We start from the raw sequence: 57,671 nt of genomic DNA, 5'->3' as shown, positions 1-57,671 counted from the left end.
AACTGGGATCTTGCAGAGGACTATTTGGACCTTGCAGAAGAACTTGCGGAGCAAAATGATAATAGAAGTGGCCTGATCGCTATAAATATATCCAGGGCGCTTTTTGAAAAGGAGTATCTAAACAACACCGAACAGGCATTGCGTGTTTTGGATATGACCGAGAAATTAATTGATCAGGATACGGATTACAGATTAAGGGACAGGGTTCTTAAAACAAAAGCCGATATTTACCTGGAACAGCAAAACTGGGTGGAAAGTGAGCGCCTTCTTAACCGTATACTGGAGTCCTCTGCGTCAAACAGCAATACGGCAAACTATCTTCAGACCCTGGTAAATCTGGCCCAGATACGGGCTGAAACGGGACGTTTAAGTGAGGCTGCGGAGAATATAAACGAATTCAGGACATACGATACATCCGTACTGCCTTTCAGAGTATTGGTGTATGCCAACACCGTCTCATCACATATCCAGTCACTTCGCGGGGATGTGCGACAGGCCGGTACGGAATTCGCAGACCTCATAGAGGTAGTATTTGAACGTGCGAGAAACAGTTCGGACGTCGAATCCGGCTACTGGAACCTGGAAAAAGAGTACACCTACCTCTTCGAGACCTATGCCGATTTTCTGATAAGCCAAAACAGGATTGACGAGGTAATCAATCTGCTCGACCGCGTCAGAACCATTAATGATGCATCTCTAACCGACAGTCCGCTTGTGCAGGCCAGCCGCCTGAATGATGAGCAGCTTCTTGAAGAGAAAAATCTTCGGGATGAGATGGATCGGCTCAGACGCCAGCTTGTGTCGACTTCGGGCCAGGAGAGGCTTCAGATAAAAAGTGATCTGGAACAGCTCTCCGCACAGCGAAGGGCATTGCTGCGGCAATATTCAGGAACACCCGATTATGAGGAGGTTAAGCTATGGTCCCTCAAAAGAAACCTCCGTCCCCAACAGGTAATGGTCCATATCACCGAAATCAATTCGCACTATTACACCGCGTTTATCGACCGCGATAAAACAGAAATCAGAAAGCTGGAAGTGACAGAGGCGACGCGGAATCTTTTTGAGAGTGCTCTTGAATCAATTTTCACGGGTGAGACTGACCTGATGAAATTTTATGAAATTGGCCGTTTTCTTGGCTTGAATTCACTCTATGAGGATTATAGCTCGTTTATCATTGTACCAGACGGTTACCTGTATCAGCTGCCCCTCGCCGTAATGCCCGTTCGTTTGCCCGATACCCCTTTTAGCTACGGTTCCACGGAATACCTGATCGAAAGGGCGGATTTCTACATGCTGAACAGTTTGAAAGATTTGACCAAAAAAGAAGAAAACATTTCGTACGATTACGATTTTGCAGGATTCGGTGTAGCCGATTTTAAAAACGAAGAAACCGGAAGGAGTCTGGTGTCTCTGCCGCGGGCGCCCGAAGAAGTACGGAGCGTGGCCGATGGACTTCAGCGTTTTGATAAAAGCCGTTCATTTACCAATCAGGAAGCCACAAGTGCTGATTTCAGGGAGATTGCGGGCAAAACCCGCGTACTGCATATGGCAACGCACAGTGAAGTATCAGATAGCGATCCGCTCTTTTCAACACTGCATTTCTACGCAGACGGTGATACGCAAGATGGAGAAACAGTGAAGGGACAGCTGTTTGCGTATGAACTGTTCGACCTGAATCTCCGGAATGAACTTGTGATGCTGAATTCATGCGAATCGGGAGGCGACCGTTATCTGCAGGGAACGGGTATTATGGGAATCAATCGTGCCCTGCGCTATGCGGGCGTCAGAAGCCTGGTACTGAACGCGTGGTCTGTCAATGACCACTATGCGGCGGAATTTGCAAATCTCTTTTACGAATATTTGAATGAAGGCCTCTCCAAATCAGAGTCCCTGCAGAAAGCCAAAATGGATTTCATTAAAACAAAAAACGCTAATCCGCACTTTTGGGGTCCCTACATTCTGAACGGGGATAACCGGCCGTTACTTGCGCGAGAGGCTGAAACAACGTCGAACACACTTCTTGCGGTACTGTTCCTACTGTCCATATCGGTTGTGATTGGGCGAAAGCGTGAATGGGTTTAACCGGCACCTCTTTTTTATGAATTGCTGAAGCCTGTTGCGATCGCACGCCCAATGATTTACGGGTTCGGTTGATTTACGAATAGCTTTGGCAAAGCTCTCAGCGTATCCTTCATCTGAAGCAGTGTACGCACAGATTCGCCGGGTGTGGTGGAATCAGGGTATCAGTGGGCATAAAAAAACCCCGGTGTTTTAAGAAGCCGGGGTAAGTGGAAATTTGTAAACGGATACTGCAGGGAAGAAAATTAATCGGATAGTGCTCTCAGATAACTTTCTGCAATTCTGCTGTAGGCTCCGTTAAGTTCGTAGGCATTTTCGAGTGCGTATTTGGCTTCAGTTATCATATTCAGCTGAAAATACGTGTTACCGAGATACCAATAATTTCTCTCTTTCATCTGCATGTCGGGCGTGTCAATCACCGATGCATTTTCAAACCACGCCAAAGCCTGGTCATACTGACCGATATTGTACAGGATGGATCCTGCGGTAATCATCAGTTCATGCTGAACAGCGGGGTCGCTTGTGGACTCCAGTTCGCTGTTAATTATGCTGATGGCTGCATCGGTATCCCCTGAGTTTGCAGCGGAAATAACAGACATCAATATATCGGAAAGATTGTTTTCGGTTACCGTGCCATCTGCCGAGCGGTAGTAGTCGAGCTCAATAGTGGCCAGGGGTTCCACACTAGCCGGCGTGCCCTGATCATACAGTGTGTAAAGAACCAATACGGCTGACATGATCAGTACAGCTGCTGTCAGATATACCTGCTTCATACCGGTGAGGGTAAAGAGGGTAGCAGGGGAGTTTTTCTTATCGGCAAGTCCCTTAAGGCTGGCTGCCGTTTTCAGATAATCCATATAGTACTCATCCTGGATGAGTTCAACCCAGAGTTCATCGATCTGATCAGGAGTTAGATTTCCCTCCAGATACTCATCGATCTTATTTTCCAGATCTTTTTTTGTTATGCTCTCAATCATAATTCAGACCCTTAATAGTGTTTTGATTGCTTAATCGTAAGTTGTCGTAGTAATCCGTCAGAAACCATTATATATGAAGGCTTCAGACTCTTATTATTGTGATGATCTATTTTGTCGAAGGCTTTTTCTTTTTTCGTTATATAAAAGACCTTCGGGGTCTCCCGTTGTTACAAAGTAAATAGTTAAAAAAATCTAATGTTTATCTCTCTGGATGCAAATACCGGGATTTTCTATCCCTTTGTTTTCTCTCTAATTGTTGTCATAATAAAAGAAATTATTTTATGAACATGAAATACCTTAATCGTCTGGCAGGCTTCATATCCGTTGTGCTGCTATGGTGCAGCTGCAGTGAGGGCCAGGACAGGCCAGACGCACTCCCTGATCTTCAAACGATGGCGGGTCAGATGGTAATGGTTGGGTTCAACGGTTTTGAGATATCGGACACCTCTCACGTTACCCGCGACATTACACAGTATCACGCGGGTGGTGTTATTCTTTTCGACTACCACGTGCCGGGGTCGTCGCCCAACCGCAATATTGACTCTCCTCCGCAGCTTCGTAAACTGATCGCTGATCTTCAGGGACTTTCAGAAATTCCCCTCTTTATTGCAGTAGACCAGGAGGGGGGGAGAGTGGCCAGGCTGAAACCTGCACGGGGTTTTCCGGAACACAGGTCAGCTGAATACCTGGGCGGACTGAATAATCCGGATTCAACAAGACACTATGCTTCAGATATGGCGGGAACTCTTTCTGACCTGGGATTCAACGTGAATTTTGCGCCCGTAGTTGATATCAACCTGAATCCGGAGAATCCTGTAATAGGAAAAATTGGCCGGAGTTTTTCAGACAGTCCCGAGGTGGTGGTTCAACAGGCATCCATCTTTCTGGAAGAGTTTAACAGTGAAGGCGTGCTCGGTGTGCTGAAACATTTTCCCGGACACGGCAGCGCCTGGAACGACTCTCACCTGGGTATGGCGGATGTGACGGATACCTGGAGAGAATCAGAGCTGGAGCCCTACGCCGGGTTAACCGATTCGAATCTTGACTTTGCCGTGATGACAGCCCACGTGTTTAACAGCCGGCTCGATCCGGACTGGCCGGCAACACTCTCTGAAGAGATCCAGACGGGCATACTCAGGGAGCGGTTCGGTTATGACGGAGTACTCTTTTCGGACGATATGCAGATGGAGGCCATCCGGTCATTTTATGGACTTCGTGAATCCATCGCACGGGCAGTACAGGCCGGCGTGGATGTTGTGGTGTTTGCAAATAATTCGGTTTATGACCCCGATGTTGTTCCAAAAGTGATTGATATTATCGTTTCCCTGGTAGAAGAGGGAACTCTCACGGAAGAGAGAATTGCTGAATCCTACAACAGGATCATGAACCAAAAGCGGGAACTGGGCCTTATTGAATAAGTAATGTGCCTTGCTGTTACAACGAATTGACAATGGGCAAACAAACGTATTTTTAATTCAGTGGATTTGAAAGTTTGTTAAGTAGCCCGAAGGAGAGGCTTCTGTACTCCTGAACCGCCTCTTCATTGAGGGAATAAAGGGACTTCAAGCCCGATTTCCTGCGCTGAACCAATCCCGAGTCAACCAGCTTTTTTAGATGCTGTGATACGGTAGGCTGCGCCAGCGGCAGCATTCCGGTTAGTTCTCCGCAGGTTGCCACACCCAATTCAGCCAGTTTTTCCAGCACGGTGAGTCTTGCAGGATGCGACAGTGCATCAGCATAGCGTGCATACGCAAGAGAAACAGGTTCAAATTGCTCTGATGAGGAGATCATATATTGTATATTTACGATATACAATATATCGAAATATGATCTTCCCTGAAAATTGCTTTTTTTACCCGGTCAATGTATATCTTGGTTTAACGTCGGTTTCCCGAGTGAATCCCTATGGGGCGGGATAAGGAAATGAACCGAAAAAGGCCCCTTTCCCCTCGGGAAACTCACGTTGGTTTAGGCAAAATCTTTGGTCATAATGAACAGAAACAAACGATACTCATACTCCGATTTTATCAGCATATTTGACAAGGCACGGGATCGGGTTCGGGCATTTGATGATATTCCGGACGACCTGTTCACGCTAAAACCGGACAGGAAAAGCTGGAGTGCGGCAGAAATTTGCAGCCATATTGCAAAGTTCAACCGTATCTATATCGGAAGCATACAGAAAGCTGCCAGTTTAGAGCCCGTTTACGCGGAGAACCCGGAGAAAACTTTCCGCCCGGGATTCTTTTACGGCCTCTACGCATCTGCACTGGAGCCGCCATACAGCTTAAAACTTAAGACACTGCAGCCGTTCTATCCTGCAAAAGTGGAGCTTGAAAAGGAATCTGTTATTGAGCTGCTGCTTGACTCGGAACGGAAGGTGTCGGAACTGGTTCAGCAATTCAGCGAAAAGAAACTGGATTTGAGCCGGTCGATGCACAAAAATCCAATCATAAAATTCCTGCCCATGTCAGTGACTGACTTTTTGGTGCTCATAGACGCCCATCAGCGACGACATATCTGGCAGCTGGAGCAAACGCTTCTGCGTCTCTCAGGAAATACATACGAGCCTGCAGGGTAAGAGCTACTCCTTCACGGTAACGTATTCAAGGATCTCGGCTACCTGTGCGGGAGTCTTTGCAACAGCCAGAGCTGCAGAGTCAACCTCCTTTAGGGCGTGTGTGTGCTCTTCAGGGTGCATTACAATCAGTTTTTTACCCAATGCGGCCGCATAACCGGCATCAAATGCAGCATTCCACTGCCTGTACTTCTCACCAAATTTAACCACCACAATATCCGATTTCTCAATCAGGGTACGGGTGCGTATCGCGTTGATGGACGCTCCCTTGTGATCTTTCCAGAATGAACTCTCCTCGCTGCCAAGTATATCGGTTCCTGCATTGTCGGAAGCTGCGTGGTCGGTAACGGGTGCAGTGAATTCGACCGGCAGATTCTTCCCGCCGGCCTCCGTTATTATGTCGTTTCGCCAGTTCGAATGAATTTCTCCGGATAAATAAACGGTCCAGGTCATGTCGCTGTAGTTATGTTTGCATTCATTTAGATAAACAATAGAATTCCCCGGGGCATTTCATAACGACTTATTCCCCCCGGTAGGGTACACCTTCGCGTATCCAGGCCGGAGCGGGGTCACCTTTCAGGTAGTGGTCCATATACTCTTTCATCTTGATTGCATAATCCAGCCGGTTGGCCATCTTGCGCAGGTGATGAGGCTCATCATGATACTGCAGAAAAACGGACTCTTTGCCCAGTCTTCGCAGGGCCAGGTAGAGCTCAATGGACTGATACCACGGCACCGCTTCATCCGCATCTCCATGCTGTATCATGATCGGTGTGTTAATTCGATCGGCAAAGAAAACCGGTGAATTTTCAATATATGGACTCAGGTTCTCCCACATGCTCACGCCCAGGCGGCTTTGTGTCTGCTCATACTGAAACTGCCGGGCCAGTCCGCTTCCCCACCGGATGCCGCTGTAGGCGCTGGTCATATTACCGACCGGCGCCCCGGCTACGGCTGCCGCAAAGATGTCCGTTTGTGTAATCACCTGCGCGGTTAGGTAACCGCTCCAGGAGTGTCCATGCAAACCAATGGCGTCCGGGTCGGCTACACCCATTTCTACAAGTTTGTGCACACCCGGAACCAGGTTTTTGGTAGCCGAATATCCCGGAATGGGAACATCAAACCAGATATCAGGCAGAAATACCGCATATCCGTCACTGGTATATTGCGCAAAATTGGGGCGGTGATTGGTTACGGGCTTGTTGAACTCATACAACCTCTGGGAAAACCGCTCGTAATAGTAGATAAATACAGGATATCTTTTGCCCTCTTCGTAGTACCCCGGATAAATCAGCACACCCTGAACCGGCCTGCCATCCATGTTGAGCCACTCCACAAGTTCAGCCCTGCCCCACGCAAAACGTTCGGTCAGATCACTGTGCAGATCGGTTACCTGCCGGGGATTCCTGAACATCAGGTTGCCGCTAACCCAAAGATTGGGATACTCCGTATAGCTCTCCTGTGTAAAAAGAATCGCATTGCTGCCGGATGCTTTTTCAATGATGCGGTACCGTTTTTGATTCTCCAGTAGAGCCGATACCCCTTCATTTCCGACACGCGCTTCATAAAATCCATAGTGTTTGTCCCGGTCGTGATACATCGTCAGCAGAAGACGTTCATTGCGGCTGAAGGTCTCTTTTTCAGGATCCGTATCATAAATTCTGAATATCATCTGCCGATCTCTTCCGGTGCCCGCTGTTACGATATCGGCTTCTCCCGTTTCGGTGTCAAACTGCCAGATATCGTATTTGTCGTAAATCAATACGGACCGGTCATTGTCTGTCCATCCCGCAATTCCATAGGATCCTGAAGGCCGCGGCCGGTCATTGTCCTCGTCTGCAAAGGGAGTGGGAATAGATGCGGTCAGGTTTTTCTGAATTCCATTCTGGTTGTTTTGCAGATACCAGTCGGTTCCGTCAAACCATGCCGTGAAATGTCCGCCATCAGAAAGCTGGGCTCTGAATCTGTGTTTCTTCAGCAGGGGTTCATGAACCCCGCTCTGGATATCAATAAGATAGACATCGCGGTATGCGGCATCCCACGTGCGCAGTTTTTGATAGGGAAGGTCTGAATACCCCATTGTTTTGCCGTTGTGATGTACAACCTGCACGTCAGGGACCGTCTGGGTTGCAAGCTGCACGATTTCATCCCTGTCGATATGATAAACGGCTGTATAGAGATGATTTTTTCGCTGATTCCATGTCTGCTTTTCATGAGTCTTTATCTGTGGATCGTCCCAGTGCCATACGTCTCCTTCTATTTCACGTAAAATACGCTCAACGCTATAGAGATTATCAATAGTTAGAGAGTCTTCGGGTGTATCCGTTTCGTCAATCTGAACCATCACCGCATCCTGAACGCCAAAAAAGAGGCGGTTTCCATCATGAGTCCAGGTAAGCCTGTTGGGTTCGCGCAGCCGGTATCCGGCCGCAATGTCATCGGGTTCAACTAACAGGGTGAGGTCTCCGGTTGAGGCATCGACCATATATATTTCTGCATCGCCCGGCGTAAAGTTACGGGAGGTGTCCATGTGCGCGGAGGTGTAGGCGAACCTCATAAGGTCGTGATCCCAGGTCAGGTTGGAATAGAGCATATTATCGCCGCCGGCAAGCCTTAATTCATCTTCATCCGGTCCGGAAAGGCCAATAACACGAAGACTGTTTATAGTACCGCTTGTGTCCACGGTTGAATACGCAAACAGGGAAGAGGAGCTGTCGGCCGCCGACTCATGAACAAACGGGATCATTCGGCTGGTGCCGCTGGAAAGATGGTGAAGCGTAACCGGATACCCAAGCCGGCTGTTTTTTTTCGCAGCGTCATCAAGATCATCCGGCCTGTAATGACGGATGAGGGTCCACTCGCCATTTTCTGTGAAGGAGAATGACCGCACATCGGCAAACTGTATTGTATCACCCGTCGCCGTACTCAAGAGCACCAGCGAGGGATGCGTGTCATCACTCTGTGTATCAGGAAGGGGCACGGCGGGGGGCTGAATCAGAGCCCCGGCCCAGCTGCCGTCATGAGTAAGCTGCGGCCGTTCACCCCTGTCAATTGTATGCGTGCGGCTGTCGTCCACATACCGAATTCGTACCTCACCATCACCAATTTCAGGCCAGACACCGTATGCTACCCAGCGCCCGTCCGCTGATATGACGGGCGTCTTGATATCTTCAAATTTCATCACGTCTTCGAAGGTGAACTGGTCCTGTGAAATGGCTTGGCCGGGGATAAATAACAGAGCCAAAACAAGGCAGAATGCCGTTTTTTTGATGGAAAGCATAGGTATAGCGGTTCGTTTTGTTGAAAAATGGATCACATCCATGTAATGTAGCAATCCGATATGAAAATAGGGCAAAGGAAAATCGTGCGCAGGGAAAGGCGTCAGCGGTTTACTACCATCAGCTCACCCCACTGAGTGGTGTAGCGGCCGCTCAGGTGCTGTTGCTTCATTTTCCACTCAGGGTCCATGCCTGAAGATGCACTTACAACCGTCTTCTTTCCAAATCTCGAATTGATTCGATCCATACTCTCCATCAGGCTGTGGTCTTTTCCGGAATATCGGTCATCGCTGAACAGGTCTGCCTGAATCTCGGTTTGCGGAATGAGCCCGGTGAGCATGGCGGAGGCCTTTTTGTAGACCATGCCGTTTTTGAACAGATAGCCGGTGATGCGTCCGGCGGCAGCCGTAAGAACAGGGGTTGAGGCAGTGGGATTTTTTAGTGTTTGGGTACGGCTGAATTTGTATGGCCGGTTGGGATCCCTGTATTTATCGGTTGAGATCGTGACCGTAAGCGAACCGGCCACGCAGCCCTGGCTTCTGAGCTTTTCTGCTGCCCGTGCAGTAAATGTGGATACCGCCTCCATTAGTTGTTCGGAATCGGAAACGGGCTTGCCGAACGACCGTGAACTCATGATTCCCTTTTTGGCGTCGAGGCTCTCTTCAATCTCCAGGCAGGGCGTACCTCTCAACTCTATCACGGTGCGAAGCCCTGTTACTTTCATATTGGAACGAATCCATTTGTCGGGCATGGTGCAGAGCTGTGCAGCAGTTTTCACGCCGTGACGATTCAGATGATGGGACAACTTTTTTCCAATTCCCCAAATGCCGGATACGGGGCACTGTTTAAGCGTATCCCGGATTATGCGCGGCTGCATCATAGAGCATACACCACCATAGGAGGGATCTTTCTTGGCTCGTTCGTTGGCCAGTTTGGCGAGTGTTTTGGTGGGCGCAATACCAACGGATACCGGAATGCCCGTATGCCTGCAAACACGATTACGGATGGTTCGACCCAATGACGCAAGGTCGGTTTCGGTGGGTGCGCATAGTCGTGCAAAGGCTTCATCGATGCTGTAAAGCTCCAGGTCGGCGGTAACAGACTCAATGGTATCAAATACCCGGCGGCTCATATCCCCATAGAGCGCATAGTTCGATGAGCGCACAGCTACGCGATGTTTGTTGAGTAATCTCCTCACCTTGAATTCCGGAGTCCCCATGGCAATATCCAACTCCTTGGCTTCTGAGGATCGCGCGATCACACAGCCGTCATTGTTGGAGAGTATTACAATGGGTCGATTGCGAAGCGAAGGATCGAAAACGCGCTCACACGAAGCATAAAAGTTATTGCAATCGATGAGGGCAAATGCTGAAAACATGGCTGACGTCAATGCGATTTCTTATTGATTTCATCAAACCTGGTGAATGACGTGGGTAATGCGCCCCCATACCGGTGTATCGAACGGATCACGAAACGACACTTCATGAATTATGCCTGCACCGTCTTCAAGAAGCCACGTACCGTTTTTACTGTGAAGCCTGCAGATTTTGTGCTCACCGTGAAGCTCAGCGATAACCAGGCTGTTCGGGCGCGGTGCAAGCGACCGGTCCACCACCACGATGTCTCCGCTGTAGAGTCCCAGTTCCGGATGTCCCTCCTCACCGATCCGCGCAAAATAGGTGGAAGCCGGGTGCCGGACCACATATTCCTGAAGGTTCAGCGGGCTCTCTATGTGATCGGTGGCGGGCGAGGGGAAACCTGTTTCTATCGGCCTGTTCGGCCCGGCAGCTTTTTCGTTGTCTGTATAGGGTATTGCAGTTTGCATAATGAATTTCTTGAAATGTTTCCGGAACAGAATATGTAAAATATATGTGTGCAAGACAAGAAGGTTGTTCAGGAATTTGAAATGGAGTTGTCAGTAGTTGGCTTTTGCGGTTTGATTTAAGATTTTCAGTTCCGGTTATCACGCCGCTGTCACAAAATCTTTTAAGCATGTCGATCGTACTTGTTGCCCGCAACAGAAACATGGAACCGTTCAGGGAGGAAATCCTGAAGCAGGATGCGAATGCAGAGGTCGAAATCTGGCCCGCCGTATCGCAGCCTCAAAGGGTTCAGTTTGCGGTTGCATGGAATCACCCGGAGGGAGTTCTGGATCAGTTTCCCAACCTGAAGGCGGTCTCCTCACTGGGAGCGGGTGTCGATCACATCCTCTCCGATGCGACTCTTCCGGAGTCAGTTCGTATAACAAGGATCGTGGCCCCGTCGCTGTCTGATCAGATGAGCGACTACATTCTGACTTCCGTTCTCAATCTGATGCGCCACTCAGAGTATTATTTCAGAATGCATCGGAATTCGGAATGGTCGCCGCAGCGCTCGCTCTCAAAAACGGAGATCACGATCGGTATAATGGGTCTGGGTAAATTGGGTGTTCACGCCGCCAGCCGTTTGAGGGATAACGGGTTTCGGGTTACAGGCTGGGCGAGAAGCCCAAAAGAACTGGACGGTGTCCGCACATACACCCAAAATCAGCTGGAAGATTTCCTGAATCAAACAAATATTCTGGTCTGCCTGCTGCCCCTTACTCCCGAAACGAACGGTATTCTCAATCTCGAGCTGTTCAAAAAATTGAAGAAACCGTCATTCTTGATCAATGTGGCCAGGGGACAGCACCTGATAGAGGAAGATCTGATTTATGCCCTCGACACGGGGCAGATATCGCACGCCGTTTTGGATGTATTTGAGAAAGAACCCTTGCCGGAAAATCATCCGTTCTGGAACCGGAAAACCATTACAATCACACCGCACGTTGCATCTGTTACCGACCCCGCAGAGGCTGCGGCCGTAATCGCTGAAAATTACAAACGCCTTTTGTCCGGCATGGACCTGCTGTATGAGACAGACCGGGCATCGGGGTATTGAGCTGTAGTTATGATCATTTCTATCAGACATGCCGGCTTTGCGCTTCTGTTGCTATCAGCAACAATGATAATTTCCGGCTGCCTGGGACCCGTGAAGGATCTCTACCCCGATGATGAGTCAATGCGTCCGGTCACCGTCTATATTGTAAGCCATGGCTGGCACGCGGGTATTGTAACGGAGAGCAGCAATATTGAGTCTTTCATTCCGGAACACACGGAGATGCCCGGTGCGAAATACCTGATGTTTGAATGGGGCGACGGACGCTATTTTCCGCATGAAGATCCCGGATTCTGGCTGCTGGTCCGCGCCGCGCTCTGGCCGACAAAAAGCGTGATTCAGGTTGTTGGGATGGACGTTCCGCCGGTGAGATATTTCAGCAGAAGCAGGGTTGTGAAAATACAGGTAACCGAAGAGGGGATGGACAAACTGGGGAAATTTATTCAACAAAGGTTCCGGCGGAATGCGGATGGTGAAGTGATTATGGCAGCTGACGGACTCTATCGCAACAGCACCTTTTTTGAAGCCACGGGCCGTTACCACCTGCCAAAGACGTCGAATACGTGGACCGCCCGCGCACTCCGCCAGACGGGCTACCCGATTACGCCTTTCTATGCCTTTACATCGGGCAATGTTATTAAGCAGGCATCGAAAGACGGGGAAGTTATAAGGAAATGACCAACCGCTCAACTGCTCAACATGGCAATGATCAATGTTCAATGTTTAGACGTATCACGTTTATTGCCTGATTGAGCGGTGTATTCCAAGTCAAGAAGGCTGCTTACGCATACGTTTTCCTTAGTATCACACATTCACTCAATCTTTTTTATTGGATTTTGTAAGGAGTTTGATTTTTTCGGTTCATACTGTAAAAGGGAGGAGGATACAGCCATAGTGAAACAAATAAAGTATGATCTTGAGAACCGATTGGTCGATTTTGGGGTACTGATTATTCATCTTTCCAGTGGGATGAATAGCAAATCTTACGGGGGAATGCATTTGGCCGGACAGCTGATACGCTCGGGCACTTCACCAGGATTGCATTATGGTGAGGCTCAAAGTGCAGAATCACGGCGTGATTTTATTCACAAAATGAAGCTTGTTCTTAAAGAGCTGAATGAGTCCAGAGCAAACCTGAAGATGATACACAAAGCCAAATTGCACAAATCACCCACTCAAGTTCAATCTGCAATAGAAGAGTGTATTGAGTTGATCAAAATATTTCAGGCTAGTATACAGACTGCCAGAAAATGCAATTGATCGTGGTTCTTGGTTGGCAGAAACGTAATACGTTTAATCACTGAAAGTAGCTATGATCAATCCCAAAATATAGAATAGACTTGATCATTGCACGGTTGTTCGGTTGAATATTGAGCGGTTTTTCAGCCCAGCGAAACATCCAGCACCATCATGACGCAGAAGCCAATGATTGTTCCGAGTGTGGCAATGTCCGTATTTCCTTCGCGCTGGGATGTGGGAATGAGCTCTTCCACAACCACGAAAATCATTGCGCCGGCTGCAAAGCCAAGCGCGTATGGCAGTATAGGCTGAATGGCAATCACGGCCATGGCTCCCAATGCGGCCGAGGGTGCGGTAACCATACCGGAAAGCTGGCCATAGTTGAAGCTTCGCGCAGCTGATACGCCCTCACCCCGAAGCGGCATGGAAACGGCCATTCCCTCCGGCAAATCCTGCATCGCAATTCCCAGTGCAAGTACAATGGCGGCGGCTACGGTTGCGGTGCCGGTGGGATCAATACCGGATGCTGCAGCACCGAAAAGAACCCCAATCGCCAGTCCTTCCGGGATATTGTGAAGCGTAATGGCCATCACCAGAAGCGTAGCCCGTCGCCATTTGGTCTTAATTCCTTCAGCCATATCTTGGGGTAAACCCAGATGCAGATGCGGCAGATATGCATCCCCAAGCCGTATCACAAGTGCACCGAGCAGAAATCCGGATGTGGCCGGTACCCACTCAAAACTGTAACCCAGCGACTCCGCCATAGCCATTGAGGGCTCAATGAGCGACCAGATAGAGGCCGCAATCATCACTCCCGCAGCAAATCCAAGTGAAGTGTCAAGAAATTTTCTGCTTACCTCCCGTCGGATAAATACGACGGAAGCACCGATGGATGTTGTTAACCAGCAAAAACTGCCGCCTATAAAAGCCTGCCAGACAGGGTGCAGCCCCAGAAACCATTGCGAAATCGACAATTCTTCCATAAAAATGATCTGTTAGTTCGTTTTTGTAAACTTACAATTTTTAGCCATGACTAAAAAAATTAACATGAACATTTTTCACTGTAATTTTTGCGTGAATCATGGCACACCCGGGATGCCTTACTTAAGAAAATATTGTATCTTTTTGACACGGTTTCAATACGTGAAAAAAGTACAGTTTGCGTGAACCGTTCTATCCCTATTTGTGTTGTTGCACCGAATGATTTTCTACCATTAAATTTCTTTTTATATGCATATTCAGTTTGGAAAAGAGTCCTTTTCATCGCGTCATATTGGTCCGGGCGAAGATCAGATAAATGACATGCTCGAAACCGTTGGGGCATCATCCCTGGATCATCTTATACAGGAGACCATCCCCTCAAAGATCAGGCTGGACAAACCCCTCGACCTGCCCGAAGCACTTAGCGAACAGGATTATCTTGAAAATATCCGCAGTATTGCCACCAAGAATAAAATATTCCGCTCCTTTATAGGAATGGGCTACTACGATACCGTTACTCCAAACGTGATTCTGCGGAATGTACTGGAAAATCCGGGTTGGTACACGGCCTACACGCCCTACCAGGCGGAGATCGCGCAGGGACGGCTGGAGGCACTGATTAACTTCCAGACAATGGTGACAGACCTCACCGGCATGGAGCTGGCCAATGCCTCTCTTCTCGATGAGGGAACAGCTGCCGCCGAAGCGGTATCAATGCTTCACAGTCAGCGAAAAGGAAAGAAAAGAAAAACAGCTAACACATTTTTTATATCTGAAGGCTGCCATCCGCAGACGATTGCCGTTCTGAAAAGCCGTATGGAGCCGATCGGAATTGACCTTATGGTGGGTAATCCCGAGCAGCTGGATGTTACCCATCCGGAACTTTTCGGTCTGTTGCTGCAGTATCCCGATACTCATGGAAATGTTCGCGATCTCACCTCTCTAATATCAGCAGCACACGAGAACAGTGTCTACGTGGCCGTCGCGGCCGACCTGATGTCGCTCACGCTGCTTACGCCTCCCGGAGAAATGGGGGCAGACGTAGTGGTTGGTTCCACGCAGCGGTTCGGAGTCCCAATGGGCTACGGAGGTCCGCATGCCGCCTATTTTGCCACACGCGAAGATTTCAAACGTCAAATTCCGGGACGCATCATCGGTGTAAGCCAGGATGCAGAGGGGAACGCAGCCAACCGAATGGCCCTTCAAACCCGCGAGCAGCATATTCGCCGTGAAAAAGCAACCTCCAACATCTGTACCGCACAGGTACTGCTGGCTGTGATCTCCGGTTTTTACGGTGTCTATCACGGTCCGCAGGGCCTGAAGAGGATTGCGTCCAAAATTCACGGTCTTACAAAACTGGCCGCCTCAGGGCTCAGAGAGCTGGGCTACACAATTGAGACGGAAACCTTTTTTGATACAATCACCGTAGGCGGATTGGATGTTGGCACCATTGAAAAAATTCGTTCGGAAGCCTTCAGGCGCCATATCAATTTCCGCTATTCCGAATCCGAAGGCCGCGTGGGCATTTCTTTCGACGAAACCAAGCACCTGAGCGACCTGGACGACGTACTCCATGTATTCGCTGAAGCGGCAGGAAAAGGCAGCTCTTTCGATGTAAATAAGGCTTCCGAAGCGGTGACGGTCAGCTACCCAGAGGAACTGACGCGCACCACGCCGTTTATGGATCATCCGGTATTCAACCAGTATCACTCCGAGCATGAGATGCTTCGATACCTCAAGCAGCTGGAAAATCGCGATCTGGATCTTACACACTCCATGATCTCGCTGGGGTCGTGCACCATGAAGCTGAACGCCACGGCGGAGATGATTCCGCTCACCTGGCCCGAATTCGGAAAAATCCATCCGTTTGTTCCGGAGGATCAGGCTGCCGGTTATCACAAGCTTTTTGATGAACTGGAGAGGTGGCTATCAGAAATCACCGGGTTTAGGGCCGTTTCACTGCAGCCCAATTCCGGCGCGCAGGGCGAGTATACGGGCCTGATGACCATCCGCGCCTACCACCATGCCAAAGGCGAAACGAACCGGAATGTGACCATCGTTCCGTCATCGGCGCATGGAACCAACCCTGCCAGCGCCGTGATGGCCGGCATGCAGGTGGTTGTTACCAAATGCGACGAGAACGGCAACATCGACCTGGACGACCTGCGGGAGAAAGTGGAGAAGCACAGCGAAAATCTCTCTTCGCTCATGGTCACCTATCCGTCAACTCATGGTGTGTTTGAAGAGGACATCCGTGAAATCTGCGAGCTGATACACGAGCATGGCGGACTGGTCTATATGGACGGCGCCAATATGAATGCCCAGGTTGGCCTTACCTCTCCGGCACAGATCGGGGCGGACGTGTGCCACCTGAATCTGCACAAGACGTTTTGTATTCCGCACGGCGGCGGCGGACCCGGAATGGGCCCGATCGGCGTAGTGGAGAAGCTGGTTCCGTTTCTGCCGGGTCACCCGGTGGTGAAAACCGGCGGCGATCAGGGTATTGCTCCCGTTGCGGCCGCACCCTGGGGCAGTGCCAGCATTCTCACCATCTCGCACGCCTACATCCGCATGATGGGTGCTGAGGGACTGAAGGAAGCGACGGAAGTGGCCATCCTGAACTCCAACTACCTGAAAGACCGGCTGAAGGATCATTTCCCGATTCTTTATACAGGCCGCGGCGGACGCACCGCCCACGAGTTTATCATTGATATACGCGGCTTCAAGCAGAGCGCGGGCATTGACGCCCCCGATGTGGCCAAGAGATTGATGGATTACGGCTTTCACGCCCCGACAATGTCATTCCCCGTTCCCGGTACGCTGATGATCGAGCCGACCGAGAGCGAATCGAAAGAGGAGCTGGACCGGTTTTGCGATGCAATGATTGGCATCCGCAACGAGATCCGCGCGATTGAAGAGGGACGGGCCGATGCAGAGAGCAACGTGCTGAAGCACGCCCCGCACACCATGCGCGTGGTGATGAGCGATGAGTGGAACCGCCCATACTCACGAGAAGAGGCAGCCTTCCCGCTGGCGCACCTGCGTTTCAACAAGTTCTGGCCTGCCGTGAGCCGCGTCGACGATGCCTACGGCGACCGTAACCTGGTTTGCACCTGCATGCCGCTCGAGGCATATGCAGACGGTCAGGAGCCTGCGACCGTAGAATAGAGATTAATAAATACTGAAAAGTGGAAGGATTCCCCATCCGCCGGCTGGCGGAAGGGGCCGGGGATTGGTTTAAGAAGCTTTGAAAGCGCCCGTTAATTACTCCTTAAACGTAGCAATCTGAAGAATGGGATTGTTGTTTTCCGAAACAGACCGGGCCAGCCTTACCAGGTTCTGCGTATTCGGCTGGGCATACTTCTCCGGCTCGTTTTCGTACAGGTCGTTCAACTGCCGGATCAAATCGCCGGCCTCTATGATGGAATAAAGGGCGGTATCATAGCTTGCATAGATGTTTGGCACAAAGCCAAAATCCATGTCGTTTACAAATTTCATGGGCCCCACTTTTGATTCTTTCTTGTTTTTGTCATAAATGACATTGTACTGTGTGCGGCCAACCCCGATTCTGAAAAATATGTAAGCATCCGTTTCATTAAAAAATGTCATGTTGCTTACATAGTCATTGGCCCAAAGTTCATTTTCTGTGAATTCAAAAGCCGAATGTTCAGAATTATCGTAAATGGATCTTCTTGCAAATACTTCATCCGTAACCGAATAATCATCATAATCCAGGGCATATTTTGGAGAAGCTCCACTAGATGTAATCGTATAAACTGTATCTACAAGGTGGGGAAAAAATAATGTTTCACCATTGTATGTTGGAAATTTGTTCGGAACCAGGTAGCCCAGCTCTTGCCGTCCTTCAGGAATAGGTAAGAAACTGTCGACAATCTCTCCTTTATTGTTAAATACGATTAAGTTTTTCCCGCTATGGGTATTGTCAAGTATGTCGTTAAGAGAGTTGGCTGCATAGCCGATGTATAGTTCTGAATCTTCGTCATAAGTAAAACGGTAAATAAAAAATCGAAAAGGGACCTCTCGCTGGTACTCACCATCCATTTTATAAACTACGATCTTAAATGCACCGAGAGCGTGAATTTCATTATTACCGGTAAAAACGATGTCCTCAATTTGTTCAAGTTCACCGGGTCCTCTGCCGACGGGTATGGCAACTTCATTCACGTATTCACCTTCGGCTGTGTGTATCCAAATACTGTTTTTCGCCTGATCGAGAAATGCCATGTAATCATCTTGTATAACGATCTTGCGTATTCTCCCAATTACATCACTATCAGGTGTTTTCAAAGTGACGTAATCAATACTATCAAAGAAATCTGACATCATAATTTCTTCTGATTTACTTACGTCAATGCTTATCTGCTCAAGATCATTGTGATCTTGAATTTCACGCTCATTGCTATTGCAAGAGGTGAGAAAAAGTGCGATAAGTGGAATTAGGTATCTCATATTTGGAAATTTAAACCCTCATTTTATTCATGAGGGTTTTAAAGATTTAGTTAGATATTACCCTTCACCAGGATCTGAAGAACTGCATGTACCCTGGCATGAAACACAGCAGTTACCTTCGCCCACTTTACATATCCAGATTGGTTCACCTGTTTCCCAACAATAGGTAGTTGTCATATAGTATTCATCATCATCTGATCTTGCTTCGGCGTCATTCAATGAAATCTTAATTGATTGACTATCTATTTGATCTGTATTATTTAAATCAAACTGAAAGGTGATAGCTAATAAGAAACATGCCATTAGGGCAGTAAAGATTCTAAGATATGATTTATTGCTGTAATTCATGTCGATTCTCCATTTAATTGATGTTTATCCTGTTACCCACAGGTTCTTTTTCGTTTTTATATCTATTCTCTTGCTATATGCATACAATACTTAAGATCTTATATCACAGATAATATTTAATATATGACTAAGATTTTTTCTGAATGTTGAAAAAAAAAATCAATAGCAAATCTTATGTTTATTAATCTGCATGGACGACGCCTACGGCGACCGCAACCTGGTGTGCACCTGTTTGCCGTTGGAGGCCTACGCCGACGGCCAGGAGCCGGCTACGGTAGAATAGAGGTGAGTTAATAACTCAATCAGGGAAAATCCAGGTAACGGCGACACTCCCCTCCTTTTCAAGGAGGGGTTAGGGGTGGTTTAAGAAGCTTTGATGAAGCCTCTGTATTTGATTTGTATATTGGGTACTTCAAAAAAACAGAGGTCATTTCAATTGCGAACGTTGTCTGACTATCCGCAACTAATCGATTTCTCTTGAGAAAGGAAGCCCATCCCGGTTCCACCGTGCAAAAGCAGGCGGGCCAAAAACCCTGTGCAGTTCCACATCACTTTCAATACCATTATAGCCGCTGATGACCCCTCGATCCGGATTCATTTCGCCCGAATAAACTCTTTTGGTGATAATAATTTGCGGCAATCCTCTTCTTCCTGGGAATTCAGAGAATGTATATTTAATCATTCCCGTATTGTACCAGTTTCTGCCAACGATCATCTCATCGAATATACTGATATTCCGCAAATGATCAATTCCGGTTTCCGGGCTCCAGTCAACCGCAATCCCTATGGATGTAAAGCCGATTCCAAGTTCCCGGGACCTGTCTTGAATTTTTGTTTTGATGTCATTGATCAATTCTGAAAGCTCAGCGTCCTCACAAGCGGGGCACGTTGAGCGCGAGGATGCAAATATAAATACCAGCTCTTCTTTATGGGTTAAGTAGTAGTCTGACTCGTCAGTTTCGACAGGTGAAGTGCCTTCAACGGATGTTTCAGCGCTATTTGAACCGTCTAATTCAGGTTCAGAATCGTTGCATGCAAAACCAGCGATCATGATCCAAATCAATCCAATAATGTGGGTAATTCTAAGGTTCGTTTCTTTCATATACCGATATCTGTGGGTAAGGGCGGTTGGTTTTCGAGATGGTATAATTCCGGGGCAGGTCCTCAATAATTGGATGCTCAGAGTTGACGACTTGCCCAATTCCTGTAGCAGCTTCAATTTTCATGGTTAATAATTGACCATGTATCGTCTCGCCATCTTTTTTCTCCATTCTGTTCATTTGCAGCAGGAAAAAATCGGAATCTTCGAATGAGATGAATTGAGAATAAATATCTGTGATACCGTCAGGCCTGATACTCTTGGTAACCCCGGGCCTTCCGTTCTCACTCATAAACTCGGTTGCCTCAACCGGTGCAAAGTCCTCTAATTTTGATGTCCAAAGCCGTTCTCCTTCTGAATTGTACCCGTACACATAGGGTAAATAGGGATTCATAACGGCCACGGTTCCCGTTGAGTTGTTGCAAGCGACCCTGTTGTTTGACAACATCATCTGAGTCATAAAACTCTCGGAAGGATAGGCATCATGAAAAGATTTGATGTGCTGACCGTCCTGTACATCATAAACATGAATCGTGTTTTTGTTCACATAGTGAAATCCGGAAACAAAAAGACGATCGCCGAGCAGGCAGAGGAAATGAGGCGTAAAATCGATGTCGATCAAACGGTTTTCAAACTGATCTCCATCTTTCCACTCAAATAATTCGATCTTTTGAATCCGGTCAGCCGCGGCAACGATTCGGCCGTTGGTTTCTAAAGCTGCAATCTCAAACAACTCACCCGGTCCACGCCCACTTCGTGCCAGGGGGAAAAGGTGTCCGCCTGTCTTCAAGTCGTAAACACGAATCATATTTTGCTGATCATCTGCAATAATCAGCAGATCATCTCCCACCACTCCGGCCCCTGTCAACGATCCCAGAATCTCTTCCATCTGACCTTCATTCTTCCCGATTCTTACCAATAATTCATTTTCGGAGTAGAGAGGGGTATCAAATATTTCTGACGTGTTAATGACGGAGCCGATAACTGAATCAGGTAAAAAAGCATGTTCAGTGGGATGAACGATTGGGTTAGAGGAGTTCTGAACTGCATTCTCTTCACGCTCACTACAACCCAGAAAAAGAAAAAACACTAAGCAGAAAGCAATACTCTTTTTCATTTTTACTGAGCCATTGTTATTAAGACAGCAGATAGGTCTGAACTTGTATAAACTGATAAATAGAATAAAAAAAAACATTAAATATTAGCAACTTATGGAATATTTTTTAGCTGGGCACTGGGAAGCCATGGTTGAACTGTTTATTTGAAAGGTTCCGGGCCCTTTTCTCCCTTAGAGAACATTAATGGTTTAGGCGGAAAGCGGTCTATATATTGTTTCCTGAATAAAACATTTGCTCATGGAAAAGAAAAAAGTAGTCATCGTAGAAGACGACCGGTTGCTGGCCATTGTACTCAGAAAAATGGCCAAATCAATGAATTTTGAAGTGGTTAGCGTTGCCCATGGCGGCGAAGACGCCATCCGGATGGTGGAAAAGCACCGGCCCGACCTGATCATGATGGACATCATGCTTGCCGACAGCGTAACCGGCGTGGAGGCCATGCAGAAAATCAGGCAGCACTCCGATGTGCCGGTTATCTACATCTCCGCACAAACGGACGCGGACACCAGGCGAACGGCGATGGAAGTGACGAACTCATTCTATCTGATGAAGCCGGTCAATATCCACGAACTGAAATCCGCGCTCGTCAACGTTCAGTTTGCTGCCGCCTGATCGCTGCCGATCAATGAATGCGGCCACCCCGGCAGTTTGACGGTAAATTCCGGTGCCGGGATATCCTGCAAATCACCGTATGACATTCCATGCCCTTTCAGCTCTTTCAGCAGAAATCGCCCTTCGGCAGCTTCCAGATCGGTAACCGAAAACGATTTGCCCTGGTCGCCGGATGCCACATGTACGGTAACCGTACAAAGATTCCTGAAACACTGGATCCAGCTTTGGCTGATGGTGGCGTCCTGAATGCGTTTTCTCTTGATATAGGCGGTATTTTTGGCGAGCTGCCGGCTGCGAATCACCAGCACGTCCTCACTTAAGGCAGCGGCGGCATCCCTGTAGCGCAGCCATCCCCAGTAAACCGATAGCGCTGGGATAATCCAAACCCAGTTATTGAGGCTTAACAACCAATAGAGTGCTGCAGTGATGGCCGTAATCACAACCGAAGCACGGATCATGTATCTCCGCGCCGCCCTGGCCGGCGGACGCACGCCTTCATGCAGCTTCTGGTAGTCGGGCAGGATGTCGTTCAGAAACAGAAGCAGCTCATCCCGTTTCATTAACGGAAAAAGTACAATGGATCCGGTTCCCTTGTCATCCCCGTATCCGGCGCTTTCGATGTGTACGGAAGCGTATCCGAGCGGCTGACGGATAATTCCTTCTGAGATATGAACAGCCTGAATCCGGTTATAGGGAATGGTGAGGCGCTTTTTTTCGAAGATGCCGCGTGAGATCACCATTTCATCCGGTTTCACCTCCAGTTTGAAGTCACCATAGCTGAGAAGCGTAGAGATGAAGGAGAGCAGCCAGGCTGCAGCCGCAAAAATCACAACCATGACGATGATGGTGAAAAGGTCATTCTGGGCGGGCAGCAGGCCGATGATGATATCGTACATTTCGGACTCATCGAGCAGCGGTTCTGCCTGTGAAAATACCGTGGCCAGAATGGAGAAGGCTATACCAAAACTGCCTGAGGTTGAGGCCGCGATCAGCAGCTCCTTGCCCGGAAGTGTGAATATCTTTTGAGGTTTGTCGATTGTCTCTGAAATTTCTTCGGACTCTCCCGCATCGCTTGAATCCGTTTCACCGCGAAGCAGCCGGTTAATCTCTTTGGCGCGCTGAAGGCTAACGGCTTCGATCGATGCTTCCCTGGAGCTGGAGCCGGCCGTCTGTATATCCACTTTCACAAGGCCGAATAGCCGCTGGACCAATCCCGCTGTGATATCGATCACCTGGATACGGTCTTTGGTGAGATAAAGATTTTTCCGGACAAAAAGCCCGCGGCGAATATGCAGCTCTCCGTTTTCAATTTTGTACTCAAATCGCCACCAGCTGCCGAAACCGAGCAGCAGCAGAACGATAAAACCTCCCGAAATCCACCAGAGAAAATCCAGGTTTTCGTTGCTCACACCCAGAAACAGAAAGATGAGAATGGTGACAAAGTTCTCGCGGATCAGGGCAAAGGCGCCACTGATGGCCGATGCAGGGTGCTGTCGCTGAAATTCAGACATCATCTTCGGCCAGCCTTGCATAGGTTGAAATTTTATGACGAACCCGGTCGGCAATCACTTCATCCAATGCGGGAATTTCGTGCGTGGTGGCGGCCGTGGAGATAGTTACGGAGGCCAGATTATACCATCGAAGCAGAGGACCCTGCCGGGTATCTACGTGCTGCACGCGGCTGAGCGGAATCAGTGTCCGCCGATGGATAATGACGCCTCGTTTCAGGTCTATCTCATTCTCATCTATGGCATAGCGCCACTTCTTCCATGAGAGATAAGGGATAAGCGCTATGGACAGAATATAGTAGGTCAGCAGTAGGACGATAACCGACAGTAAAATCCAGAAATGGAAGCGCTGGTACCCGAATATGGCGGCATAGACGGCCGGAATGGCAAAAAGGAACAAGTTGCCAAATGCACTGCCAAGCTGCCAGACTCTGATAGCGCGCGGTGTAAGTTTATGAAATGGAGTGTTTTTCATGACTGCAGTCTGTGAGTGCTAAAAGTAACTCTTAAGAGAGAGTTTTGAAATGTGAATTTAGTAGAATGCAAAAAGCTACAGGCTACAGGGTGCAAGGCACAAGGTTCATGCTGCAGGAAACTTCGTCCATCGCTCATCATCCTTCGTCCATCACATATCTTCCCGCGGGTCTCACCCGGTCAACCATTCCCACGAACCCCTCGGCAGGACCCGGGCGTTGATTAACATCCGTCCTCGGGGTTGTGGTTGCGGCGCACTCCCACCCCGCGCTTCGCACGGGGCTATTGATGTTCAACACCTCCGGTGTTAGGAATCCGGTCCCGCCCTGGCGGCGCGGGAAGGTCATTGGTTTAGTTGGGATACAGATGCGTCGCTTTAAAACGGGGTGTCGTTGTCATCCCGACCGCAGGCCAGAGGCCGAAGTGGAGGGATCTCCCATCATCGCACATGGACGATAAAAAGGGCGGATACAGGCATCAGGCTTCAGGGTGCAAGGCACAAGGTTCATGCTGCAGGAAACTTCGTCCATCGCTCATCACCCATCGTCCATCACATATCTTCCCGCGGGTCTCGCCCGGTCAACCATTCCCTCGAACCCCTCGGCAGGACCCGGGCGTTGATTAACATTCGTCCTCGGGGTTGTGATTACGGCGCACTCCCACCCCGGGTTGCACCCGGGGCTATTGATATTCAACACCTCCGGTGTTGGGAATCCGGTCCCGCCCTGGCGGCGCGGGAAGGTCATTGGTATAGTTTGGATACAGATGCGTCGCTTTAAAACGGGGTGTCGTTGTCATCCCGACCGCAGGCCAGAGGCCGAAGTGGAGGGATCTCCCATCATCGCACCTGGACGATAAAAAGGGCGGATACAGGCATCATGTTACATGGTGCAAGGCACAAGGTTCATGCTGCAGGAAACTTCGTCCATCGCTCATCACCCATCGTCCATCACATATCTTCACCTTCGCCGGAATGGGGGACTCTGCCAATCAGGCGCTGGAAGGTCATTGGTTTAGTTTGGAAACAGATGCGCCGCTTTAAAACGGGGTGTCGTTGTCATCCCGACCGCAGGCCAGAGGCCGAAGCGGAGGGATCTCTCAGCACAGCACCTGGACGATAGAAGCAGATTCAGCAGCCTCTAACAAAAAAAAGCATAAAAAAAGCCGCCGGGTTATACCGCGGCGGCTCGAAATAATTGCAAAGATATGCTAAATCTTAGGCGTTGTTCTTCATGTCCTGGATTTCAAGACGGATTTCCTGAGCCAGTTTCTTGAGTTCCTGGAGTGATTTTCGGGCACGTGTACCGGCTGCCTTATTTCCTTTGTTGTAAAACTTGTCGAGGTCCCCTTCAAGTTCAGATGTCAGGTTTTTTACTTCGTCAATTCTGCTCATATAAATCTCCAAATTAAATATTTCAGTTACCTTGATGAGAAATTCATCAATCTGTTTTTATGCATAGAGTATTATACATCCCTGTACAATAAAACTGGCTTAATTTAACACAATACGCGGAAAATGCATGGTGATTTATGATTTTTTTTACCCTTCACAAATCACCCGTCACAGTAAACCGAAATGGGTATACTGATATCAATAGCTAAGAAGACATACAATTGAAAATTAATGGCTTGCAACAATCAATATATGTTACCGGTACGGGCTTGGGCTGATTGTCAGGTGCAGATGGGGGAATGAACAACCGCCCGGTAAGCAAAAAAACAGATCTAGCCGATATAATTTTGTTCGTGATAATCATCAGCAGCCATTTCACCCCGTTCCTGGTTAACAAACAGACAGATAACAATTGCGACCAGAAATAGAAATGCACAGAACAGTACGGATTGCTGAAGCCCGAATTCCGCCTGCAACAGGCCCAGCCCGATAATGCCAAATACACCGGCAACCTTATTCGAAAGGCCCCAGAAACCAAAAAATTCGGCGGCTTTCTGTTCCGGGGAAAAAAGGCCCACCATAGCCCGGCTTGCCGACTGGCTGGACCCCAGGCTCAGGCCCGCAACCACACCAATCCAAAGGAAAACGTACTGATCCTCGAAAGAGGTGCCGAGCTGTGAATTGAGCCAGACGGTAATATCGGTGACGGCCCAGATTCCGAGCACTCCCAGAAACCAGAGTCCCAGAGTGAGGTTGTAGGTAAGACGCGCACCAATACGGTCCTGAATTACGCCAAACAGAAAAGCGCCTGCAGCCGCGGTTACCTGGACAACCACAAACATAAGAACGCGCACCGACTCATCCCACTGTACCACCTGATCACCGTAAATAAATGCGAAACTGACCACAATGTAGATTGCAGCCATTGCGAAAAAGACCGAGATAAGAAATATGCCGAGGTCCCGGAAGCGCGGAAGCTCCCGCAATGTCTCTCCAAGCCGCTTGAAACCCATTGAAACGAACGTTTCCCCCGCCGGAAGTTCCTGGCGCAGGCCCGGCTCCCGCACCCATGCAAATGTGGGTATGGCTGCTACCAGAAAGAAAAGGGCCGCCCATGGACCCACCCAGCGAATAGTGTCAAAATTATCGCCGGTGGGTTCACCCAGGTAGAGGATCACAAAACCGGCAGAAAAGAGACCGCCTACATAGCCGAGCGCCCATCCGAATCCGGAGATCTTGCCCATGTCGGCAGGAGGGCCCAGACTGGGCAGAAAGGCTGCAATGAAATTTTCGCCGATGGCATAGGCAAAATTGGAGATGATAATCAGAATCACGCCAAGCACAACCAGTCCGGGTTCTACAAAATAGAGAAGTGCTGTGCTTACCACAGTCAACGCATAGCTGTAAAAAAGAAACCTCTTCTTCATGGCCGAAAAGTCCATGATGGCACCGAAAACAGGTCCGCTCAGCACCACAATGAAGTAACTAACGGCAAGGGCTACGCTCCACAACAGGTTTCCCAGACGGTAATCATCCTGGGCATCACCTACAATAACCGTTGTAAACAAAACAGGAAAAATGACCGTGATGATCAGCAGCGTATACGACTGATTGGCGAAATCAAACATGGCCCACCCGAATATTTCCTTTTTGGAAGCCCGGGGTGTCTCTTTTCTTGTTCTGAGCATCAGCTGGTGAAGGTTAGTGGTTCAGTGGGTTTGTGGTATGGCACTGCAGGATTGATCCGGCACACAGAGAAATGATGATCTGATTTTAATGTTTTAAATCAAAACTTTTTGGATTCTGCAACGGCCAGTGCATCCACACGGTTGTTCAGTTCATCATCGGAGTGTCCTTTTACCTTAAACCAGCTCAGTTTATGAGGTTGGGCCGCACGAAGCATCTCCTCCCACAGATCACGGTTTTCCACCGGTTTTTTATCCGATTTTTTCCATCCTCTTTTAATCCAGTTATCAATCCATCCCTTCGTAAATGTATTCACGATGAGGGCACTGTCGCTGTGAATTTTAACATGGCAAGGCCGCTTCAGGGTTTTCAGCCCTTCTATAATGGCCTTCATCTCCATGCGGTTATTGGTGGTTTGCGGATTGCCCCCTGCAATCTCTTTCTCCTTTCCGTTCCAGATGAGCAGGGCTCCCCAGCCTCCGGGCCCCGGATTTCCGCGGCATGCACCATCTGTGTAGAGGATTACTTCAGGAAGCTTTTTTGGCATAACGGGAACTGATTGTATGGAGTGATTCTTTCAGTTGTACAGCCTGATCCGTTACATAACGAATCCAGTCTTCATTGTCCCTGCCCGCATACAGGATAGAGCGAGAAGAGTTAATGATGGGAACTCCCTTATGGTTTTCCAAAACCTTTTCAAGATCCGGTATACTTCCGCCCTGAGTACCCACACCGGGTATGAGCAGATGTGCGTTCGGGTGCGCCTTGAGTAGCGGCTGAAGGTTCGTCGTTTGAGTGGCCCCAAGAACCATGCCCAGATGGGCGGCTGACTGTACCTGATATCTGGAGAGCTCACCGGCAATGTATTGGCTGAGACTGGATCCGCCTTCGATCCGTTGTTTGAAAAAGTCTGCAGCACCTTCGTTTGAGGTTAATGTAAGAACAAATACGGCTTTATCAGGGTAATGAGTAAAGGGTTGAATGGTATCCATACCCATAAGCGGGTTCAGGGTGATGGCATCTGCTCCTAAACGGTCAAAAAATGCTTCTCTGTATTTTCCGGCTGTATTTCCGATATCGCCCCGTTTTGCATCCGCTATTACAACTCTGTTGGAGGGGATGGAGTCGATCACCTGCTCCAGTGCATTCCATCCGGGAGCGCCCAGAGCTTCAAAAAATGCAAGGTTGGGTTTAAAAGCACAAACGTGAGGTTTCACGGCTTCAATTACGCGTCGGCAGAACTCAAAAATCAGGCGACCCTCATCCGGTATCTGGTCACGAAGCGGTTTTGGAATTCTATCCGGATCAGGATCCAGGCCTGCGCATAAAACCGAACCGGATGATTGCACGGCACGGGTCAGCTTATCTGTAAATGTCATGATGTTCTGTTTTTACTGAGATTTTGGAAGATAATGATTAAAAGCCTAAAATTGGGCGTTCTATTTAACGTGTAAACATCTGCTGCGCAACGGAGACTTATGAGCTGGTTTGAGGATTGGTTCGATACCCCGCTTTACGAAGTACTGTACGCCAACCGCAACGAAGAGGAAGCCTCAAAAATGGCTGCGCTCATAGGGAAGGAAGTTCCTGTGAAAGAGTATCCTGAAATACTGGATCTGGGATGCGGAAGAGGCCGTCACTCCATCGCCCTGGCCGAAATGGGGTACCGTGTTACCGGGCTCGACCTATCCGGTGAAGCTGTTCGCAAGGCCAGGCAAAAAGCAACACAAAAAAACCTGCAAAATGTGTCATTTCGCACGGGAGATATGCGAACACCGCTGAATACTTCATTCGATGCTGTCGTTAATCTGTTTACCACCTTTGGATATTTTCTTGAGGATGAAGAAAATCTCAGGGTGATAGAAAGTGCGGGAACCATGCTGAGGCCGGGAGGGATGTTTCTGATAGATTTTTTGAATGCAGACTATGTAAAGAGTCACCTGGTACCCGAAGAGAGCGGCTCATACGATGAGATGAATTATAAAATCAGCAGAGAGATTAAGGACGGGATGGTCTATAAAACAATCCGTTTTGAAGGGGGTTCACTAACCGAGCCGGTTGACTATATGGAAAGAGTGAAACTCTATGGGCTCGGTTGGTTTAAAAGGGCATTTAGGGAGAAAGGCTTTACGCTTCTTAAAACGTATGGCGATTACGATGGAAATGCATACGGCGGCTCTGAAAACCCGCGCCTGATAATGATTGCATCAAAGTAACTTTTTCAGAGCACGGTTTCTGGAAATACCTCTTCTGCGCCATGCGGTGGACGATTCAGGGTCCAGGTTTCGAAGTAAAACATTTTTTCGGAGCGCATCTTCTTTCCGTTGATGCTGAAAAAACGGAATGCCTCAGAAACCAATGGCTGAAACTGTGCAAAAAGATCACGGTAGATATTCTTTTTTGAGAGCAGATGCAGGTCGAAACCGTGATGGGCTTTCTCTTTATATAGAAGCAGATCATCCGACGACAGTACATCGGCAATTGCGGGTTTGATGTGCCCGATATTGTTCCCGTCATGAATCGTAAGACGATCCGTTTGCCACGAATGGGATTCGGCCCTGGTTAGAATAATGGGAGCTCCGACATCTGCTGTTTCTGCCGCTTCCTCCAATGTTACCACCTTTCCGTTCAGAAAGAGGCTGTACTCTTGCAGTCCGCCGGCCAGCGCATGCAGCACACGGTCATAGTGCCGGAGGGCGCTAAGACCGAATCTGCTTTCCGGCAATACCGTACCTGTGAGATAAAATTTTGAATAGGTGGGATCCGGTTTCAAAAATGCTTCAATGCTCTCTGAAACTTCCTGTACAGACCGGTCAGTATGGCGTGCACGCAGTTCATCTAACCGCAGATCGTGTTCGAATATCAGTTTAAAAATATCGGTCATAGCGTATTGATCCTGAATGTAAGATAACGTGAGTTCGGCGCAAGAATTTACTTTAATGAATAGCGGCTTTGTTGCCCGTCAATCTTGTTTCGAACCCGCTTTAAAATAGTGGTTTTCATTTTCAAACATAGAAAAAGCCCCGGCAATTTCTCGCCGGGGCTTTTTTTTTAATGTCGAAATAAGATCAGGTCAGATCAGATCATGGTTGCAATCACAAGTGCAACTACCGACATGAGCTTGATCAGAATGTTCAGGGATGGCCCTGAAGTATCTTTGAAGGGATCACCCACGGTATCGCCCACAACGGCAGCTTTATGGGGCTCGGATCCCTTGCCATAATTTTTGCCGTCAATTTCGACGCCTTCTTCAATCATTTTCTTTGCATTGTCCCAGGCACCGCCTGAATTTGACTGAAACAGTGCAAGAAGAACACCGGATGCGGTAACACCGGCAAGGAGTCCGCCAAGCATAAGCGGTCCGCCAATGAAACCAAAAAGAACGGGTACGATAACGGCAAGCAATCCGGGAGCGATCATCTCGCGAATGGATGCCTGGGTGGAAATGGCAACGCACTTCTCATATTCCGCCTTACCATCGGCTGCCTCAAAAATGTGCCGGTCTTCGTCGCTCCATTCAACAAGCTTTTTGCCTTCGTTCCGGCGCATGGCATCCAGGGCTTTGGTGAGTTCGGGGATATCGCGGAACTGACGACGCACTTCCTCGATCATGCTCATCGCTGCACGGCCAACAGCCTGCATGGAGAGAGCGGAGAACAGGTAGGGCAGCATGGCTCCCACAAAGAGAGCAGCCATTACACTGGGCGCGGTAATGTCAATCGCAGAAATGATGGAATCAGGATTCGTAACATTGTAGGCGGTGATATAGGCCGCAAACAGTGCAAGCGCCGTGAGAGCGGCAGAACCGATGGCGAATCCTTTTCCGATGGCTGCGGTAGTGTTTCCGACAGCATCGAGCTTATCGGTGCGCTCCCGTACTTCCCCGGGCAGTTCAGACATTTCGGCGATACCGCCGGCATTGTCTGAAATAGGCCCGTAAGCATCTACAGCAAGCTGAATACCCGTGTTGGAAAGCATACCCACGGCGGCAATCGCAATGCCGTAAAGTCCTGCAAAGTGGTAGGCTCCCAGAATAGCTACTGCAATGATCACAATCGGAATGGCGGTGGAGATCATACCCACGCCCACGCCTGCAATAATATTGGTAGCTGAGCCGGTAACGGACTGCTTCACAATCGACCAGACCGGCTTGGTATTGGTGCCGGTGTAGTGTTCGGTAATCAGGCCAATCAGAAGGCCGGCAGCAAGACCGAAGATGGTTGCCCAGAATACACCCATGGAAGTATATTCAAATCCATTCAGCTCCCATGTGGATGGCAGCATCCAGTTGATAATGAGGTAGGATGCACCCAGCATAATAATTGCAGCTGTAAATTCACCGATGTTCAGGGCTTTTTGCGGATTTCCGCCTTCTCTCACGCGCACAAAGTACGTTCCGATAATAGAGGTTACAATCCCAACGCCTGCAAGAACCAGGGGCAGAAGTACGGCATTCAGTCCGCCGAACTCATTTCCGGATTCAAAACCTGTAACTCCCAGGAAAGCAGCACCCAGTACCATTGTACCTATGATGGATCCTACATACGATTCAAAAAGGTCGGCACCCATACCTGCAACATCACCTACATTGTCACCCACATTATCAGCAATCGTTGCGGGGTTCAGCGGATGATCTTCGGGGATACCGGCTTCAACTTTACCCACAAGGTCGGCGCCAACATCAGCAGCTTTGGTATAAATACCACCGCCCACACGAGCAAAAAGGGCTATGGATGACGCACCAAATGAAAAACTCGTAATTACGGTAAGAATCTGGGCAACATTGTCGAACTGATTATAATAGAGGATAAAGAGCAGACCCAGCCCAAGAACACCCAGGCCAACCACGCCGAGACCCATGACGGATCCTCCCGTGAATGCAACTTTCAAACCGTTTGCAAGGCTTGTTCTGGCCGCGTTAGTGGTGCGGACATTGGCCTTTGTGGCAACGCGCATGCCAATGAATCCGGCAAGACCGGAACAAAGAGCGCCCATGATAAATGAGAAGGCAACCAGCCATGAAGAGTTTTCAGCACTTGCTCCCTGAAGGCCGAGTAAAACGGCAACAATGACAACAAAAATGCTGAGAACGCGGTATTCAGCCTTGAGAAATGCCATGGCACCGCGTGAAATATTGTCGCTGATGCGTTGCATTTTTTCAGTACCAACTTCCTGTTTCTTTACCCACTGTGTACGGATATACGTAAACAACAGGGCCAGAAGGCCGGCTACCGGTATCAGGTAGATAATTGTATTTACCATAGTAGTTTAGTGTTTTTTGGGTTAATGAATAATCCCGGTTTGCAGATTAGTTTTAGTTAAATTGGTTCATTGCATTGTCAATTCCGCTGTGAAGAAACGTCATGACAGCCTCAGATGCGTACTCAAGAGTTTTTTCGATTACCGGTTTCTCCTCATCACTAAAAGGAGAGAGAACGTAGTTTGCCTGCTGTCCCCGCCTGTAATTGTTTCCGATGCCAATTCGAAGTCTTGGAAACTGGTTCGTTTTGAGTTCATCAATGATATTCTGAATGCCGTTATGTCCGCCTGCACTCCCCGATGGACGAAGCCTGATGGTACCTGCATCAAGATTAACATCATCATAACAGACCAAGCACTGCCGGGGATCGTGGTTCGTTTTGGTCAGAACTTTCCTGATTGCCTTACCGCTCAGATTCATGAATGTTTTTGGCTTAACCAACCACACATTTTGACCTTTGAAACGGGCTTTTCCCAGATCGTAGAGCCCGCTTTCAGATTCAAAAGTGGCAGAAAGCTTATCGGATAGCAGGTCAAGGAGTTCAAACCCTACATTGTGACGGGTATCTCTGTATTCCGCCCCCGGGTTGCCCAGACCTGCAATGAGTGCCATGTGTAAGTGCGCGTATTATTCTTTGGACTCTTCAGCCTCGCTCTCGCCTTCACCTTCTTCACCGGCAGCCTCTTCACCTTCAGCTACTTCTGCCTCTTCACCCTCAACCAGTTCCTCTTCGAGTTCTTCCTCGGAAACGATTGATGATTCAAAGAGCTTCTCGGATTTCGGTGGTGCAACGGTAACAATGGTTCTTCTGGGATCGTCCAGAGGGTCAATGCCTTCCATGTCAAGTTCACTTACGTGCAGTGAATCGCCTATATCGAGATTTGAAACATCCAGCTCAAATACGGCCGGAATTTTCTCCGGAAGTACATTGATTCGAACAATTCGAAGGGTCTGAAAAATACGGCCGCCACCGTCTGTAACACCTTTCGGTGTGCCAACAAGACGAATTGGAACTCTTAGTTTTACGCGAACTTTTGGTTCCAGAACGTAGAAGTCGGCGTGCAGCGCCCGGTCTGAGACCGGGTCAAATTCTACGTTCTTTAAGAGTGTATTATAGGTGGTTCCGTCGATCGACAGCTCCTGCAGCTTGGTTTGGCTGACAGAAAGAATTTTTTCGAGATCGGATTCCAGGATGGAGAAGTGGACGTTCTCTTTTACATTCGGTCCATAGAGAACAGCAGGTATGCGGAGTTCTTCACGCAGCTGATCTGCAGTTTTGCTTCCCGCTTCCCTTGGTTCACCTTCCAGTTTAAAAATTTCAGGTTTTTTCATTGTTGTTCAATTATCGATTAATCATCAAAAAGTGCACTAATTGTGTCGTTGGTGTGGATTCGCTGTATCGCTTCAGCAAAAATGCCTGCCACACTCAGAACCTTTATCTTATCTGAAGGTTTTCTCAGGGGTACCGTATCGGTTACCAAAAGCTGATCAATGGGCGAATCTTCTATTCGCTGATAGGCCGGTCCGGAGAGGATGGGATGTGTACATGTGGTCATGATATTCAGTGCCCCTCTCTCTTTCAGGGCTACCGCCGCGTTGGTAATGGTACCGGCAGTATCAATCAGGTCGTCTACGATCAGTACATTTTTATTTCCAACCTCACCGATGATATTCATTACCTCGGCAACGTTCTGTTTGGGCCTGCGCTTGTCAATGAAGGCAAGGCTGGCGCCCAGTTTCTTTGAATAGGCACGGGCCATTTTGAGACTTCCCACATCAGGAGCAACCACCACAAGGTTCTCTATCGGGTTCTCGGTAAAATACTCAATAAAAATCCGGCTTGCGTAAAGGTGATCAAGGGGTATATCAAAAAACCCCTGTATCTGGGACGCATGCAGGTCCATGGTAAGAATGCGGTCGGCCCCGGCTTCAACCAGAATATTTGCCATCAGCTTGGAAGCGATCGATACACGCGGTTGATCCTTCCGGTCCTGGCGCGCGTATCCAAAATAGGGGATAACGGCTGTCACACGCTTCACAGAGGCTCTTTTTGCGGCATCCAGCAGCAGCAACAACTCTATAATGTTGTCTCCCGGAGGCGGGGTGGACTGAATAACAAAAATGTCTTCACCCCGGATGCTTTGTTCATATTTTGCGTAGAGCTCACCGTCGGAAAATGATTTGATGGTAACTTCACCGAGTTCGGTTCCGTAGCTTTCAGCAATGGCCCTGGAAAGTGCCAGGTTGCTTCTCCCTGCAAATATTGCTAAAGGCGTATCCAACGATCTGAGTGGTTGCGTGGTGGTTGTTTAAAAAAGAAAAAGGAGTACCTGCTTGGCATCCTTTTCTGAATGTTGCCCGGGGAGGATTCGAACCCCCACTGACTGGACCAAAACCAGCTGTCCTGCCATTAGACGACCGGGCAATTCATCGATTTGACAGACCCCAAAGATAGAAACTTACGAAAATGCAGTCAAGAACGAATTGCAGTTTTAAATACCTCGCAGCGGTGGCAGCGGCGCTCCGAACAGTACCTCTTGTATTGGTGTACAAGCCCTGTTTTAGGGCTGGATGGGGGAATTTGAAACCCGGCCTCAAGAAACGGCTTCGAAATCCCTGACGGCAGCCGGGGCACTCCCGATTTCCATTGCCCGTATGAGCCGGTCATCAGGGTGCGGTCATGGAATAGCTTTCCCAGAAGATAAAGGGCCGGAAGAAACACGGTATACTCCAGTATGCTGAGGCTAGTTTGACCCGGCCTCTGCCCGCCGGGAACAGAACGAATAAGACTGCCCCAGGATGAAAGCCCTTTGCCAAGGAATTGCGCTTGCGGGTAACGATCTATCGCATATTGAAGAGCTGCAGCCTGTGCCACCCGCCGTTCAGGGCAGCCGGCAGGCCTCATTCCGCTTTTCGTCCAGATCTTGTCTGCATTTCCCGAAAATGCTTCTTCCGTTACATATTCTGCCCACTCTTCCGGAGAAGAATATCCATTGCTTTTTCCCGATACCTTATGGTACAGTTCCAGCATATTGTCACTGTTTCCGGGAACACCCAGCGTACGGTAGATCTGGCCGATAAACGCCTTTTTCCATGCATCAGAGGGAAGGCGACGGGCATCGTATAGTTTCAGTAGCTCGTGAAGCTTGTATTCGAAATACTCTTTATGAGCCATTTCAATCTGCTTTTCAAATGCCTGCTGGTTCAGGTAGGTGACGGACCCGCTGCAGGGCAGAGCAGATGACTGACGTGTTTTTAAAAGGCCGGCAAGGGAGGTTTGAAGATAAGGCTCGATATGAAGCGTATGGGGCACTCTTCCATGAACGGTCTCTGCGGGAATATGTGAACCGGTTAACACGACATGGAGTACAACACTGGAATAGGCCGGATCGTGCTGGTGCCCGTGCTGATACCAGTCGTCGCCGTCAAGATGGATTTCAATACTACCGTGCCATTGTACACCCCGGATAAAAAGTGCAGCATTCTTGAAATCCGGGCCGGCACCTTTATTCAGCGTACCGGGTGATATGATTTCAATATCCTCTCCGAGGGTGGTTTTCAGCGATGTAAACTGAAACTGTAAATTTTCCCAGATCCATTGAAGGAGGCTTTCAGGATAGTTCATGTTGCGGTTACCCGTCATTGTATTTTTCAGGCTGCCCCATATGGAGGTTTTCAGTGGATTTAAACAGGCCGTGTAGCAAGGGCCTCAAATTTCTTCTGATCTTGCCCGTGATCTCACTTTTTTGATTCTGCTCTGACAATAATGAAAGCTCCGGCCGTGTTCTTTTGCAAAAAATGAGCTCGTTTTGAGTCCTCAATTCTGCCTGCCGCCGCTGTTCCGGCTGACATATCGATAATGACACTCCAGTAGAACCAGAATAAATGGATACTGTTTTTCATTTCAAAATCCTGATTAATCATTACCTTATATACAGAACGATTTTTTTTATTCTCTGTTTTATAAACAACACAAAAAGAATAAATTTTTGATTGCAGAAGGTTAAATCTAATACATATTAAATGATACTTCTCGACGAAGCCAGAATTGAGCGTACCCTTAAACGCATGGCATTTCAAATCATAGAAATGGCACAAGGGTATCCCGTTTATATTGTGGCATTAAACGAGCGCGGAAGTTCTGTCGCATCATCAATCAAAAATGTAATTGAAAAGGTTACGGGCAGCGCTGTTCCGACCGACAGGCTGGACGTTGATGAAGAAAACGGTTTTTCACTTTCACAGCCGATTCTGCCGGATAGTTTTCTTGTTATCGTTGATGACGTCATCTTTAGCGGAGAGACGATTCAGCGAGCGATGGACCGCATCCATGCCATCCATGATTTTCGCAAAATATGTGTTTCGGTGCTTGTTGACAGGGGGCACAGAAAGTATCCTGTTTTTGCTGAAATAGTGGGAGTTCACGTGCCAACAAAGCTGAATGAGCAGGTTAACCTCTTGCTTGATAACTCAAAACCTGAGAAAGTTATTCTTGAACAACTCTGAATTCTAGTATAATAAACAATGAAAAAACGATACGTATCTATACTTTTTACCGTACTCATACTCTTCATCAGCCATTCTGCCATGGCTCAGGATGCACCCGCTGTACCCGACTCCCTGGACGGCTGGGACTACAGCTGGACGTTTGGGATCAACGGTTCACAGGCTGCTTACTCAAACTGGTCGCAGGGTGGAGTGAATACCATTGCCGCCACCGGGAATTCAAACTTTCAGGCGCTCTATAAGAAAGACCGGTTTTCCTACGTATTTCAGTTTGAGACACGATTCGGTCAGACCCGGACGGACGGGCAGGGAGTGAGGAAAACGGATGACCGCCTTGCAGTAAGTAACCGGTTTCTCTATGACCTGTCAGAAGACCATGAGGAGTTCAAATTGTTTGCGAACATCAACTTCAGAACTCAGTTTGCAAAGGGTTATGATTATGAAGCCGGTCCCAATGATGAGGATGTTCTGATATCGGATTTTATGGCACCGGGCTATTTTGTGCAAAATGCCGGGGTAGCATATGTGCCCACTCCAAACTTTTCGGCTGAAGCCGGCTTTGGACTTCTTCAAACAATTGTTAATGATGAATCACTCTCCACCCAGTATGGGCTGGCAGAGGGAGATACGTTCAGAAATGAAGCCGGTATTAGTCTGGCAGCGGCGTACAGTATGACCCTTGCTGACAATCTTAGCTGGAGCTCGTCTGTCGAAACCTTTACCAATGTTAATAAAGCAGTAAGCAGTACGGATGTTTTCTTCCTGAATGAGCTTACAGGAAAGATTAACAGCTTTATGAATGCATCGCTGCGGCTTGATCTTGTATACGACGATGACTTTTCAGATGAGATACAGGTTGCGCAGGTACTTTCGCTCGGCGTGTCATTCATTCTAATTTAGAAGACAACCCGTTGAATCACTTTGAACCCTATTTGCCGCTGCTGAGCGAAGCACTGCAAAAGCTGGATGCGTGGCGCAATCGCTTTGGGGAACATGCCGGGATTGCACAAGCCGATCCGGATGAAATACGGAATATACTGAGTGATCTTGAAACCCGGCTGGAAGGAAACTACCCTTTTCACCATCCACAGTATGCGGGGCAGATGCTCAAACCTCCGCATCCTGTCGCATGGCTCGCTTACGCCCTGACCGCAACCATCAACCCCAACAATCATGCCCTGGATGGCGGCCCGCCAACATCACAAATGGAAAAAGAGGCGGTTGCTCATTTGGCCGGGATGGTAGGTTATGAGGAGAACTGGCTGGGTCACCTCACTTCTGCAGGCACCATTGCCAACCTGGAAGCTCTTTTCGTTTCAAGGGAAATCCATCCGGGAAAGAAGGTTGCTGCAACGGCCAATGCACACTATACGCATTCCAGGATGAGCCATGTTCTGAATATGCCTTTTCTCGAAATTCCGGTATCAGCCCGGGGGGTTCCGGATCTTGATTTCATTGATATGCATGGGCGGGAGATCGGAACCCTTGTTGTAACCATGGGTACCACAGGACTTGGATATGTTGAACCGCTTGGTGAAATGCTGGCACTTTCCAAAAAGCATGGGTTCAGAATTCATGCAGATGCTGCCTACGGCGGATTTTTCAGGCTTATTGCCCCCGATCTGCCTAAACACGCGGACTGGAACCTTCTGTCGGAAGCCGATAGTATCGTAATTGATCCTCATAAACACGGTCTTCAGCCCTATGGCTGCGGGAGTGTGCTGTATAAAGACGCCTCGGTTGGAAGATTTTTCAAACATGATTCACCCTACACCTACTTCACATCCGATCAGCTTCACCTGGGTGAAATAAGCCTGGAATGCTCACGTGCCGGAGCTTCGGCGGCTGCATTTTGGGCAACTTTAGAGCTGCTTCCGCTCACTCCGGACGGACTGGGCTCTGTACTTCGCAAAGCAAGAAATGCCTCGGTCAGTTTCACAGAGAGAGTGAAAGAGAGTAAGGAGTTTGACCTTTATACCGAACCCGATCTGGATATCGCAGGTTATTTTAAGATACCGGGGCAAAAAACAGCTTCTGCCGTAAGTGAAAGCAGCCAAAGGATTTTCCGGGAAGGAATGGAAAACCCTGAAAGCGGATATCACCTTAGCCTGTTCAGGGTTCCGGCGGCTCACTTTTGCACGATTTTTCACGATTATGATGCCGACGCTCATGATGTTGTCCTGCTTCGAAGCGTTTTTATGAAGGAAGAGCATGAAGCCTACATCGATATACTGGCTGACAGGCTTGGAATGTAATTTTATTTGTCAGTCGAGCCTTCTTGCCAGCACCACTGCCTCTTTTAATACCTCCCTCGAACCGTTGGCGGAATGGTAAGCTTCAACCCAGACGATGTAGATGCCGATACGGTTTTGGTTGCCTGCTGCTGTATATCCGTCCCACTGAAGCTCCCCTGAGTAGCCGGCCCTGAAGCTGTCTGCCAACTTATGAATCAGTCGTCCATAGCGATCATAAATTCTGACTTTCAGGAGGTAATCCGGCTGATCAAGTTCATAGCGGATGCTCAGAATGTCGTCGATACCATCAGCGTCAGGTGAAAAAGGGTTGGGCTGCAAAGTAATCCGACCGCTACCTGCATCCGCAATTTTCCTGGATTGGTTTACGCTGTTTACCTCTGCGGGGGTACCCCCGAGTTCTGCAGAACTGGACGTCCAGTTATCGCCGTGGTTGCTGTCATTATGCAGCGATATTCTTTCCAGTGAAATCCCGCGTGTGTCAACTATGTTCGGGTTATGCCAGGCCGGGTCGTAATGAATGAAATCGAGTATCGAACCGCTGCTCTCAGCAAGGTAGAGCTCTTTGCCTGTATTTACCAGGCTCAGTGTCATGCGTTCGGCCCTCAGCGATCGGCGGTTAAGGGTTTCAGAAGCCCCGAAATAGAGGCCTGTTCTGCTCAGATGATAGGGTATGTTGCCGGTTTCCGGGTAGATAACAGCTTGTTCACCCGGACTGAGATATTTGTGCCGGGTATCGGTGAGTAGAATGTAACGGTAATTGCCGTCACTGTCGGTGCTTTCTCTTATGTAAATTCCTTCCAGGGAAACGGAAAAGCTACTGCTGTTGGCGATTTCCAGGTACTCTGACTGTGCAGCGCCTGTAAGCGTATCCTCAGGCAGTTCATGATACATGATTTCAGCGAACACCAGGTCGCCCGGAGCAGGTTTTCGTGCAACCGGCAATTCTGTTGAGACCGTCTGATTACCCTGAAAATCTGTGATATTTTCCGCCCGGACAATCAGTTCCGTATCGGCAGACCCCGGATTATGAGACAGAACCACACGGTCTGCGCCGGCCTGTTGGTACTCATGTAGTACAACAGGCCGGCCGTTCACGCTGAAACGAGTATTCGGAGTGATCAGGATAAATTCGCTGAATATTGTTTCAATACGGTTATTCTGCACCCTTGCAAAAACAGCCGTGGGACCCCTTCGGTCAACCTCAAAAACTGTGTTGATTTCGCCCGGCGTGGAACCATTGGGGTGCAGGCTTACTGCCCAGTTGGAAGGGTCGTGCGATAGCGCAGACGGATCTTTTCTTTCAAGAGATACTCCGGGCCCGGCACGCGGTTCGGTCCACTCCGGTGAATACCTGACACTGTCGGCAGTCACCCCTGTCGGATTTCTCAGCACTACTGCGTCGCCGGCGTTGCTGAATCCCGGCCAGGAGCCAAGGTAGAACGTAAGCTCAGACTTATTTGCAAAAGATTTTTGGTCCGTGAACACCAGGTAACCGCCGGGCTGAATCACAGCTTCGCCGGGCAGCCTGCTTGATGTTTCGGAATCCTCCAGGAGCCATCCTTCGAGGCGGATCGGTTCGTCTCCCATATTGAACAGCTCAACAAATTCAGGTTTACCGGCAGCCTCCCTGCGATAGAGCAGTTCGTTAATGACCACTCTTATCGGCGGGGATTCCTTAACATTGCGTGACTCTGATTCAACAATTGATGGGTCTGAAGAGCTGTTTGAAAAAGCTGCATGGGGCCAGAAGAAGGCAAGATACAAGAGCAGTGATAAGCAGCTCGTAAAACTGGTGCACACAGAAAACATGTGAGTCTCCCGATTCTTACATTATATTAACCTAAAGAAATGGGGAATGCGAGATCAGTCGCATTCCCCATTAGGACATTGGGAAATGTGCTCATTCATTTCCCAAATTTGCTCATTTGTGTATCGTGTTCTCACATGTATGAACCAAAAAATCGGATTCCCTTACAGAATTTTTTGAATTTTTTTGGAATTTCCGGTAAATGCATAGAAAACAACACTGAAAATTATGACCAGTCGTTCAGTTCCATTTGAAATACCCGATGTAAACCACGGTTTTGTGGAAGTAAAGGGATTGCTGCACTTCAAAAATGATAAGCTTGTTCTGGAATTTGATCAAAAAGACAGTTTTGTGGGTATCCTTAAATCGGGTGTGAAAGCAGTGGAAGTTCCGTTCAGCGAAGTTGATTCACTGCAGATACATAGAAAATGGTTTCGGACAACCATAGAGATTTTGGGCAAATCAATGAGGATTTTTGAGGAAGTTCCGGGCGCAAATCAGGGCAGAGTGCTGCTTAAAATCAGGCGCAAAGACAGAGATCTTGCTGAAAATGTAGTGAGCAGAGCCAGGGTTCGACTGTCAGAATATAAACTGGATGAACTCGATTCAGACTAGTTAAATGCACCTGGCCGTGCAGAATCAAACCGCGAAGATCTGGCTTTCATCCCTGAATGACTTGAATTCAAGTGCATTGCCGCTTGGGTCGAGCAGAAACATGGTAGCCTGTTCTCCCGGTTCACCCTTAAAGCGTATGTAGGGTTCTATAACAAAGGTCACATCATTGTCTTGTAGCCTGTCGGCCAGCTCATGAAACTCATCCCACTCCAGAATCACGCCAAAATGTTTTGCGGGAACAGAGTGGCCGTCCACCTCATTTGAAGCTGACTTCCCTGCATCCTGAGGGCTTACATGCGCCACAACCTGGTGACCCCAGAAATCAAAGTCGATCCACTTTTCGGAGCTTCGGCCGGTTTTGCAGCCAAGGAGATCGCGATAAAAAATAAGCGTTTTTTCCAGTTCCTTTACGGGAAATGCGAGATGAAAGCGTGGTATAGACATGTATTCTATGGTGTAAGTTTAGTGTATTGAAATCTTTTAATTCCTGAAAAATAGTGAAATCTATTCAACCCTGTTTTCCAGGTCCGTTAAAAAACGGTCAATTCTTTTTGCATTCACTCCCACATCGCTTCGGCCTATTCTGGATTTGGAACGCATGTCTACACGTGTGCCCTCATCGGTCTCGGTAAACCGGAGAACCACATCATCTTTAAAGCCAAACCATGCAAGCTTTTCCGTGGCTTCTATGCGCAGTGCATCCCGATTGATCGCAACGATTTCCCAGTCGCGGTCCAGGATCAAATCTACCGCATGGTCCATCACCGGCTGTACGCTATCCGGTAGAATAATCGGCTGAATACCGGGATAGGCTTCACGCTGGGCCTGTGCGGTTTCCTCACCTGCATATTCAGGCGGGTTTGGGGCATCGGTTCGCAGCCGGACTATTGCAGAGAATGCTGGCGGATTGTCAAGATCGGTGGAAATATCATGAATGGGCGGAACAGATCGGGCCTCCTGCTGCCAGTAGAGCGCTGTGGCAGTCGCCGAACCCATCAGCAGAAAAGCAATAATGGTAAATGCTTTAGCGAGGAACCCTGAATTTCTCACAAACCAATATGTACCGGCGCTAACAGCTGTTAGCGCAATGGCCGAGTATGCGCTGTAACGGAGAACTGTAAACCCTGTTCCCAAACCCCATAAATCCCATTGATAACCATAACCGGAAAGAAGGAATGCAGCAGCTGTAATGAGCGAGAGGTAAAATAAAATTCTTGAGAATTTCATGGATCAGATAATTTTTCAATTCAGGGTATACCGTATAGTAAAAGAAAATCTGATTTAATGCCTTCCCCGATTTCAGGACAATCCCTCGTCACCTGTCAGGCTGCTGACAACAGGCCGCATGCTGCAAGCTACACGTAATAGGCAAAAAGCTGCTGATTTGACAAAAGGCGACACTCTTTGTTAGTGGATTGATAATACTTCATAGATCGCTCACTACCGATCGTACCTCGCATATCCACCCCCTCCGCCTGCAGATTATCCGGTGACCAGCAGATCCCGGAAACCCGGAGAGATTTAATGAAGAACCAAACGGAAAAGTAATTCAATCAAAATCAGGACGTGACCAAATCAAAAAGCAGAAATCGGGCAATAGACGGGTTCTGCAAGTTATGTAAGAATCATAACCGCTGTGCGTTGCCGATCTAATTTCATTAGCCTTCCTTTCAATTTCCCTGTATTTTAGAATCGTAATGAATTCTAAATCTAAAGCAATCTATGGAAGGTTCTGTTCGCGTACGTTTTGCACCCTCACCCACCGGTTTTCTGCATATTGGAGGGCTTCGCACTGCACTTTACAACTATCTGTTTGCCCGCTCGCATGAAGGCGGGAAATTTATCCTCCGTATTGAAGATACCGATCAAAGCCGATATGTAGAGGGGGCGGAACAAGACATCATACGGTCGCTGGAGTGGTGCGGAATGAGTGTGGATGAAGGACCGGCGGTTGGGGGGGATTCAGGACCTTACCGTCAAAGTGAGCGAAAATCGATCTACAATGCGTATGCGGAAAAACTGATTGAGCAGGATGAAGCGTACTATGCATTCGACACCACGGACGAAATTGAACAGATGCGCGAGCGTCTGCAGAAATCGGGCAATCCATCGCCCAAATACGATTATATTACCCGCCAGTCCATGAAAAACAGCCTTACCTTGCCGCAGGATGAGGTTCAGAAGAGACTCAGTGCCGGCGAAGAGTATGTGGTAAGGCTGAAGGTTCCACGTCGTGAGAGCATCCGCTTTGAGGATATGATTCGCGGACATGTATCCTTCGAATCGAAAGGCCTGGATGACCAGGTTCTGCTGAAGTCGGACGGAATGCCCACATATCATCTGGCCAATGTGGTTGACGACCACCTGATGAAAATCACTCATGTTATACGTGGCGAGGAGTGGCTCAGCAGTACGCCAAAACATATGCTGCTGTATAAGGCGTTTGGTTGGGAGCCGCCCAAAATGGCTCACCTGCCGCTTATCATGTCGCCCAGCGGAGGGAAACTCTCCAAGCGAAAAGCTGAAGAGGAGGGAATTCCGGTAAATACGCGTGATTATATTGACCTTCATTACGAACCGGAAGCTCTTGTAAATTTTCTGGCCTACCTGGGATGGAGCCCCGGTGATGACAGCGAAATTCATTCACTGGAAGAACTCTGCCGTTTGTTCTCTCTCGATCGTGTGAGCAAGGGTGGGGCGGTATTCAATCACAAAAAGCTCTTGTGGTATAATGAACACTATCTGCGAAGCCAGTCCGACAAGATGTTGGCCAACCGGCTCAAGCCGCTGGCCGAAGCACATGGGGTGGAATTAACCGATCACGATTATCTGGAACAGGCTGTAGGTTTGCTTAAGGAGAGAGTATCCAGACTGGACGAACTGATTGAAATGGGACTCTTTTTCTTCAGGGATCCGGAGGAGTACGACCCCAAGGCACTCAATAAATGGAAAGACGGCAGCAGTGATCTTGTAAAACAGTATCGCGGCAAGATTGAGAAATTGCCTGAATCCGACTTCGCCGCCGGAACGCTTAAAAAGACCCTTGAAGAGGTAATTGAGGCCAATGATGTGGGTTTTGGCAAGCTGATGATGCCCTTGAGAATTGCTGTGACGGGACAGGGATTTGGACCCGATCTGTTTCAATCCATGGAGCTGATTGGCAAGGATGTGGTGATTCGCAGGATTGACACCGCACTGGAGCGGCTTTCCTAATTAAATTAATAATTTACAAGGCCTGAGCTAAAACCGACAGGGAAATGAGCCCTGATCGGTGACAGCCGGATTTGCGTTATACTTGTAGATATCATTATCTGAATCAGGAGAAACATGAAGACGTTTTTTAAGATAGCTGCAGTCGTCGTAGGGCTGTTAATAGTCATATTAGTCGGGTTAAATATCTATTTCACCGACGACAGATTGAGCGATATGGTTCTTCCGGATATTCGTGAAGCAACCGGCGCAGATATTCAGGTAGACAAACTCTCACTTACATTTTTCAGAACGTTTCCCAGGTTTGGCGTGGAAGCGCAACATGTTCAGATACCGGATCAAATGGGGGATTCCATCTTTTCCGCTGATCAAATCCTTGTCTCCGTCGAACTTTTTCCACTACTCAGGAATGAACTGTCTGTTTCAAGACTCGACCTGAAACGGCCGGTCATCAATTATCAGATACGCCCCGATTCCACTACAAATATTGACTTCTTGCTTGAGAGTGACTCGGAAGTGCAGGAAGAAACCGGAAGCGGCTTCGATATCTCCATTCCAAGGTTCTCTGTTTCAGAAGGATCCCTGCTCTATGCCGATGCTACAAATGAATCACTTTTCAAGCTGGATGATCTCGATGCTGATATCTCCCTGCGATTCGCCGATCTTATCGAATCAAGTATATCCGCTCGTTTGGGAGAGCTCAGTGCCACCGTGGAAGGAGTAAATTATGTAGAGAACCTGTCCCTGAGCCTTGATCAAACGTCAACGATAGATCTTCAGAATGAGATTCTTACTCTCACAGAAGCAACACTCAGCATCCGTGGACTGGCCCTAAACCTGGCTGGTTCCGTAACATCATGGAGTTCGGATTTTCCGACCGCAGATCTCGAATTTTCATCCAGTTCCGACAGTTTTGAAGAGCTGCTCCGACTTGCACCTCCACAGTTCGAAGAGACAATTGAAGGGCTTGAATCAAGAGGCTCTCTTACGATGGAAGGTTCAGTAACGGGACCCATCGGGGGAGATGTGCTTCCCGCATTTAATCTGATTGTAGAGGTAAATGACGGATATCTTAAAAATCCGGATCTCTCGGAAGCCATTCGCGATATAATCCTGAACCTGGAAATTAATAACGAGCTCGCCACAATACGTGAATTCAGGGCTACGGCAGCCGGCAACACGGTATATCTGTCCGGCACACTTGAACGTCCGATGGAGGATGATGCTGTTTTCGACCTCACAGTTAACGGAGATGTTGATCTGTCAACTATTGGTAATTTTTATCCGATATCCGACTTTGGCCTGGAAGATCTGGCAGGGGTTCTACAAGCTGACGCAACTGCAAACGGACGGCTTGACGTACCTGAAGAAGCATCATTTTCAGGAGTAATACTGCTTGAAAACGGGCGACTGAAATACGCAGATGTGCCGCAGCCTATTGAGGAGATCAACGCCCGGATTGATGCCCGGAATGACAGATTGCTTATTCGTGAATCCGGCTTTCGTACATCCTCCGGCAGCTTAAGCCTCTCGGGCAGCGTTGTTCGTCCGCTGGATGAAGAAAGCAGGCTGGTGGACATTGCAGCGAACCTGAACATGGATCTGGCATCGGTAAAGGAATTCTATCCCTTACACGAAGACACACTTTCAATGCGGGGTGATTTAAGTGTGAACGTATCGCTTCAGGGAAGGCCGGATCCCGAAAATATCGAATCCCTGGTTCGGGATGGAAGGGCAGAGCTGAAAAACGGTTTTATCTCACACTATTCGATCGCTAAACCGATTGAACAGATATCATTCCTGGCTGAAGCATCCGGTACATCACTTACCATCAACCGTGCGGACTTTGAAGCGGGGGATAACTCTTTGACGGTAAGCGGATCGGTTGACGATTACCTGAGTGAACGTCCCTCCATCGATCTGATGTTCGACGGGGATGCGGTTTTTGCGGATATAACGACGTACTATTCACTTGAGCCGTGGATTCAGGAAATAACAGGCAGTGCAACGATGCGTATGAATGTGAGTGGGCCGGTCGGGGACCCCAAACAAATTTCGCTCAATGGGTCACTGGCTGCAAATGAAGTTAACGCATATGGAGATTCGCTTGGGCTTCCGGTTACAGATTTAAATGGCCTTCTGACCATCCGGCCGGCCAGCATGTCACTCGACAGCCTCGGGATGAACTATGGATCAACCGACATTTCACTCCAGGGAACCCTGAATCGCTACCTCGGTTTCCTTGAGGAATCGAACGAATCGGAAGAGTCGATGCCGCAAATATCGGGATCTTACAGAAGTGAACACCTTAACATGGACGAGATGATCGATTGGGAAGAGGAGTCGGAAGGTCCGATACCGGTTGAGATTCCAGATATGCTGGCAACCGTGGATGCAGAAATAGATTCATTGACCATTTTTGGGCTCCGCATAACGGATATCTCAGGATCTGGATCCATGAACCCCCGGCAAATTCTTTTGGAAGAAGCCAATGCCAGGCTTTTTGGAGGAACGGCCAATGGATCCATGAACTGGCAGGTACCCGATCCGCTGCGTACGAATGTTCGTTTTGAAGGCAGTCTGGATACCCTGCGGGCTGAGGATTTTTTCAGAGATACAGGGTTCCTTGGTAAGGATCGCAATCTGCATAATCATGTAAGTGGCGCGCTGAATGTCAGTGTGGACTACTACGCTGAACTAGATGAAGAATTGAGTCCCGACATAACCACGGCTGAGGCGGATGGCTCATTCGGGATGACACGTTCCAGCCTGGAAGGGCACCCCATCCAGGTTAAGATCGCTGAATTTTTACGGGCCCCCCGGCTTGAGCGGGCTAACCTGGATCAGTGGGAAGCAGATTTCGCCATCAGCGATACAGTGCTTACGCTAAGCAATCTATCGCTTACCAGCGACAGTATCGGTGTTGAAATGAACGGTACACAGCATTTGATGACAAACCGAATCGATTATGTGGCTACACTGCTGTTGCCGGCAAGCTTCAAAGGCACTATCGCATCCGTAATTTCAACTCCGGCTGCCGATGCACTGCAGCAGGAAAACGGAGCCATGGGAATACCGATCCGGATAACCGGCACGACTGGCAGCCCGGTGGTGAGGCCTGATACACGCGTTATAGAAGAAGTGATAAGGGAGCGGGCGCGAGAAGGAGCTGAAGACGTGCTCAAACGGCTCTTTAACCGTAACGGATCTTGAACAGAATCGATAAATGAACCAGCTGAGCGGAGTATTTCAGATTCCCCGGCGCAAGCCCCGCTCCGTAAACCGCCACTCTTCAATGTCCGTGTTAATTTCCCGTTCAGACCATGTAATCACTGTATTGCGGTCTTCACGGAGATCATACATGGTCATTTTTGAAGGGCTTCGAAGTCTGTCTGTCAGCTGTTCAAATCGCTCTGCTTCCAGTCTTTTAATCTGTTCACCTTCTGAATTGTAATAGTGGATGGTCCGCACGGCATAAGTCTCTTTCTCAATGTCAAACTCTATATGTGCATACTGGTCCGATTCGGGCTTGTTCGCCCGTATTTTGTAGTACTCCGGGTACTCCTCAAGCCACTCAAATTCATAACTGTCGGGATCCTGATCTCCAAGATCTTCATAGGTGAAATCACTTCCCATAAACCGGTCTCCTCGCTCCCCTGATCCAATCACCTGAATTCTCCCTACGGTTGGCAGATAGAGACGCTGCGTGGTGTTGCTATTTTCGGTGACTGATAAAAACCCTGTTCCCCGGACATTGCCGGGTGCGGTAAAAATAATCAGACTCTTGTTTATATCCTCACCGGTTTGGCTCCACGACTGCATGGATCGGCTTCGTGTACGACCACGGTCGTCGGTAATTACCATCTCCATAACGGCTGTTTCTGATTGAACGGAGTTTCTTCTGTCATCCACTTCTTCAAAAATGGAACGGGCCTGATCTTCATCGGTTATCCGGTCCTGGGCTGATGCAGTCATCGGGAGACCGGTGGGAAAAAGGATCAATGCAGAGATAAAAGCGAATAAAAGGCTGCGTTTTGTCATGATTGGTATTCTTATTTGCCTGGGGTCAGGGTTTTACCGGGGTAGCTGCCAATTCACCAGCTACTGTAATCCACGGCCGTACAGTCCAGCTTTTTACAAGTCCGTGCTGAACATATGGATCTTTTTCGGCGAACTCTCTTGCTACCGATGGAGAATCGGAATCAAAAAGCAAAATGGCACGATCGGCCGGATCCTGTAAAGCCCCGCCTGCGATAAGGTACCCCTCGTCACTGGCGATCCAGGCCAGCTCGAGATGTTCCTTTCTGAACTGCTGCCTGCGTTCCAGGTAATCGTCCGCAAGGTCGTAAATCAGTAGATAGTGCATATCAGTACCTTTGAAGTTTATTCAGATTTGAGGTAATGAAGCGTCTGTTTGTGCCTCTTTACCCTGCAATTCTGTTTTTTGAAAAATTTCTATAATCTGGCCTTTATTCAGCGGTCCTGCCGCTGAGAGCTCTCTTCCTCCGCCATAGGTTGTGATTGCGTAGTTGGCAATCTCTTCAAAAGCATCGGCGGGTATGCCAACATCCGACAGCGATTGAAACAGCCCGTTGATGCGCAACCAGTTCTCAAATGCAGTTATTGCACCCATGGATGCTTCATAGTCATCTGTGGATTCAATATTAAAAAGCCGTCTGCCCATCAGTGCGATCCGGTCTTTTACTCTGTCATTTTCCAACAACCAGCGGAGATAAGCCGGATAAAGCGTTGCCAGTCCGCGGCCATGCGCAAGTTCAGGGCGGTACCCGCTCAGTGAATGCTCCAGGTTATGCAGGGTAAAAGGTGCAGGCTTTCGTCCTGCAACCTGCATACCGTTAAGCGCCATAGTGGAGGCCCATAACAGCCGGCCGCGCAGGGCTTCATCTTCAGGATTCTTCTCAATCATGGGCAATGTTGTTAGAACTGTTTCCATCACCGCTTCACTGTAGCGGTCGGCCAGGGGTGAGTCGTTGCCTCCCAATAGATAGTTTTCTATCACATGACTGATAATATCGGATGCCCCGTCGCGTGTGGTGTGAAGCGGGAGGGACGTGTGAAATTCCGGATTAAGCCATGAGGCCGACGGTTTCATAAAAGGATAACTGACGGGTGCCTTGCCCTTTACGTCCGGGTTGGAAATTACAGCATGGGCGGTAACTTCTGAAGCTGTAGCAGCAGTGGTTGGAATAGTGGCAACAGGTAACGCGCCCTTCATGGTTTTGTAACGGGGTTCGCCCAACACAAAAGGCCAGATATCAGTTTCTTCATCATGAATGAGGCCTGCGATGGCTTTGGACGCATCCATCACTGAGCCGCCTCCGAATGCGAGGACAAAATCGACCTCCTTGCGGCTTCCAAGTTCAGCTGCACGGTTAATGGTTCTGGAGTGCGGATTGGGTTCAATTCCTTCAAAATGTGTTAGTACAAATCCGCGGCTGTTCAGCAGTTGCGACAAATCATCGTAATAGCCAAGACGTTTTACGCTTCCGCCCCCGGTTACGATCAGAACACGCTTGCCAAATTTTTCGAGATGCTCAAGAAAGGACTCTCGCTTTTCCTTGCCGAAGTAGATATGTGTCGGAATGTGAAGATCGAAACTATTCATAAAAAAAGGCTATTTTCCTGATTCGTATTAAGCAAAATATGGTACCACACAGATTCTGTACCGTCATGAATGAATCAACATAACTGAAAACAATCCCGTTCTCAATTTATGGCCGACCTACGTAATATCATCGCGAAAAAAGCAGAAGATCATTTCGACTACATGGTTCAGACCCGAAGGTACCTGCACAAAAACCCGGAAGTGAGCTTCAGGGAGTATGATACGACCGATTATATCATTCATGAATTAAAAAAAATCGGCCTTGAGGCTGAACGGCCACTCGAAACAGGCTGTGTTGCCGTGATTGAAGGCAAACCCTCCGACAGGGTAATTGCACTGAGGGCCGATATTGATGCCTTGGCAATGGATGAGGAGGGTGAGGCAAAAAAAGAGTTCTTTTCGGAACGGCCGGGAGCCGCGCACTGCTGCGGACATGATGCGCATACCGCCAACCTACTTGGGGCTGCCAATATCATCAATGATCTGAGCGATGAGCTGGAGGGAACCGTTGTATTGGTATTTCAACCGGGAGAAGAAAGCCTGCCCGGCGGCGGGAAACTTCTGACGGAAACCGGTTACCTGCAGAAGCTGGGTGTAAAGGAGATCTACGGGCTCCATATGAACCCTGATTACAGTCCAGGGAAAGTTGCCTTGAAGGAAGGTCCTATTATGGCACGCCCCGATGAATTTGAAATCGAGATCACCGGTCGTGGCGGCCATGCCGCTTCTCCGCATTTAACCGTAGACCCTGTTGTAATCATGGCGCAGATTATCACACAGTTTCAAACCATTGTAAGCCGTACACTTGATCCCGCAGAACCGGCAGTGGTCACCGTAGGCAGAGTGAGAGCAGGGTCAACATACAACGTAATTCCCGGGAAAGCAGAGATGATCGGGACAGTGAGAACGTTTTCAAGGGAAACGGCAATGCGTATTTCCGACCAAATGGAGCGAATACTGAAAGGCGCTGCAGAATCATCCGGAATAACGTTTACATTCAATTTTAATGAAGGATATCCTGCGGTGGTAAATGACCCTGCATGCACACGAAAACTGGTTCAGACGGCCCAAAAAATTGCGGGGACGGAGTCAGTGATCGAGATGGAAAAACCGCTGATGGCGGGCGAAGATTTCTCCTTCTACCAGCAACAGTTCCCAGGAGCTTTTTTCATGCTTGGGAGCGGGAGTAAAAAAGCAGATTCAAAATGGAGTTGGCACCACCCGAGGTACAATATTGATGAGGATGCATTTTTAACCGGGTCGTCGCTCATGGCCGGAATCGCCCTTGGCGTATAGCACCATTTACCCTTTTACGTTATATTCAACATACGGTTCGTTTTGAAACCCCGGGTATTTACCATAACAAGACACCGCATTTGCAGCGAAGGAAAGATCATCATTTATGGCTTTAGAAACCCTGAAAAATCGTCTGATACATCGTATTCAGGAAATTGAGGACGAACAGGCAATACGAAAGATATTTTCGTACATCGAAAATATGCAGGAAGAGCCGGTATCGCCTGTTGAGATGGAGCACTCCGAACTTCTCGCCATAGTTCAGGCCGAAGACGATGTAGTGGAAGGAAGGCTGATTCGGGAAGAAGACGCCGAAAAACAGGTGAAGAAATGGCTCTGAATGTATTGTGGACCCAATCTGCACAAACTGACAGAATTCGTCTGTACCGGTTTTGGAATAAGAAAACGGGTGATAAGGATTACTCCCGGACGATACATCAGCTCATTGAGGATAAACTTTTTCAGACACGGCTCTTCCCTGACTGCGGACTGGAGACGGAGCGTAAGGATGTGCGGTACCATCTTATCGAGAAACAGTACAAACTTTTCTATTCTGTCAGAAATGAATCCATTATCATTCTCAGGCTCTCGGGAACCTGGAATGATTAAAGATGATCGCAAATGAAGCAAGCGTTTGAAAACCCTTCAGGGGATGTTTTTTTTCTGGAAGAGAAACAGATGGAGGAGGGGCTGCAGGCATCGCGTAGAAGCGATCGGCTGAGAATCATTCTGCCGCTTCACAGAGAACAGGACGCAGAGGTTCAGCGGTTAATCAATTTTTTACAGCCCGGTACGTACATCCGGCCTCATATGCATCCCATGCCGCATGCCACCGAATCGATTGTCGTGCTGAGAGGCAAAATCCGTTTTTTTACGTTTAATGATTCAGGAAGTCCGCAGACCGACAGAATTATATCTTTCGCTCCGTTTCCGGGTATCACTGATATAGAACCGGGCATATGGCACTCTTTTCTGGTGCTTGAAAAGGATACTGTATTATTTGAGTGCAAAAAGGGTCCGTATGATGCAGATACCGATAAGGTATTTGCGAGTTGGGCACCTGCCGAGGGCAGTTTGGAGGCAGCTGAATGGCTATCAAAAAAAGGAAAGTATCCATGAACAGAACATTTTCTTTCTGGGAACGTGAAGAGTGGCTTAAAAAACCCGACCTGCTGATTGTTGGAGCCGGAATTGTGGGGGCATCACTTGCCCTGTTTTATAAAAAAGCTTTCCCCGGGCACGATGTCTTGATTGTTGAAAAAGGTGTTGCACCCGAGGGTGCCAGCACACGGAATGCGGGTTTTACATGTATAGGGTCACTGTCAGAACATCTTTCCGACATGCAGAAAGCCGGTGAAGAGACCGTGCTGAAGAGGATCGAACGGAGGTGGAACGGCCTGAACCTTCTCAGGTCAACACTTGCAGCTGGGGAGATGGGGTATATCCATTCTGGAGGTTATGAAATCTTTACCGATAATGAATTACTTGCGGAGTGCTCCGGCAGACTGGATGAAATGAATACGCTTTTGCATGAACGGCTGGGAATAGAAAGTGTGTACTCCCGCAGGGAATACATGGGCTATCCGGCAATACACAATCACGTGGAAGGCGCGATCAACAGCGGCAAAATGATGCGTACCCTTCATCAAAAAATACAGAAGGCGGGCGTTCGAATTTGGTGGAATACACGTGTAGAATCGATTGATTCAGGAGTGGCACACCTTGACAACGATACAGGCATTCAGGCCGAACAAATCGCTGTGGCAGTAAATGGCTTTGCAGAATCGCTGGTCGGTTTACCCGTAAAGCCTGCGCGGGGATATGTTTTCATCACAAAACCGATTGCAGATCTTGGGTGGAAGGGCACATTTAACCACGACAGGGGGTATGTCTATTTTCGAAATGTAGATAACCGTCTGCTTCTTGGAGGGGCTCGTAACCTGGCTGTTGAGGAGGAAACGACCGATCGCTTTGGGATCAATCCCGTTATTAAAGAGTACCTCCTGAGCTTTGCCAATGATGTAATAAAATTACCGCCCGAATGGGAGATCGATGTGGAATGGAGCGGTATTATGGGAATTACCGCAGATAAGGAGCCTTATATCAATGAGATAAAACCGGGAGTGTACGCGGCGGCCGGTCTCAGCGGAATGGGTATTGCAATTGGAATGCAGGTCGCAAAAGAGCTTTTTGAGCTGATCCGGAATTCACGGTGAATTCAGGCTTTCAGGATTGTGAGATTTGGTTCAGATACTCACGATACAGAACGAGCAGCTCACTCATAATCATTGCAGTGGCACCCCATAACGGTGTTGTAGGGTGAATATCCCAGTATGGCACATCCACTTTTCGCTTGTTCAATTCCCAGACTTCACGCACGAGATTGCGGTCGTCGAGCAGCTGCGAAAGCGGCACACTGAAGGCCTCTTCCACTTCATTGGGATTGATGGTCAGATCGGGCTTCTGATGTAAAAAACCCACAAAGGGTGTGATCTGGCTATTGCTGCGATAGAGATATATTGATGTAATAGAGCAGGCAACGCGAATAGATTGCGGATTGATACCGATCTCCTCATGCGTTTCCCTTAGGGCCGTGTCAATCAGTTCTTCATTAACTTCCGATCGGCCTCCCGGAAAACTGATCTGACCGGCATGGCGAATATGGCCCGTTCGGAGGGTTAGCAATACATGCATATCACCTTCATGATCCGGATACAAAGGAATCAGCACGCTGCTTGGATGGGCACTCCCGTTGCTCTTGCGTGGATAACTGTATGAGCTGTCGATCGGTTCCGGAAGCATTTTTTCATGGGCGGACTCGCCCGGAAAAGAGCCCTTCATACGCTCACACAAATATCTGTAAAATCCGAAGTCTTGCATCTGTCCTGTTCAGGTTGCCATGCGCAAAGTATGCAGTAAATGAACAACCATCATAACAAAAAAAGATACTATCCACATTCATTTACAGAATTTTTTCTCTAAAACAATTATCAATATATATCTATTAATATCATGCTCTTAAATAAGTATATAAAAATCTTGTCTATTTTGCTTTAAACTACTTTTTAACAATTTGTAACAGTTGTCCCACTTTTTTACTCTTGTCTATACAGGAAACCGACTGCCGGACAAGAGTAAGTATATCGGGAAAATATAGTTCGCAGCAGGTTTCATTAACCAAAACATACCAACTCAACTGATATGAATAAACTTGTATGTAAGCTTGGATTTGCAGCCCTGATCATTGCGATGATCAGCATCAGCTGCGACACAGTAACACAGCCCGCAATGGAAGAACAGGTTCAGACGGAACCTGTTGCCGGTGAAGTAATCGACGGTCAGTATATCGTTGTCCTGAATCCGGACGAAGCGGAACTCGATTCCAGGGGCAAAGCTTATGCCGAGAATTTTCGTCTGGCAGTGATGAACGAGGCCGGAATTTCGGACGATCTCATTATGAGTAGCTACTCGACAGTATTTGTAGGTTTTTCAGCCAAACTGGATGAATCGCAGCTTAACCGTCTTAAACTTGATCCCCGCGTGGATTATATTGAAGAAGATAAAATAGTGACATTAGCTCCCCCCTGTGGAACGCCGAACGGAGGTCCATGTGAACCTGACGACGGTGGTGGCGACTCCGGAGATGGAGGCGGATCAACTGTAATAACTCCCTGGGGGATCGATCGCGTGGGCGGTTCTGTAACCTACACAGGATCAGCCGTGTCCTGGGTTATAGATACTGGCATCCAGCTCGATCATCCAGATCTGAACGTAGATGGAAGCAGAGGCTTCACAGCATTTAACAGTGGACCGGACTCAAAGAGTGCTGACGACCGCAATGGCCATGGCACCCACGTTGCAGGTACCATAGGTGCCCAAAACAGCATTCTGGGAGTAGCGTCCGGCGTGGTTCAGGTTCCTGTTAAGGTGCTCGACCGGCGCGGAAGCGGGTCGGTATCAGGCGTGATTGCCGGTGTGGATTATGTAGCCGCTAATGCAAATCCAGGCGATGTTGCCAATATGAGTCTTGGAGGCGGTACGTCGCAGTCGCTCGATGATGCTGTTATTGCAGCTGCTGATGCGGGTGTACTCTTTTCAATCGCTGCAGGCAACAGCGGTACATGGGCTTCCGGATCTTCTCCTGCAAGAGTGGATCACCCCAATACATGGACCATTGCAGCAACAGATGTAAATGATACATTTGCGTCATTTTCAAACTATGGGCCGCCCACAAGCTTTGCGGCACCCGGAGTAAACGTTGAAAGCACATGGACCGGAAGCAGCTATCGCACCATCAGCGGTACCTCGATGGCGGCTCCTCACGTTGCAGGCATTCTGATAGTAACTGGCGGAACCGTGAATTCGAACGGCACCTCCTCAACGGCTCCCAACGGAGTAAGCTATCCGATTGCTTCTCATCAGTAAATGAAACTGAACGGATTGAAAGCGCCTTTTCGTAAGAGAAGGCGCTTTTTTTATGTCTGCAATCAATAGCATTCTACATTCGATGACACTTTTCCATATCTTCACGCTGCTTTAAAAATCTGAAATCAACTAAACCTGCACCATTTTTATGTCTCTCTTAGTCGTAGGATCCGTTGCGTACGACGGTATCGAAACCCCATTCGGTAAAACTGAAAAAATTCTGGGTGGTTCTGCCACCTACCTCTCCCTTGCCGCCTCCTATTTTGCAAAGAACATTAATCTGGTTGGAGTTGTAGGACGCGATTTTGCGGATGAAGATATCGACGTGCTTAAAAGCCGTGCCATCGACCTGGAAGGTCTGCAGGTCGACAACAGCGGGGATACATTTTTCTGGTCAGGAAAATATCATTATGATTTGAATAACCGGGACACCCTCGATACCCAGCTCAATGTTTTTGAACGCTTCGATCCTGTGATTCCGGAAAAGTACAGGGATTCCAGATACGTTGCCCTCGGGAATATTGAACCCAGCCTGCAGGAAAAGGTGCTTGAGCAGGTTGCCAGTCCCGGTCTGGTGGTAATGGATACGATGAACTTTTGGATCGAGGGTACGCCCGATGCACTTAAACAAACCCTGAAGCGCGTTGATCTGCTTGTAATCAACGACTCGGAGGCGCGTGAATTGGCGGAGGAACCGAACCTGATTAAGGCGGCCGACAAAGTTCGCGCTATGGGTCCGGAATCGCTTATCATCAAAAAGGGAGAACACGGCGCACTGCTCTTTACAGGAGATGAGATATTCTCGGCCCCGGCCTATCCGGTTATAGATATATTTGACCCCACTGGTGCGGGCGATACGTTTATGGGCGGACTTCTGGGATGGCTGGCATATACCAACGACCTAACTCCGAACAATATGCGAAAGGCTGTCGTATTCGGTTCCGTGATGGCCAGTTTTTGTGTGGAGGAATTTGGGCCCGGAAGGCTCAGGAGCCTGAATGAGAAACAGATTTATGATCGCTACAGGGAATTCAGAAGGCTGAGCCAGATCCCGGAAGTGGACTAAGCTCATCAGTGATATGAAAAGCTATAAACCCATTTTTCTTGCATCAGCGAATAAGCATAAAATTGAGGAACTACGGCAGCTGCTTCATCCGCTCGGTTTTGACCTGAAGTCCACACTGGATGTCGAAAACCCCGAAGAGGTTGAGGAGGACCGTCCCGATCTTCGGGGAAATGCATTGAAGAAAGCACGATTTTGGCATGAAAAAACGGGTTTGCCCGCGCTGAGCGATGATACCGGTCTGGAAGTGGATGCCTTGGGTGGGGCTCCGGGTGTTTACTCGGCACGCTATGCCGGTGAAGATGCATCCTACAACGATAATGTGAATAAACTGCTCGGTGAGTTGAAAGAAGCGGCAGATCGCAGCGCCCGGTTCAGAACAGTCATTGCATATGTAACGGATGATGATCACTACTTTTTTGAGGGTGTTTGTGAAGGCGAAATAATCAGGGATAAAAGAGGTGAAAAGGGATTTGGCTACGACCCCGTTTTCGTGCCGGAGGGATATGACCAAACGTTCGCAGAACTAAGCGGCGATGAAAAAAACAAAATCAGCCACAGGGGACGCGCATTGCAAAAATTCATAGAATTCATTAGCAGGAGTTCACCGCAGAGGCGCTAAGGCGCAAAGGCGCAAGGGCGAAAAAGTATAGCCACGGAAGCACAGAGAAATGATGGTACCAACCAGACTTATTAACAGGTTTATAAAATAAATTCCGTGATTTCTGTGGCGATTCATCAAACTCCGCGGCCTTAGCGCCTTTTCGGTGAACCCTCCTTTTGATTCGAAGTCTGAAATTCTTTTCTTTTACGGATTCTACAACCAACCACTGCCATGGGATTTACCCTTCT

General features: G+C 48.5%; 56 protein-coding genes and 1 tRNA gene (2 of these 57 only partly in view). 25 read left to right on the top strand and 32 right to left on the bottom strand.

Translation table 11 applies throughout. The features are described 5' to 3' along the window. Positions 1-2,082, top strand: partial view of a CHAT domain-containing protein gene (locus tag DDZ15_RS15230; protein WP_109647974.1) — the 3' portion only. The gene continues 1,083 nt to the left of window position 1, outside the view; the window shows 2,082 of its 3,165 coding nt (coding positions 1,084-3,165); its start codon lies beyond the left edge, outside the window; it ends in the stop codon at positions 2,080-2,082. 242 nt (positions 2,083-2,324) lie between these two features. On the opposite strand, the gene DDZ15_RS15225 is transcribed toward DDZ15_RS15230, so the two are convergent. Continuing rightward, positions 2,325-3,056 carry a tetratricopeptide repeat protein gene (locus DDZ15_RS15225; protein ID WP_109647973.1) on the bottom strand — a complete coding sequence of 244 codons (732 nt, stop codon included), beginning with the start codon at positions 3,054-3,056 and terminating at the stop codon, positions 2,325-2,327. Positions 3,057-3,337: 281 nt separating this feature from the next. On the opposite strand from DDZ15_RS15225, the gene DDZ15_RS15220 reads away from it, so the two are divergent. Further along, positions 3,338-4,474 carry a glycoside hydrolase family 3 protein gene (locus DDZ15_RS15220; protein ID WP_109647972.1) on the top strand — a complete coding sequence of 379 codons (1,137 nt, stop codon included), beginning with the start codon at positions 3,338-3,340 and terminating at the stop codon, positions 4,472-4,474. 52 nt (positions 4,475-4,526) lie between these two features. On the opposite strand, the gene DDZ15_RS15215 is transcribed toward DDZ15_RS15220, so the two are convergent. After that, entirely contained in the window at positions 4,527-4,847 is a 321-nt protein-coding gene (locus tag DDZ15_RS15215; RefSeq protein WP_109647971.1) for an ArsR/SmtB family transcription factor, read from the bottom strand. 199 nt (positions 4,848-5,046) lie between these two features. On the opposite strand from DDZ15_RS15215, the gene DDZ15_RS15210 reads away from it, so the two are divergent. Beyond that, positions 5,047-5,637 carry a DinB family protein gene (locus DDZ15_RS15210; protein ID WP_109647970.1) on the top strand — a complete coding sequence of 197 codons (591 nt, stop codon included), beginning with the start codon at positions 5,047-5,049 and terminating at the stop codon, positions 5,635-5,637. A gap of 3 nt (positions 5,638-5,640) precedes the next feature. On the opposite strand, the gene DDZ15_RS15205 is transcribed toward DDZ15_RS15210, so the two are convergent. The 4 genes from DDZ15_RS15205 to DDZ15_RS15190 all read right to left on the bottom strand — a co-directional run bounded on the left by DDZ15_RS15205 (position 5,641) and on the right by DDZ15_RS15190 (position 10,737). Continuing rightward, positions 5,641-6,087 (bottom strand): YtoQ family protein, encoded by a 447-nt coding sequence (locus tag DDZ15_RS15205; RefSeq protein WP_109647969.1) that lies wholly within the window; start codon positions 6,085-6,087, stop codon positions 5,641-5,643. A 67-nt stretch (positions 6,088-6,154) separates the two neighbouring features. Continuing rightward, on the bottom strand, positions 6,155-8,914 hold the full coding sequence (locus tag DDZ15_RS15200; protein WP_158278738.1) for an alpha/beta hydrolase family protein: 2,760 nt from the start codon (positions 8,912-8,914) through the stop codon (positions 6,155-6,157). Positions 8,915-9,015: 101 nt separating this feature from the next. Further along, positions 9,016-10,290, bottom strand: coding sequence for a Y-family DNA polymerase (locus DDZ15_RS15195; RefSeq protein ID WP_109647967.1), 1,275 nt, complete (start codon positions 10,288-10,290; stop codon positions 9,016-9,018). A gap of 33 nt (positions 10,291-10,323) precedes the next feature. After that, positions 10,324-10,737 carry a S24 family peptidase gene (locus tag DDZ15_RS15190; protein ID WP_109647966.1) on the bottom strand — a complete coding sequence of 138 codons (414 nt, stop codon included), beginning with the start codon at positions 10,735-10,737 and terminating at the stop codon, positions 10,324-10,326. Between the two features lie 167 nt (positions 10,738-10,904). Here DDZ15_RS15190 and DDZ15_RS15185 point away from each other — a divergent pair, with 167 nt between their 5' ends. The 3 genes from DDZ15_RS15185 (at position 10,905) to DDZ15_RS15175 (ending at position 13,088) form a co-directional block, all read left to right on the top strand. Next, a complete protein-coding gene (locus DDZ15_RS15185) occupies positions 10,905-11,831 on the top strand; it encodes a 2-hydroxyacid dehydrogenase (protein ID WP_109647965.1) in 927 nt (308 codons plus the stop codon). 9 nt (positions 11,832-11,840) lie between these two features. Further along, the gene (locus DDZ15_RS15180; protein ID WP_109647964.1) at positions 11,841-12,506 is read left to right on the top strand and encodes a DUF2459 domain-containing protein; all 666 of its coding nucleotides are present in this window, start codon (positions 11,841-11,843) and stop codon (positions 12,504-12,506) included. A 216-nt stretch (positions 12,507-12,722) separates the two neighbouring features. Beyond that, entirely contained in the window at positions 12,723-13,088 is a 366-nt protein-coding gene (locus DDZ15_RS15175; RefSeq protein ID WP_109647963.1) for a four helix bundle protein, read from the top strand. Between the two features lie 122 nt (positions 13,089-13,210). Here the strand turns inward: DDZ15_RS15175 and DDZ15_RS15170 are convergent, their stop codons facing one another. Next, positions 13,211-14,050 carry a ZIP family metal transporter gene (locus DDZ15_RS15170; RefSeq protein ID WP_109647962.1) on the bottom strand — a complete coding sequence of 280 codons (840 nt, stop codon included), beginning with the start codon at positions 14,048-14,050 and terminating at the stop codon, positions 13,211-13,213. 247 nt (positions 14,051-14,297) lie between these two features. Between DDZ15_RS15170 and gcvP the strand changes: the two genes are divergently transcribed. Continuing rightward, positions 14,298-17,216 (top strand): aminomethyl-transferring glycine dehydrogenase, encoded by a 2,919-nt coding sequence (gene gcvP, locus DDZ15_RS15165; protein ID WP_109647961.1) that lies wholly within the window; start codon positions 14,298-14,300, stop codon positions 17,214-17,216. 96 nt (positions 17,217-17,312) lie between these two features. On the opposite strand, the gene DDZ15_RS15160 is transcribed toward gcvP, so the two are convergent. The 4 genes from DDZ15_RS15160 to DDZ15_RS15150 all read right to left on the bottom strand — a co-directional run bounded on the left by DDZ15_RS15160 (position 17,313) and on the right by DDZ15_RS15150 (position 21,082). After that, the gene (locus DDZ15_RS15160; protein WP_109647960.1) at positions 17,313-18,518 is read right to left on the bottom strand and encodes a 6-bladed beta-propeller; all 1,206 of its coding nucleotides are present in this window, start codon (positions 18,516-18,518) and stop codon (positions 17,313-17,315) included. A gap of 57 nt (positions 18,519-18,575) precedes the next feature. Further along, complete coding sequence (locus tag DDZ15_RS16630; RefSeq protein WP_146198611.1) at positions 18,576-18,866, bottom strand: hypothetical protein; 291 nt, start codon at positions 18,864-18,866, stop codon at positions 18,576-18,578. A gap of 463 nt (positions 18,867-19,329) precedes the next feature. Next, the gene (locus tag DDZ15_RS15155) at positions 19,330-19,968 is read right to left on the bottom strand and encodes a hypothetical protein (protein ID WP_109647959.1); all 639 of its coding nucleotides are present in this window, start codon (positions 19,966-19,968) and stop codon (positions 19,330-19,332) included. Continuing rightward, positions 19,949-21,082 carry a 6-bladed beta-propeller gene (locus DDZ15_RS15150; RefSeq protein WP_109647958.1) on the bottom strand — a complete coding sequence of 378 codons (1,134 nt, stop codon included), beginning with the start codon at positions 21,080-21,082 and terminating at the stop codon, positions 19,949-19,951. Before DDZ15_RS15150 ends, DDZ15_RS15155 begins: the two co-directional genes overlap by 20 nt. Positions 21,083-21,320: 238 nt before the next feature. Between DDZ15_RS15150 and DDZ15_RS15145 the strand changes: the two genes are divergently transcribed. Further along, positions 21,321-21,695, top strand: coding sequence for a response regulator (locus DDZ15_RS15145; RefSeq protein WP_109647957.1), 375 nt, complete (start codon positions 21,321-21,323; stop codon positions 21,693-21,695). Here DDZ15_RS15145 and DDZ15_RS15140 read toward each other — a convergent pair. From DDZ15_RS15140 to pyrF, 6 genes are all read right to left on the bottom strand, one after another. Then, entirely contained in the window at positions 21,677-23,209 is a 1,533-nt protein-coding gene (locus DDZ15_RS15140; RefSeq protein ID WP_158278737.1) for a PH domain-containing protein, read from the bottom strand. The two genes, DDZ15_RS15145 and DDZ15_RS15140, sit on opposite strands and share 19 nt — an antisense overlap. Continuing rightward, positions 23,199-23,678, bottom strand: coding sequence for a PH domain-containing protein (locus DDZ15_RS15135; protein ID WP_109647955.1), 480 nt, complete (start codon positions 23,676-23,678; stop codon positions 23,199-23,201). Before DDZ15_RS15135 ends, DDZ15_RS15140 begins: the two co-directional genes overlap by 11 nt. Positions 23,679-24,893: 1,215 nt before the next feature. Next, positions 24,894-25,070 carry a histone H1 gene (locus tag DDZ15_RS15120; protein ID WP_109647952.1) on the bottom strand — a complete coding sequence of 59 codons (177 nt, stop codon included), beginning with the start codon at positions 25,068-25,070 and terminating at the stop codon, positions 24,894-24,896. Between the two features lie 332 nt (positions 25,071-25,402). Continuing rightward, a complete protein-coding gene (locus tag DDZ15_RS15115) occupies positions 25,403-26,758 on the bottom strand; it encodes an MFS transporter (protein WP_109647951.1) in 1,356 nt (451 codons plus the stop codon). Between the two features lie 98 nt (positions 26,759-26,856). Continuing rightward, positions 26,857-27,303, bottom strand: a complete 447-nt coding sequence (rnhA, locus tag DDZ15_RS15110; RefSeq protein WP_109647950.1) for a ribonuclease HI — start codon at positions 27,301-27,303, stop codon at positions 26,857-26,859. Then, positions 27,284-28,135, bottom strand: coding sequence for an orotidine-5'-phosphate decarboxylase (pyrF, locus tag DDZ15_RS15105; RefSeq protein ID WP_109647949.1), 852 nt, complete (start codon positions 28,133-28,135; stop codon positions 27,284-27,286). Before pyrF ends, rnhA begins: the two co-directional genes overlap by 20 nt. 99 nt (positions 28,136-28,234) lie before the next feature. Here pyrF and DDZ15_RS15100 point away from each other — a divergent pair, with 99 nt between their 5' ends. Continuing rightward, positions 28,235-28,972: a class I SAM-dependent methyltransferase gene (locus tag DDZ15_RS15100; protein WP_109647948.1), complete on the top strand. Its 738-nt coding sequence runs from the start codon at positions 28,235-28,237 to the stop codon at positions 28,970-28,972. A gap of 5 nt (positions 28,973-28,977) precedes the next feature. Here DDZ15_RS15100 and DDZ15_RS15095 read toward each other — a convergent pair whose 3' ends face one another. From DDZ15_RS15095 to DDZ15_RS16770, 8 genes are all read right to left on the bottom strand, one after another. Further along, on the bottom strand, positions 28,978-29,640 hold the full coding sequence (locus tag DDZ15_RS15095) for a hypothetical protein (RefSeq protein WP_109647947.1): 663 nt from the start codon (positions 29,638-29,640) through the stop codon (positions 28,978-28,980). Between the two features lie 194 nt (positions 29,641-29,834). Beyond that, positions 29,835-32,018, bottom strand: a complete 2,184-nt coding sequence (locus DDZ15_RS15090; protein ID WP_109647946.1) for a sodium-translocating pyrophosphatase — start codon at positions 32,016-32,018, stop codon at positions 29,835-29,837. 52 nt (positions 32,019-32,070) lie between these two features. After that, a complete protein-coding gene (gene pth / locus DDZ15_RS15085) occupies positions 32,071-32,628 on the bottom strand; it encodes an aminoacyl-tRNA hydrolase (protein WP_109647945.1) in 558 nt (185 codons plus the stop codon). A gap of 15 nt (positions 32,629-32,643) precedes the next feature. Then, positions 32,644-33,348 (bottom strand): 50S ribosomal protein L25, encoded by a 705-nt coding sequence (locus DDZ15_RS15080; RefSeq protein WP_109647944.1) that lies wholly within the window; start codon positions 33,346-33,348, stop codon positions 32,644-32,646. A gap of 17 nt (positions 33,349-33,365) precedes the next feature. Beyond that, complete coding sequence (locus tag DDZ15_RS15075; protein WP_109647943.1) at positions 33,366-34,298, bottom strand: ribose-phosphate diphosphokinase; 933 nt, start codon at positions 34,296-34,298, stop codon at positions 33,366-33,368. Positions 34,299-34,370: 72 nt separating this feature from the next. Further along, a tRNA-Gln gene (locus DDZ15_RS15070) sits at positions 34,371-34,441 on the bottom strand. Between the two features lie 48 nt (positions 34,442-34,489). After that, complete coding sequence (locus DDZ15_RS15065) at positions 34,490-35,641, bottom strand: DUF2851 family protein (protein WP_158278736.1); 1,152 nt, start codon at positions 35,639-35,641, stop codon at positions 34,490-34,492. A 113-nt stretch (positions 35,642-35,754) separates the two neighbouring features. Continuing rightward, positions 35,755-35,919, bottom strand: coding sequence for a hypothetical protein (locus DDZ15_RS16770; protein ID WP_158278735.1), 165 nt, complete (start codon positions 35,917-35,919; stop codon positions 35,755-35,757). 120 nt (positions 35,920-36,039) lie between these two features. On the opposite strand from DDZ15_RS16770, the gene DDZ15_RS15055 reads away from it, so the two are divergent. Genes DDZ15_RS15055 through DDZ15_RS15045 form a run of 3 tightly spaced genes read left to right on the top strand, consistent with a single transcriptional unit; the run spans position 36,040 to position 38,777 of the window. After that, complete coding sequence (locus tag DDZ15_RS15055; RefSeq protein ID WP_109647940.1) at positions 36,040-36,522, top strand: phosphoribosyltransferase family protein; 483 nt, start codon at positions 36,040-36,042, stop codon at positions 36,520-36,522. An 18-nt stretch (positions 36,523-36,540) separates the two neighbouring features. Beyond that, complete coding sequence (locus DDZ15_RS15050; protein WP_109647939.1) at positions 36,541-37,422, top strand: DUF3078 domain-containing protein; 882 nt, start codon at positions 36,541-36,543, stop codon at positions 37,420-37,422. Between the two features lie 11 nt (positions 37,423-37,433). Beyond that, positions 37,434-38,777, top strand: a complete 1,344-nt coding sequence (locus DDZ15_RS15045; protein ID WP_158278734.1) for a pyridoxal phosphate-dependent decarboxylase family protein — start codon at positions 37,434-37,436, stop codon at positions 38,775-38,777. 9 nt (positions 38,778-38,786) lie between these two features. On the opposite strand, the gene DDZ15_RS15040 is transcribed toward DDZ15_RS15045, so the two are convergent. After that, positions 38,787-40,433, bottom strand: coding sequence for a lamin tail domain-containing protein (locus tag DDZ15_RS15040; protein ID WP_158278733.1), 1,647 nt, complete (start codon positions 40,431-40,433; stop codon positions 38,787-38,789). Between DDZ15_RS15040 and DDZ15_RS16765 the strand changes: the two genes are divergently transcribed. Together DDZ15_RS16765 and DDZ15_RS15035 are read left to right on the top strand one after the other, a co-directional pair. After that, the gene (locus DDZ15_RS16765) at positions 40,426-40,590 is read left to right on the top strand and encodes a hypothetical protein (RefSeq protein ID WP_158278732.1); all 165 of its coding nucleotides are present in this window, start codon (positions 40,426-40,428) and stop codon (positions 40,588-40,590) included. The two genes, DDZ15_RS15040 and DDZ15_RS16765, sit on opposite strands and share 8 nt — an antisense overlap. A gap of 222 nt (positions 40,591-40,812) precedes the next feature. Further along, positions 40,813-41,199 (top strand): hypothetical protein, encoded by a 387-nt coding sequence (locus DDZ15_RS15035; RefSeq protein ID WP_109647936.1) that lies wholly within the window; start codon positions 40,813-40,815, stop codon positions 41,197-41,199. Positions 41,200-41,223: 24 nt separating this feature from the next. Here the strand turns inward: DDZ15_RS15035 and DDZ15_RS15030 are convergent, their stop codons facing one another. Both DDZ15_RS15030 and DDZ15_RS15025 read right to left on the bottom strand, forming a co-directional pair. Further along, positions 41,224-41,643, bottom strand: coding sequence for a VOC family protein (locus DDZ15_RS15030; RefSeq protein WP_109647935.1), 420 nt, complete (start codon positions 41,641-41,643; stop codon positions 41,224-41,226). A gap of 60 nt (positions 41,644-41,703) precedes the next feature. Next, positions 41,704-42,426 (bottom strand): DUF1499 domain-containing protein, encoded by a 723-nt coding sequence (locus tag DDZ15_RS15025; RefSeq protein WP_109647934.1) that lies wholly within the window; start codon positions 42,424-42,426, stop codon positions 41,704-41,706. Between the two features lie 495 nt (positions 42,427-42,921). Here DDZ15_RS15025 and gltX point away from each other — a divergent pair, with 495 nt between their 5' ends. Beyond that, entirely contained in the window at positions 42,922-44,412 is a 1,491-nt protein-coding gene (gltX, locus tag DDZ15_RS15020; RefSeq protein WP_109647933.1) for a glutamate--tRNA ligase, read from the top strand. Between the two features lie 114 nt (positions 44,413-44,526). Then, on the top strand, positions 44,527-47,622 hold the full coding sequence (locus DDZ15_RS15015) for an AsmA family protein (RefSeq protein ID WP_109647932.1): 3,096 nt from the start codon (positions 44,527-44,529) through the stop codon (positions 47,620-47,622). A 36-nt stretch (positions 47,623-47,658) separates the two neighbouring features. Here the strand turns inward: DDZ15_RS15015 and DDZ15_RS15010 are convergent, their stop codons facing one another. From DDZ15_RS15010 to DDZ15_RS15000, 3 genes are read right to left on the bottom strand one after another with little or no spacing between them, the layout of a single operon-like run. Beyond that, entirely contained in the window at positions 47,659-48,450 is a 792-nt protein-coding gene (locus DDZ15_RS15010) for an outer membrane lipoprotein-sorting protein (protein ID WP_109647931.1), read from the bottom strand. A gap of 25 nt (positions 48,451-48,475) precedes the next feature. Continuing rightward, on the bottom strand, positions 48,476-48,775 hold the full coding sequence (locus DDZ15_RS15005) for a YciI-like protein (RefSeq protein WP_109647930.1): 300 nt from the start codon (positions 48,773-48,775) through the stop codon (positions 48,476-48,478). 21 nt (positions 48,776-48,796) lie between these two features. Beyond that, entirely contained in the window at positions 48,797-50,035 is a 1,239-nt protein-coding gene (locus tag DDZ15_RS15000; protein WP_109647929.1) for an iron-containing alcohol dehydrogenase, read from the bottom strand. A gap of 108 nt (positions 50,036-50,143) precedes the next feature. Here DDZ15_RS15000 and DDZ15_RS14995 point away from each other — a divergent pair, with 108 nt between their 5' ends. The 5 genes from DDZ15_RS14995 (at position 50,144) to DDZ15_RS14975 (ending at position 53,547) form a co-directional block, all read left to right on the top strand. Beyond that, positions 50,144-51,331, top strand: coding sequence for a M20 metallopeptidase family protein (locus DDZ15_RS14995; protein WP_109647928.1), 1,188 nt, complete (start codon positions 50,144-50,146; stop codon positions 51,329-51,331). Positions 51,332-51,437: 106 nt separating this feature from the next. Continuing rightward, the gene (locus DDZ15_RS14990; RefSeq protein WP_109647927.1) at positions 51,438-51,671 is read left to right on the top strand and encodes a hypothetical protein; all 234 of its coding nucleotides are present in this window, start codon (positions 51,438-51,440) and stop codon (positions 51,669-51,671) included. Continuing rightward, entirely contained in the window at positions 51,662-51,940 is a 279-nt protein-coding gene (locus tag DDZ15_RS14985) for a type II toxin-antitoxin system mRNA interferase toxin, RelE/StbE family (protein WP_109647926.1), read from the top strand. Before DDZ15_RS14990 ends, DDZ15_RS14985 begins: the two co-directional genes overlap by 10 nt. Before the next feature lie 12 nt (positions 51,941-51,952). Then, positions 51,953-52,450: a WbuC family cupin fold metalloprotein gene (locus DDZ15_RS14980; protein ID WP_109647925.1), complete on the top strand. Its 498-nt coding sequence runs from the start codon at positions 51,953-51,955 to the stop codon at positions 52,448-52,450. Next, positions 52,447-53,547 carry an NAD(P)/FAD-dependent oxidoreductase gene (locus tag DDZ15_RS14975; protein WP_158278731.1) on the top strand — a complete coding sequence of 367 codons (1,101 nt, stop codon included), beginning with the start codon at positions 52,447-52,449 and terminating at the stop codon, positions 53,545-53,547. The genes DDZ15_RS14980 and DDZ15_RS14975 overlap by 4 nt, the downstream gene beginning before the upstream one ends. A 10-nt stretch (positions 53,548-53,557) precedes the next feature. Here DDZ15_RS14975 and DDZ15_RS14970 read toward each other — a convergent pair whose 3' ends face one another. Continuing rightward, entirely contained in the window at positions 53,558-54,211 is a 654-nt protein-coding gene (locus DDZ15_RS14970) for an NUDIX hydrolase (protein ID WP_109647923.1), read from the bottom strand. A gap of 321 nt (positions 54,212-54,532) precedes the next feature. Here DDZ15_RS14970 and DDZ15_RS14965 point away from each other — a divergent pair, with 321 nt between their 5' ends. The 4 genes from DDZ15_RS14965 to DDZ15_RS14950 all read left to right on the top strand — a co-directional run. Further along, the gene (locus DDZ15_RS14965; RefSeq protein ID WP_109647922.1) at positions 54,533-55,756 is read left to right on the top strand and encodes a S8 family serine peptidase; all 1,224 of its coding nucleotides are present in this window, start codon (positions 54,533-54,535) and stop codon (positions 55,754-55,756) included. 148 nt (positions 55,757-55,904) lie between these two features. Continuing rightward, on the top strand, positions 55,905-56,822 hold the full coding sequence (locus DDZ15_RS14960) for a PfkB family carbohydrate kinase (protein ID WP_109647921.1): 918 nt from the start codon (positions 55,905-55,907) through the stop codon (positions 56,820-56,822). A 13-nt stretch (positions 56,823-56,835) separates the two neighbouring features. Continuing rightward, positions 56,836-57,441: an RdgB/HAM1 family non-canonical purine NTP pyrophosphatase gene (gene rdgB, locus DDZ15_RS14955; RefSeq protein ID WP_109647920.1), complete on the top strand. Its 606-nt coding sequence runs from the start codon at positions 56,836-56,838 to the stop codon at positions 57,439-57,441. 213 nt (positions 57,442-57,654) lie between these two features. Further along, positions 57,655-57,671 carry the 5' portion of a sodium:solute symporter gene (locus tag DDZ15_RS14950; RefSeq protein ID WP_109647919.1) on the top strand. 1,528 nt of this gene lie beyond the right edge of the window, so only the first 17 of its 1,545 coding nucleotides appear in the window; the start codon lies at positions 57,655-57,657; its stop codon lies off the right edge, out of view.

Source organism: Rhodohalobacter mucosus, assembly GCF_003150675.1.
Taxonomy (GTDB): Bacteria; Bacteroidota; Rhodothermia; order Balneolales; family Balneolaceae; genus Rhodohalobacter; species Rhodohalobacter mucosus.
The sequence above is the reverse complement of the archived record's forward strand: the minus strand, read 5'-3'. Positions and strand labels throughout refer to the sequence as shown.

Coding starts and splice junctions, on each gene's coding strand:
- DDZ15_RS15225 (WP_109647973.1), bottom strand. CDS start 3,056: ATGATTGAGAGCATAACAAAAAAAGATCTGGAAAATAAGATCGATGAG.
- DDZ15_RS15220 (WP_109647972.1), top strand. CDS start 3,338: ATGAACATGAAATACCTTAATCGTCTGGCAGGCTTCATATCCGTTGTG.
- DDZ15_RS15215 (WP_109647971.1), bottom strand. CDS start 4,847: ATGATCTCCTCATCAGAGCAATTTGAACCTGTTTCTCTTGCGTATGCA.
- DDZ15_RS15210 (WP_109647970.1), top strand. CDS start 5,047: ATGAACAGAAACAAACGATACTCATACTCCGATTTTATCAGCATATTT.
- DDZ15_RS15205 (WP_109647969.1), bottom strand. CDS start 6,087: ATGACCTGGACCGTTTATTTATCCGGAGAAATTCATTCGAACTGGCGA.
- DDZ15_RS15200 (WP_158278738.1), bottom strand. CDS start 8,914: ATGCTTTCCATCAAAAAAACGGCATTCTGCCTTGTTTTGGCTCTGTTA.
- DDZ15_RS15195 (WP_109647967.1), bottom strand. CDS start 10,290: ATGTTTTCAGCATTTGCCCTCATCGATTGCAATAACTTTTATGCTTCG.
- DDZ15_RS15190 (WP_109647966.1), bottom strand. CDS start 10,737: ATGCAAACTGCAATACCCTATACAGACAACGAAAAAGCTGCCGGGCCG.
- DDZ15_RS15185 (WP_109647965.1), top strand. CDS start 10,905: ATGTCGATCGTACTTGTTGCCCGCAACAGAAACATGGAACCGTTCAGG.
- DDZ15_RS15180 (WP_109647964.1), top strand. CDS start 11,841: ATGATCATTTCTATCAGACATGCCGGCTTTGCGCTTCTGTTGCTATCA.
- DDZ15_RS15170 (WP_109647962.1), bottom strand. CDS start 14,050: ATGGAAGAATTGTCGATTTCGCAATGGTTTCTGGGGCTGCACCCTGTC.
- gcvP (WP_109647961.1), top strand. CDS start 14,298: ATGCATATTCAGTTTGGAAAAGAGTCCTTTTCATCGCGTCATATTGGT.
- DDZ15_RS15160 (WP_109647960.1), bottom strand. CDS start 18,518: ATGAGATACCTAATTCCACTTATCGCACTTTTTCTCACCTCTTGCAAT.
- DDZ15_RS16630 (WP_146198611.1), bottom strand. CDS start 18,866: ATGAATTACAGCAATAAATCATATCTTAGAATCTTTACTGCCCTAATG.
- DDZ15_RS15155 (WP_109647959.1), bottom strand. CDS start 19,968: ATGAAAGAAACGAACCTTAGAATTACCCACATTATTGGATTGATTTGG.
- DDZ15_RS15150 (WP_109647958.1), bottom strand. CDS start 21,082: ATGAAAAAGAGTATTGCTTTCTGCTTAGTGTTTTTTCTTTTTCTGGGT.
- DDZ15_RS15145 (WP_109647957.1), top strand. CDS start 21,321: ATGGAAAAGAAAAAAGTAGTCATCGTAGAAGACGACCGGTTGCTGGCC.
- DDZ15_RS15140 (WP_158278737.1), bottom strand. CDS start 23,209: ATGATGTCTGAATTTCAGCGACAGCACCCTGCATCGGCCATCAGTGGC.
- DDZ15_RS15135 (WP_109647955.1), bottom strand. CDS start 23,678: ATGAAAAACACTCCATTTCATAAACTTACACCGCGCGCTATCAGAGTC.
- DDZ15_RS15120 (WP_109647952.1), bottom strand. CDS start 25,070: ATGAGCAGAATTGACGAAGTAAAAAACCTGACATCTGAACTTGAAGGG.
- DDZ15_RS15115 (WP_109647951.1), bottom strand. CDS start 26,758: ATGCTCAGAACAAGAAAAGAGACACCCCGGGCTTCCAAAAAGGAAATA.
- rnhA (WP_109647950.1), bottom strand. CDS start 27,303: ATGCCAAAAAAGCTTCCTGAAGTAATCCTCTACACAGATGGTGCATGC.
- pyrF (WP_109647949.1), bottom strand. CDS start 28,135: ATGACATTTACAGATAAGCTGACCCGTGCCGTGCAATCATCCGGTTCG.
- DDZ15_RS15100 (WP_109647948.1), top strand. CDS start 28,235: ATGAGCTGGTTTGAGGATTGGTTCGATACCCCGCTTTACGAAGTACTG.
- DDZ15_RS15095 (WP_109647947.1), bottom strand. CDS start 29,640: ATGACCGATATTTTTAAACTGATATTCGAACACGATCTGCGGTTAGAT.
- DDZ15_RS15090 (WP_109647946.1), bottom strand. CDS start 32,018: ATGGTAAATACAATTATCTACCTGATACCGGTAGCCGGCCTTCTGGCC.
- pth (WP_109647945.1), bottom strand. CDS start 32,628: ATGGCACTCATTGCAGGTCTGGGCAACCCGGGGGCGGAATACAGAGAT.
- DDZ15_RS15080 (WP_109647944.1), bottom strand. CDS start 33,348: ATGAAAAAACCTGAAATTTTTAAACTGGAAGGTGAACCAAGGGAAGCG.
- DDZ15_RS15065 (WP_158278736.1), bottom strand. CDS start 35,641: ATGAACTATCCTGAAAGCCTCCTTCAATGGATCTGGGAAAATTTACAG.
- DDZ15_RS16770 (WP_158278735.1), bottom strand. CDS start 35,919: ATGAAAAACAGTATCCATTTATTCTGGTTCTACTGGAGTGTCATTATC.
- DDZ15_RS15055 (WP_109647940.1), top strand. CDS start 36,040: ATGATACTTCTCGACGAAGCCAGAATTGAGCGTACCCTTAAACGCATG.
- DDZ15_RS15050 (WP_109647939.1), top strand. CDS start 36,541: ATGAAAAAACGATACGTATCTATACTTTTTACCGTACTCATACTCTTC.
- DDZ15_RS16765 (WP_158278732.1), top strand. CDS start 40,426: ATGACCACTCTTATCGGCGGGGATTCCTTAACATTGCGTGACTCTGAT.
- DDZ15_RS15035 (WP_109647936.1), top strand. CDS start 40,813: ATGACCAGTCGTTCAGTTCCATTTGAAATACCCGATGTAAACCACGGT.
- DDZ15_RS15030 (WP_109647935.1), bottom strand. CDS start 41,643: ATGTCTATACCACGCTTTCATCTCGCATTTCCCGTAAAGGAACTGGAA.
- DDZ15_RS15025 (WP_109647934.1), bottom strand. CDS start 42,426: ATGAAATTCTCAAGAATTTTATTTTACCTCTCGCTCATTACAGCTGCT.
- gltX (WP_109647933.1), top strand. CDS start 42,922: ATGGAAGGTTCTGTTCGCGTACGTTTTGCACCCTCACCCACCGGTTTT.
- DDZ15_RS15015 (WP_109647932.1), top strand. CDS start 44,527: ATGAAGACGTTTTTTAAGATAGCTGCAGTCGTCGTAGGGCTGTTAATA.
- DDZ15_RS15010 (WP_109647931.1), bottom strand. CDS start 48,450: ATGACAAAACGCAGCCTTTTATTCGCTTTTATCTCTGCATTGATCCTT.
- DDZ15_RS15005 (WP_109647930.1), bottom strand. CDS start 48,775: ATGCACTATCTACTGATTTACGACCTTGCGGACGATTACCTGGAACGC.
- DDZ15_RS15000 (WP_109647929.1), bottom strand. CDS start 50,035: ATGAATAGTTTCGATCTTCACATTCCGACACATATCTACTTCGGCAAG.
- DDZ15_RS14995 (WP_109647928.1), top strand. CDS start 50,144: ATGGCCGACCTACGTAATATCATCGCGAAAAAAGCAGAAGATCATTTC.
- DDZ15_RS14990 (WP_109647927.1), top strand. CDS start 51,438: ATGGCTTTAGAAACCCTGAAAAATCGTCTGATACATCGTATTCAGGAA.
- DDZ15_RS14985 (WP_109647926.1), top strand. CDS start 51,662: ATGGCTCTGAATGTATTGTGGACCCAATCTGCACAAACTGACAGAATT.
- DDZ15_RS14980 (WP_109647925.1), top strand. CDS start 51,953: ATGAAGCAAGCGTTTGAAAACCCTTCAGGGGATGTTTTTTTTCTGGAA.
- DDZ15_RS14975 (WP_158278731.1), top strand. CDS start 52,447: ATGAACAGAACATTTTCTTTCTGGGAACGTGAAGAGTGGCTTAAAAAA.
- DDZ15_RS14970 (WP_109647923.1), bottom strand. CDS start 54,211: ATGCAAGACTTCGGATTTTACAGATATTTGTGTGAGCGTATGAAGGGC.
- DDZ15_RS14965 (WP_109647922.1), top strand. CDS start 54,533: ATGAATAAACTTGTATGTAAGCTTGGATTTGCAGCCCTGATCATTGCG.
- DDZ15_RS14960 (WP_109647921.1), top strand. CDS start 55,905: ATGTCTCTCTTAGTCGTAGGATCCGTTGCGTACGACGGTATCGAAACC.
- rdgB (WP_109647920.1), top strand. CDS start 56,836: ATGAAAAGCTATAAACCCATTTTTCTTGCATCAGCGAATAAGCATAAA.